This window comes from Alkalihalobacterium sp. TH-98, from assembly GCF_057473385.1.
On record NZ_JBYCKM010000011.1, the window covers coordinates 1 to 56,645 of the forward strand.

Genomic DNA, 56,645 nt, shown 5'->3' on the forward strand with positions numbered 1-56,645 from the left:
ATAAAGGCCTCTCAGTCCGTTCCGACCGTGAAATGAAGGGATTTGTCACAAATAGCGTCCTCTCAGTCCGCTTAGCAATAGTGATACTGGAATGATAAGGGTGCGCGGCGTGGATCAGCGCCGCTGTCACCTCTAGAAATAGTAAATGCAGAATTCCGCACTCATTAAGAATAAAACTAAACTGGTTAGAGCTTTTCTGCAACGGAAGCAGGGAAGCTTTTGTTTTAATATAGAGCAGTAAATTTAATATCAAAGGTAACTATTTTTTGTAGCCTATGGTAAGATACAAAAAATACCATTTGGGAGGAAGAGTATGTTTTTACATAGAGTTGATGATCTCATTTCTTTAAAAATATTAGAATTGAGGGATGCCGAGAGAATTTTTGAATTAACAGATAGATCAAGAGACTATTTACGAGAGTGGCTTCCTTGGTTGGATATGACAAAAAGCGTTCAGGATACTGAAGGATTTATTCGAATGTCTTTGAAGGGGTTTGCTGAAGGGAAAAGCTTGAATACAACTATTTTATTCAATGGCGAAATTGTGGGTATAGCAGGTTTTAATACAATAAATCAGTCTAATAAAACGGCTCAAATTGGTTATTGGATTGGTCAAGAATACCAAGGAAGCGGAATTATTACTAAAGTATCAAAGACGTTGACCGATTATGCTTTTAATCAATTAGGAATAAATAAAGTTGAAATTAGAGTTGCCGTTGAAAATAAGAAAAGCAGGGCCGTTCCAGAGAGGATAGGCTTTAAAAACGAAGGCTGCATCAGACAATCCGAATGGTTATATGACCATTATGTAGATCATATTGTGTACGGTATGTTGGCTGAAGAGTGGAATGAAAAGTTGAAGAACAAGGTTTGAATTTTAATAGTAAAGTGGCAAGGGGTTTCGGTTATTATAGGGGGAATATAGATGGAAATTGGAAAAGAATATTTGAAGGTTGTCATTGAAAGGTTTAAGAGTGTAAAACGTCTTGGAGATAAAACAATAAATCAATTGTCTGAAGAGGAAATACATTGGAGTTATAATTCTGAGTCAAATAGCATTGCAATCATCGTAAAACACATGAGCGGCAATATGATTTCAAGATGGACAGACTTTTTACATTCAGATGGAGAAAAGGAATTTAGAAACCGAGATGAAGAATTCATAGATAATATACACTCCATTTCAGAATTACATGAGGTTTGGGAACAAGGTTGGAACGTCTTAATGGAGACACTTACTAGTTTAAATGAACTTGATTTATTAAAAAAAATAGATATTCGTGGAGAAAGTCATTTAGTTATAGAGGCAATTGAAAGACAGATGGCACATTACGCCTATCATGTCGGTCAAATAGTTTATATCGGTAAACAATTAAGGAATACGAACTGGGAAAGTCTGAGTATTCCAAAAGGGAAATCTCAAGAATATTTAAAGGAAATGTTTGAGAAAAAACAAGAGAGATAGGCACCGTTTTGAAGTTTACAAAGAGATTACATCAACTGAAATTAAGATCTTGTAAAAATAAGAATAAAAGAAAATAGATTGGGGGGAGTTTGGTGGAACATCTATCACTTAAAGAACAAATTCTAGATCTGGAAAAACAATTAATGAATTATGATTATAACGAACTATATGAGCATCTAGCAGATGACTTTATTGAATACGGAAGTTTCAGGAAACATCTTTGATAAAAATGCACAGCTTGATGCAGCTAGAGAAGATCCAACTGTAACAAATTCTATAACATATACAGTAACTGATTTTAGTATAAAAATATTAGCCTCAGATGTTGTTTTAGCAACGTATCGCTCATTAAGACACAATGACAATAAATTGGTATTACGAAGTTCGATTTGGAAGAATACGCAGGGAACATGGCAAATGATATTTCACCAAGGAACACCTACTAAATAATGAGCTTTGTTGTAGTTGAAATTATGAATAAGTCTACTAGATTTATGACAATGGTGAAGCATTAAATTACATAGCAGGTTGAAGAAGCTCTTGCGACCGAAATGGAGAGATTGAAGAAGAGTGGAATAGGGTTGCTGGATTGAATAATTAAAGACGACTTTTCCCTTGCAGGATTGCTTATTTGCTAATCTAATTGCAATTAAGCGTTGTTGATGATCAATACGCATATTTTATTTACCGCGAGCCTAATTATGTGTTTTGGGACTCGCCTTTTTCAGTTAGATTGACTGCTTTTATCATAGCCTCATACAGTTTTTATTTCGTGGAAACAGCAAGGACTAAGAGTTCCCGTGTGAGGAAGAAGTTCGGTTGAAGATGGGAGTTGGTAAGGTGTTTTGTACGCCTGAAAGAAGGAATGGAATTGAAACAAAGCGCATTCCTCGTTTCATTTGAAACCTTTTGTCCATTTATTACGTAGTTGTATATGAATCTATAAAAATAGAAAGGGGTCGGGAAAGTGGAAGCGATGATTTCAGTGAACAAGATCGGAAAATATTTTAAGGACAAGAAAGTTCTTCACGAAATTTCGTTTGACGTACATAAGGGAGAGATTATGGCGATCCTTGGGCCAAATGGTGCAGGGAAATCAACGACGATTCGAAATATTATGGGGATTATGTATCCGGATGAGGGAGATATTTCATTTCGCCAGCATCAGGGTGTTCCACGGAATAAAATTGGTTATTTACCTGAAGAACGAGGATTATATAAAAATGTAAAGGTCATGGATATCCTTTTATATTTGGCCGATCTAAAAGATTACCCGCTAAAAAAAGCCAAGCAGCGCGCATTAGAATACTTGAAAAAATTTGATCTTGAAGGAAAAGAGGATGTGTTAGTAGAAGAGCTTTCAAAAGGGATGGGGCAAAAGGTACAATTTATTGCTTCAATCCTTCATGAGCCTGAACTCTTAATTTTAGATGAGCCATTCTCAGGATTGGACCCGGTAAGTCAGGAGTTATTTAAAGACGAAATTCGTCAATTAGCCAAACAAGGAACGGCGATCTTATTATCATCCCATCAAATGAATTTAGTAGAAGAAATGGCCGATCGGTTGTTTATGATTTATAAAGGGCAAAAAGTCATCTATGGCACGATGGATGAGGTGAAAATGGAGTATGCTAACTTCAAATGTACGATTAGAGGTCATAATGAGCGTTCGGTGTTAGAAGGGCTACCAGATGTGGAACGGATTAAGCAAAGTGATAATACGTCGATTCTCTATTTATCTAAAAATGTTCATCCAGCAACGTGGCTAAAAAACTTACCAGATGACGTGTCTATTCAAGAATTAATCTTTGATCGAATTACACTTCATGAAATCTTTATTGATGTGGCCAATGGGAAAAATTTAATGATGGAGGCAGGTGAGATGGATGCATAACACGTGGAAGGTTGCTAGATGGGAGATCAAAAGAAACATGAAAAATAAAACCTATTTAATTGGGTTATTATCTACTCCGATTATTTTTATTGCCTTTATGTTTTTAGGGAGCTTATTTGGTAGTTCAAGTACATACGATGAAAGAATGACTCATGTTTTGGTCAATGATCAAGTGGGAATTTTCACTGAACTAGAAGCAGTAGCAAGTGAGAGTGAATTAAATTGGGACATGGCTCAAACGGACGTGAAAGAAGCAGAGGTGTTAGAGGAATTAACGAATAGAGAAGACACGGCCTTTATATTTATTAATGAACAAGGAATTAATGAAGGTGTGGTCTCTGTTTATACGAGTGAAGAAATCGATGTATTCTTTCATAATCAGCTTCAAGTTTTAGCCGCGCCAATTCAAGCTAAACAATTGGAAACGCTAGATTTGTCTGTAGAAGAGTTAGCCCCTTTTTTACGTGGTGTCACATTTATGGATGAAACGATTGCGGAAGAAGAATTCGGAGCAACGGAAGGCGAAGAACTAGGAGCCGCTGATAGTGGGAATTTCATTGAACGGCTCGTGCCTGGAGCATTTGCTGGATTTATCATGATTTCCATCGTATTTACAGGTATGGCGATTTTCCAAAGTGCCTCTCAGGAGAAGAAGGATAAACTGGCTGAGATTATTTTATCCTCTTTAACACCTTCTGAATTAATGCAAGGAAAAATTGTAGGCTATTTCGTCTTAGGTGTCATTCAGTCCATCGTTTCAATTATTGTTATCCTACCATTCTTAATTGGAAGATTTGATTTACCAATACTAGAATATTTATTCGTACCGGAATTAGTGGTGTTACTTACGGTTGCGGTACTTGGCTTCTTGTTGTTTGCTGCCATTTTTGTAGGAATTGGCGCGACGATGGAAGACATTGGGACAGCAGGCAATTTCCAAGGGATGGTTATGATGTTGCCATTTTCACCGGCGATCTTTATTGGTCCTATTCTAAACGACCCGAGTGGCTTATTTGCTCAAATTGGTAGCTACATCCCTTTTACTAGCCCTGGGGTACTCATTCTGCGCTTGACTTTATTAGAAGAGTGGCCATGGATAGAAGTAATCATCGCCATTGTAATTTTAATTTTGAGTGTTTGGTTCTTTATGAAGCTAGCAGGAAAAATCTTCAAAGTCGGTATTTTACTGTACGGCAAAAATGCAACGCCAGGCGAAATTATTAAATGGTTGCGTGTATAGTATTAAATCATGGCTTCAAAGCGCTGAGGAAAAGGAACTGTCAAAAGCAGTTCTCCTTTTCTTTTATGCAATAGGGGTCAGGTGCGTTATTTTTTCGAGTACCGTTTGTTATTAAGGTTATAGTTGTTCTTTAGGAGGTGTTTGAATGAAAATCCTTGAAAAGGTTATAACAGCGATACTTTCTGGAATAGTATTTTCATTAGGTTTAGCGTTCTTGAACAGTTCGATGGAGTATTTTATAGTCTACTTGATGTTTTCTGGATCTATTTTTTTAACTGTTGGTATTCTTTTTTCAATACTAGCCGATGTTATCTTAAAAAACACTAAAGCAAACAAGTATCTACTTTCCCTTGTCATATATGGGATTGGAGGGGTTATTGTTAATATTCTCTTTTATATAGAACTCTATAATGAAGGGTTTGTAGTTGAAACTCTTAGTATGATGTTACTTGGTATAATAGCCTCTTTATTATTTTTACATATATTGCTAGTTACAAAGAAGATTTTAAAGCATCTAGTTGGTTAAAAGCAAAATCCTTTTTTCAGTAAGGCTGCGATCGTCCAAGATGATCATCGTTTCTTTTTGTTGAAGTTATTGGGAGCAGAATACTGGAACAGTAGCAGTAATGCTTTTCTTGAAATATTGAAGTAAAGTAGTTGTAGAAAAGGAGGGGGTTATTTGAGGAAAATTCTACCTTTCTTGTTATTAGTTACTTTGTTAATGATGGGATGGAGTGACGGTACAGATATTGAAAATACAAATAATAATGGAAATAAAGAGGAAATTTCGAATACAAATAATTCCTTATTCGGTATATCCGATGATAAAGTCCTCAGTGGAGAGGTTATCAAAAAAAGCAGGAAAGAAATTACTCTAGAAATAACCAGCGATTCCATTATTTCTGCTGGTACAATCATGGTTATCGTTGAAGATAAAAGTATGTTGGCTGACATAACAAAAGGACAGAAAGTGAACGTGTGGTATGACTATATTAGAGAGTCCAACCCTCCACAAACTAGAGGATTAAAAATTGAAAGGAATAATTCGTAACTCTTTTATTCAACAAAGTTCCATAGCTTTATAAAAGGCAATCGCTGTTCTACTAACGAAGCAGGTCCTTTAATAGCTTAAATGGTTCGTGATGAAAAAAGAAGGGGGATTGGCTTGTTTACTAAAAAGAATGTTGTAATCATAATTTTAACCATTTTCTTCTTGGGAATGGTCTCGATTCCTTTTGCATTTATTTATGTCCTTAATAATGGGAATCCTTATCACAAGTACCTTGTAAATAAATATATTCCTTCACATTTAGAAGAAATGGGTTATAGTGACGAGGATATATTGAAACAATCGTATATGGAAACAAAACATACTATTAATAATAGTGTGTATCATGGTCATTACAAAGTGATTTTCAAAGATGAACCTCAATTGGAATACCTGTATGGGGTGACAAAAAGAGGGAAAAATGTTGTACAATTTTATGAAAAAGAAACATTGATTACGAGTAATACATATGCAGAAATGACGACAGAAAAAACCAATCACAGTGAAAAAAGTTGTATAGGCTATTTAGATAACAGATAAAACTATGATATTCAAGTAACGGGCAGATTAGTTGAGGAGCTGTTGCAAATGGCAGTTCCTATTGTTATAGCAAGAGGATAAATACTAAAGTTGGTGATTATGTCTATGTCAGAATGGCTGCAAGGCGGTCCTTTTCTTGAAGTAAGTTTTTTAATGGAGATAAGAGAAGATAAGAAGAAACTCATTAATTCAGTATTGAACAATCTATCATTTCTCCCAGAAAAGATCGAAATAGTGGATGAGAATATAGTTGAAAAGCTAGATGAATTTCTTAAAGGGGAACCGTATGATGAGGCTGACCCCGAAACACCAATTATGCACTCATTAAAAACACATTTGTACGTTCATCTAACTAGAAGACGAAAAGCAACCTTGCAAATAGAAAAAGTTTCTTCTAATAGTCTATTGGTGAATTTTTGGTTCTATGGCTCAACCTCTGATGCTAAGGAATGGGGACAAATTGGTATTAACGAAGAGGAATATGTAGATTTTACAAACCTGCTTATCCATTTATTTTCGGTTTATCGTTTTAAAGTTGGCGGGATTGGGGTTGAGGTAAATGTCCTTGATTTATTTAATTGCACTGAAACGTATCCAAACGAGTGTTACCGATTTGAAAACATGTTACCTAACCATGTCCTACAAAATAGTTCCCATTTCATACAACTGATCTGGAATGAAAATTACAAAAAACTAAGCAATATCCGATTTAATTATAGGAGACTTAATGACGAAGGCGTTCTGATTTATTTAAGCAGTTTTACAGATTAGTATGTTAAGCTAAGCCAGGCGAGCAGTCACCAAGACTTATGCCTTAACTAATGAGATGAATAATAAGCTGTACTTGTCCTTGTTGTGTATATAAGACATTAAATGAGGAGCCAACAGGATCTTTTTAGCATTCTCGTCTATCTTTCTCACAAATTCAATATAATCCTCAGGGCACGATATGCTAATAAAGTTTTATTTGTGCAGTATGAAACGTAACGCCGAGCCCATCCTATAGATAGGAGGGACTTGATGATGAAAAACATAGATTTTCGTTTTATACAAACAAATGGTATTTCCTTACATATAGCTGTTGCAGGTCCAGTGGAAGGTCCTCTCGTTATTCTGCTACACGGTTTTCCTGAGTTTTGGTATGGATGGAAGAAGCAAATCAGTACATTGGCAGAAGCGGGCTATCGTGTCATTGTTCCTGATCAGCGGGGCTATAATTTAAGCGAGAAGCCGACGAACGTGGAGGAGTATACGATCGATAAACTAAGGGATGATGTGATGGGCTTGATCGAGTTTTTTGGCAGTGAAAAGGCTACGATCATCGGCCATGACTGGGGAGCCTTAGTGGCATGGCATTTAGCATCAACACGGGCGTCCTACGTGGAAAAGGTCATCCCAATCAATGTACCTCATCCGGCTGTATTTATGAGGAATGTGGTGAAGCACCCGACCCAGATGTTTCGGAGTTCTTACATTTTATTTTTTCAAACACCGAAGATTCCGGAAAAGCTTCTATCGGCTAACCACTATAAGGCTATGAAAAATATGATGCGTATCTCCTCTAATACCGGGGCTTTCACACACGAGGATCTTCAGCAATACGAAGCTGCGTGGTCCAAACGAAATGCCTTGACGAGTATGCTCAATTGGTACCGAGCAATGAGAGCGGGCACTATGGGACAAATATCGAATGAAGCAGTGACAGTACCTGTTCGAATGATTTGGGGAAGAAAAGATCACTTCTTATCATTAATGCTTGCAAAAGAAAGTATGAAACTGTGCAGAGACGGTAAATTGACAATGGTTCAAGAAGCGACGCACTGGATTCACCATGAACAGCCAGACGTACTAAACAAGCTAATATTGAATGCAATAAATGAGGCCTAACAAAGCATGGGGAACTGTCTCCATGCTTCATTTTTATTATAGATTTATAAATGTGGATATTTTAGGTATTTGAATATAAAAGTAATCTCTTTTCAAAGCTCTTCCAATATAATTGAGGTAAAGATCGAGATAAAAAGGGGGAGATAAATATGAAAAAAAAGATTAAGTTTCTGTTGTTTTCACTAATGGTTATGCTTTTATTAAGTGGGTGTAGTTCAAATGCTACAGATACGAATGAAGATATTTTTCAATATAAAAATTCGTTTGTCGGTGATAACAATGCAGTTGGAAACATTGCTAATCAGTTACCTGCAGCAGGGTATTTAAACGGTTTTGAACTGAAAACTGGCGAAGAACCGTATGGAATAATTCTGAATTATGATGGCTTAGATTCAGACCAAGAGTACCGAGAAACTGTTATACACAATGCAACTTTTTTATTTACGTTAGTACAAAATGTCGATTGGATCACATTTAATTCGGATATAGACGAATATACAATTACGAAAGAACAACTGGAAGAGTGGTATGGTAAAGAATTAAGTGAAATCCAAAACGAAGATGAACTAAGAGAACTGATAGAAGAAAACTTAGAAGACACAAATAAAATGAATCACTTATTCTAGAACGGAGAGCGTTAATTCAGTAGAATTAACGCTTTTCTGTTGGAATTTTAGTAATTGAACCTTTAAGTCATAAAGGGCAAACTGTTTTTGAGGTTTTTGCAACCTGGGAGCAAGGGAATGCCAGTTATTCTTTTTTATTAGATATTGAATAGGTGGTATCTGATGAAAAAGAACAAGTGATGAGAGCGTTGGTCATTTAAAGTGTATAATTTAAAGTCGTTCGGTTATCCTTCTGATAGAGTAACGATAAGGCGGTAAAAAAATGACTATACTTGAGATGGTTATCCGAACGACAGTTGGTTTCATTATTCTTTATATTCTTTGTCGTCTTCTTAATAAAAAGCTCATTGCGCAAATGACTTTTTTTGATTTTGTTGCTGGCATTACGATCGGTTCCGTCGTCGCGAGCTCCATGTTAATGAAAGATGTTCCCGTTTTAATTGGGATGGTTGGTTTAATCTTATTCTGCTTTTATACCTTTTTAAGCAGTGTAGGGGCCATTAAATCTTTTCTTGGCAGGAAAGTGTTAGAGGATGAGCCGACGTACTTAATCAAAAATGGGGAGATTTATGAAGAGGGACTAAAAAAAGTGAGACTTACGGTGGACGCGCTGCTAACGGGTTTGCGAAAGCAAGGCTTTTTTTACATTGATCAAGTGGAGACGGCCTATCTAGAAACAGATGGAACGATTACGGCTTTGGCCAAACCTCCTTATTTAAATGCGATGCAAAAAGACGTACTAAATATACAAGTAAGTCGTGGAGTTTCACAAGCTTTTATAATTGATGGGAATGTGTTATCCAGTAGTTTAAAGCTGCTAGGAAAGGACATGACGTGGGTTCGCCAGGTTTTACAAACTTATAATGTAGCCAATGTAGAAGACGTTTTCTTTGCACAAATAGACGAACTGGGGAATGTATACATTGATGTGAGGGATGATCTGCCTAATAAAGATCAAAAATAAAGGTCGAATAGGACGGTAAAAAGGGAAAGTGAGCACTTTGTAGTACACATCTTAAAACAACTTCTCCATTGCTCAAAGTAGGATGGGCTTACCACATAGCCAGAAATTACAATAAAATTTTGTACCCAATCTTGAGCAAAAGCCTAAACAATCGGGCATTTGTTTACATACTCTAGGAGGGAAAGTTAATAAAAAAGGAGTTGTTAAAGAATGGGTGCAGTAGCTGGATATGGTGGTGGCTTTGCTTTATTGGTCGTATTATTTATCCTAATCATTATTATCGGGGCAAGTTGGGTTGGAGCCGGTAAAGGAGTAGGATATGGTGCAGCACCAGGAATGGGCTATGGAGTTGGCGGATTTTACTAATTAGTCAAAGGCTAGGCATTCAATAAAAAAGTAAGGGGAGAAAAGCACTCAAGGCAGAGTGCTTTTTTTCTCTTGTGTCTATAGTTATCCACTAGCCACGTTTATATAGGGATTGCTTAAAGTTAAACGAAAAGGAAAATTGTGTTAAAATGGATGGGACATAGGGGGCATATAAAATGAAAACTATGATGTTACTTCTACTTTGTAGTAGTTTCCTAATTTCAGCATGTAGCGGCCAGGAAAAAACAGCGGTGACTGAAGTTTTGGATCGAGACTTTGAAGCACTGCTCATTAGTAAAATTTATGAGGTTGAATCACCTTTTCAGGAAGGAGCAACAGCTGCAGTTGATGAAATAATTGAAGAGCCAAAACGAATAAATGCTGTTAAAAAGATCCTAAGTGACGTCCCGTTTGAACCCATTGCAAAAGAGCAAGTCGTTGAAGAAGAACTACATGTACGTTCTGAGTATACTGTCATTTTTATTGAAGACCTGTCGGCTTCCGCCGGTCCAGTCGATACGGGATTTTGGATTTCTGAAGAAGGGTTTATCGTAAATCCGACTCGGGAAGAAACGTATTATATTCATCGTGATGTTGGTCGGTTATTTGAAGAAATTTTAGAAGTGTTAGAAGTGGAATTGGTTGTTCCGTCTGAATAGGTTTAAATCATTACACATCTAGGTCTCGGCCCATGAAATTACATAACTATTAAAATTTTTAAAGGAGTGCTGTATATATGCTGAAAAATCAAACGGCGATTGTAACTGGTGGAACGAGAGGGATTGGAGCAGGCATCGTGAAGCTGCTTTTAACCGAAGGAGTTAGAACCATTGTATTGGCGAAAAACGAAGAGTCAATCACTAACCTCAAAGAAACAATGGGTGATCTAGGAGAATTAGAGGTTTATCAATGTGATATTACTTCAAGCGAACAAGTGGCAGCAGTCGTTGAAAAAGTTGATGAAAAGTATGGCCGAATTGATACGTTAGTGAATAATGCCGGTGTCGGGGTGTGGAAGCCATTTGAAGAAATGACGGAAGAAGATTGGGATAGCCAATTAGATACGAATTTAAAAGGGGCTTTTTTATGCAGCCAAGCGGTTTATAAAAAGATGATAGAGGGCGGAGGTGGACAGATTGTCAATATTGCATCTGATCTTGCCTACAATACGACCGAAAAGGCGTCCGCCTATTGCGCAAGTAAATGGGGGCTGCTCGGTTTGTCTCATACGATGAATAAAGAAGGAAAGAAACATGGTATCCGTGTAACAACGGTTTCGCCCGGTTTAGTTCAAACGGATTTTGGCGGGGTGCCTGCAGCGAAAAAGACATCCGGCTTAACCGTGGAAACGGTAGCCGAACAAGTCGTATCAGTCATTAAAACGGGGAAAGATGCGGGGCAAGTAGAGGTTATCATTAGGCCGTAAATGAGTGCTGTCATAGGGTGTAGCAGTGATTCTATGTAATGGGGTTAATCTCAATAAAAAGTTTGTTTATGCTGCTAATTCAGCATTAAACTACGAAAGGCGAGTGTGTAACTCGCCTTATGCCTTGTTATTTGAATCTGCGATGTCCATTAGTTTTACAGTTGTACGAATCGTAAATTTAGCGGCAGCTATTGTAATCAAAGAATGAATACCTGTCCACCCTTTACTATACTTAATCAGTTTCGTATTTCTTTCAAAAAATACTTCTAATATGGCTTGAGGCATAGCAAAGAGCCAAACTTTCCAAAAAGCCCTTATCCAATTATCTTTTAAAGTATTTCTACAATACCAAATAGTTATCGTTGAACATAAAAAATAATCATAAATGATGCTGCTTTTAAAAATGGATGGAAACAGCCTAACTGGATATTTTAAAATACCCTTTGAAGCTAAAGTTGGGGCTATAAATGTGTTGGCATAGGAATTAAGAAAAAAACACAATAACCACTTTCTATATTCTTTACCAATGATTGATATGGGAGTAATGACAAGAACAAGAGCAACTAAAATTTTTAAGATGTTTTTTTCAAGTGTATTGAACATACGACCATCCATTCTTTGAATTAATAATGTGAAGAACATTCTTCTGCTTTTTATTGTTTGCGCTTGCAAATGGATTTATGTATTTGGATTGTACATAAAAGTATTTGGTCTGATATCATTAAAAGCATTCAAAAATCTTAGGAACAAGTCGTTTTAAAAAACCTTTAGAAGCGCGGTGACTCCAATTGAGTGATCGCTTTTTAAATTTTATAATTAAGTATAATATTCCATCTCCATCACACAATAGTTAGACCAATAACTATGGTATAGAAACAATAATGACTGAAGCAGGTGATCGAGATGGATACAAGCTGGTTTTCAATTATACCGTTTTTAGTCGTCATTCCGGTAGCAATCTACACCAAACAAGTACTACCAGCCTTATTCTTAGGTTTATTAGTTGGATCCTATCTAATGGAACCTACGATTATCGGCGGTATTCAAACATTATTCGTTTACGTGGTACAAGCACTCATTGATCCCAATAATATTAAAATTATTGTGTTTCTTTATGCGTTCTCCGGCTTAGTTGGAATGATTAAGATGACAGGTGGAATTCGAGGTTTTGTAGAAAAAGCTGCTGAAAGAATCCAAACGCGGAAACAAGCGTTACTTTTAACGTATGTGTCTACGATTGGTACGTTTGCAGCGCCGACTTTTCGCTTTGTCACGATTGCGCCGATCATGAGGGCGTTACTGAAAAAAATAAAAATGACAACAGCAGAGCTTGGGTTTGTCATTGAGACGACGGCAACTCCAGTTATCGTCTTAATTCCTGTCGCTACAGCGTTTGTCGGTTATATGGTGTCCATTATCCAGATTGCAACTGAAAATCAAGGAGTGAATGTTGATCCTTACTCGTTATTCATTCAAAGTATTCCGTTTAATTTCTTTTCCATTGTCACGATACTCTTAGGGATTTACTTGAGCTTTTTTCACCATTCAAAAAAGAAATCAGACGCACCAACACAAATTGATGAAAAAGCAGCAGATGACAATAATGATGATTGGCATGATTGTCACCCGGCGGTGGCCAATGAGTTACCGATCAAACCGATGAATTTACTGATACCTTTAGTACTAGTGATCAGTCTAACGTTATTTCTCACGTGGTGGGATGGCTCTCAAAAAGGCTATGACTTCTTTGAAGCTTTTATTAAAGCAGAAGTACTGGATGCGATGGTGATCGCGCTCCTTATTACTGTATTAGTGTCGATGGCCTTTTACTTACTGCAACGATTTAAGTTGGACCGGCTGATCGCTGGCTTTATGGAAGGCGGCAATGAATTAATGTCGGTCATTTTGTTATTATCCGTTGTCTGGGGGCTGTCTTCGATTACGGATGACTTAGGATTTTCAGCTTTTGTAACGGCTCATTCGGGGTGGATCCCGCAAATGTTTATTGCACCACTCATCTTTATTTTTGGAGCTGCCGTTTCGTATTTTATCGGTTCGGCTTGGGGGACATGGGGGATCTTAATGCCTCTAGGAATTTCACTTGCGATTGTAGGAGATGTTTCATTGCCTTTAGTCGTAGGTGCGGTGTTCGCTAGTGGTGCGTTCGGCGCATTTGCCTCACCACTAAGTGATGATACGAATACGATCGCCAAAATCTTGAACCTCTCCGTTATTGAATATGCCAAATACAAGTTGAAGCCGGCTTTGATTGCTGCGGCCATTACCGTTGTCCTTTATTCGGTCGTTACTTTTCTGTATTAGGCGCTTCTTTGCAGCCTGAAGCTTTTGTGGGACAGTCCTACCTAAGATTAATGTGGTGGGACTTTCTCGCAGGCTAAGGGATGTTCACCCTTCGGAGCTTTGGCACTGTTGAGTGTGATTGATTAGCGGATTTCCCTTTAGTCCACACCAAAGCGGGAGAATGGCTGACCGGATCTCCTAATATCTTCCTCTATCGCACACGAAAACGAGTGATTTATTGACGGTTTCTCCTAATATCTTCCTCTACTGCACACGAAAGCGAGTGATTCATTGACGGTTTCTCCTAATATCTTCCTCTGCTGCACACGAAAGCAAGTGATACGTTGACGAGTTCTCCTAATAATTTCCTCTACCGCACACGAAAGCGAGTGATACGTTGACGAGTTCTCCTAATAATTTCCTCTACCGCACACGAAAGCAAGTGATGCATTGACGAGTTCTCCTAGTATTTTCCTCTCTCGCACACTAAAGCAAGCCAATCGTTGACAGGTTCTCCTAAATCTTTCCTCCAATGCACACGAAAGCGAGGGAATGAATAATAGCTTCTCCTAATTTTATCTCCAGAGTACTTCAATCCGTCCGATTAATTTAGTATTAATCTTAATTTCCACTCCAGATGCACCCATCCATGTTGTTCAGTTGCATAAATTAAGATATCGTAAGTAGTGTATCTTTAACGAACTAATCTGCAATGGGAGGGATCTAGATGAGGTGCGGCGCAAAATGCTTTCTTGTTGAGATCGAGCTGAGGGGAGAAACACAAATAAAGTCAGTCATGGCGAGAACCCCGGTGGACGCAAGAAAAACCATTCGAAGTGAATACGGAAAAGAGACTGTGATCTTATCGGTGATCGAAGAGAAGAAGTAGGACAGGCTTAAAATTTTGTTGTAAGCGCTATAAAACATGCATGATCAGAAAGGTGTAACGAGAATACAAGGGAAAGTGAAGTTCTCAAAAAAATTGCGTCCAGGTTGTATTTTGTATAGCTAAAAATCATATTGGAACTTATAATTGACTATGATGAGAATGTAGAGAGTTCTCACTATAACTAGATTGTAAAAAATTTATAATTATCATATAATAGTAGATATTTGACTCAATAAAAAGTATGCAGCATGAGAATGGTTATGACGAGACAGAAAAGGTGTGTGACTAGGTCGCACTTTGCTGGTGTGACAGCCTTACACCTTTTCTACAAATTCTAGGGGAAAAGGTTGGTAAAAATGACGACAAATGGGGAAATCAAAACAGACGTTATTTTAATTGGCGCCGGTATTATGAGTGCGACTTTAGGTACACTATTAAAAGAGTTGGTACCGGAATGGGAAATTACAGTTTTAGAGAAATTGGATAAAGCTGGAGAGGAAAGCTCAAACGAATGGAATAACGCAGGTACGGGACATGCGGCACTGTGCGAGCTGAATTATACAGCTGAAAAGCCGGATGGAACTGTGGATATTAGTAAAGCGATTAATATCAACGAACAGTTTCAAGTTTCAATGCAATTTTGGTCTTATCTTGTAAAAAATAAATTGATTACTAATCCAGAAGACTTTATTATGCGGTTACCGCATATGAGTATGGTCCAAGGAGAAGATAATGTAAAGTTTTTAAAAAATCGTTTTCAAGCGCTTTCAAAAAACCCTTTATTTGATGGTATGGAATACTCCGAAGATCCAAAAAAACTAATGGAATGGATTCCGTTGATTATGCAAGGTCGTACATCGAATGAGCCTATTGCTGCAACTAAAATTGACTCAGGAACGGATGTTAATTTCGGTGCGTTAACACGCATGTTAATTAATCACTTAGAAAGCAAAAATGTTAATATCAACTACAAACACACGGTTGAGGATATTAAACGTAATAGTGAAGGCTTATGGGAAGTAAAAGTACATGACCATAGCATCGGTGAAATCTATCGCTACACTTCAAAATTCGTCTTTATCGGCGGAGGCGGTGGAAGCCTTCATTTACTACAAAAATCGGGTATACCAGAAGGAAGAAATATTGGTGGTTTCCCGGTAAGTGGAATTTTTATGGCTTGTAAAAATCCGGATGTTATTGAGCAGCATCATGCAAAAGTATACGGTAAAGCGAAAGTAGGAGCTCCACCAATGTCTGTTCCGCATCTGGATACAAGATATATCGATAATAAAAAAGCGTTACTATTTGGGCCGTTTGCTGGTTTCTCACCAAAGTTCTTAAAAACAGGTTCAATGTTCGATTTAGTAACGTCCGTAAAACCGAATAATGTCTTAACGATGTTAGCGGCAGGCGCAAAAGAAATGTCATTGACAAAGTATTTAATTCAACAAGTGATGCTGTCAAAAGAACAACGTATGGAAGAGTTACGTGAATTTATCCCGAACGCTAAAAGTGAGGATTGGGAATTAGTCGTAGCAGGCCAACGTGTTCAAGTCATTAAAGATACGGAAGCAGGCGGAATGGGTACGCTTCAATTTGGAACTGAAGTTATTACGGCTTCGGATGGCTCAATTGCTGCATTACTAGGAGCTTCACCAGGTGCGTCTACTGCTGTACACGTAATGCTTGAAGTTATGCAAAAATGCTTCCCAGAGCAAATCAACGAGTGGGAACCAAAAATTAAAGAGATGATCCCTTCTTATGGCGTCTCTCTCATGAATAATCCAAAGTTACTAAAAGAAATCCATAAATCAACGGCGGAAATTCTGGGTTTAGCCGAAAAAGAGCTAATCTTAAATTAAGATTACGCTCAAGGGATAAAAGTAATGTACTCATAGATTGAGAGTACATCATAAATACCGAATTTCAAATTAGAAACTGAACCTTTGATCTTCTTTAGATCGAAGGTTCTTTTTTTATCGTGCCTGAAGTTCTGCTAGGGTTTAAGCTTATTTTTTTCCTTCGATCTAAGTCGTTTACGAGCAGAATTTTGTTCGGAAGTAATGGGATAATGGTTTAACGCTTTTCCTAGACCGTATTGCGGCATATTTCCATAAATAGACTCGTATTCTCCACTTTTTAGCTGATACGTTTCATGATATATACCAACTGCCTCATTGTTCCCAATCTTTTTATTAAAATTCTCCCAAGCTTTCATATGCTTCTCACTACTAGCATAGGCAAGCAAATCTTCCACGGATCTCCAATATTGAATCATCGCAGTCGTCCTTAATCCGAAATAGCTTTCCATCGATAAAAAACCTAAAGTATCCTTATTGGTGTAGAGCTCTTTAATCATTCCTGGCATCGCGTTAAAAACGGGCACCCACTTATGCAAAGCCAATGGTTTGTTAATTCTCATTCCAATAATAAAAACGACGATATCTTCTGTATTTTCAGTTGTATAACGCCCAGTAAAAATAGGACTAGCCATTAGAGTCCCTCCTTAGTTACAAGTTTTTCAAGTGTCGCATTACACCACTCTAATGCGGCCTCAGTCACTCGCTTTCCATAATCTAACGTGATCAACCAATACTTTGCATCTTCTTCGTTATCATGGTGGTTCAAAATTGAATATTCGATTGTTACATATGTTTCGTAACGTTCTTCTAATTTTTGTTTGTAATTTTTGATCAGCAATCGCGACTGTTCTTCGGTTTGATACTGCCCAAAAAACAATTTCAACAATATTTCATTTCGCTCCATAGGAAGTTGTTCGATCGGTTGCTCCAACCAGTCTTTTAACGTCTCCATTCCTTTTGACGTGAGGTAATATTCTTGTCGATCTGGCTTTCCTTGATTAGAAACCGTTTGAACTTCGGCTAATCCTTCTTGAACAATGAGTTTCAAAGTTGGATAGATTTGTCCATAACTGATCTTCCAGAAATGGTTTAAGCTATTATCCATTAATTGTTTAATCGCGTAACCCGTATTACAACCGGTAGTTAAGATACCTAAAATCGCATATGTTGTATGATTAAAATTTTTCAATGTCATCACCTATCTAAAAGATATATATCATTTAGATATATAATAACGAATGTTGGAAATAATTACAAGAGGTGTTTTCTGAAAAAGGAAGATGAGGATTTAAAGTAGGAAAAAAAACTTTAGCTGAACCAAGTTTTGGTTATGGAGAACTTTTAATAAAATTTAGTCCAAAGAGATATATGGAAAAAAATAGTCCAACCATTGGGGAAGTGATGTTAAGATAAAGAAGAGTTTACTTCAAAAAAAGGGTATTCAATACCGGGTCAGGAGTGTTTCATTTGAAAAATTTTATATTATTGTTAGTTTGTTTTTCTTTGCTTGCAGGCTGTTCCAATTTAGAGAAAGCTAAGGAAATTAGGGTTCTTGGTCAAATGAAGCCTGATCATGAAAGCCACCATCATTTATATGCGTTTTGGAGTGTTATTCCTGATGAAAATTGGGAAGAGACCGAAACGGACGAAGAGCTTAGAAGACAGTTTGAACTCTACTTTTCCTTTGATGTTCCAGTGGGAAAACTACGTGTAATTTCATATCTGTTTGCTGATTCTGGTCACTTTAAAGATTATGTTGAAGTATTAGATATAGAGGAATTCCCAACTTTTATTATATTGGATCATGAAGGAATAGTATTAAGGACCACTAATGTAAATGAACTTTTAGATTTTATTCATGCTTTACCGGATACGGAGTACGATGAGTAATTGGGAGTTGGTACTGCGATTATTTTTACGAGAGGTGATTTGTGATGTCGGAATTGAAAATACAACCTTATAAAATGGTTTTTGGCTGGGAAAATGACAACGGAATTGGCGAGAAGCTAATCCAACAAATTTTAATAGGGGAAAAAACAGCTACTTGCGCCCCAAAAGAAGAGTATTCAGAAGATGAGTTAGAGGAAATGTTCGAGCCAGTTGGTAAAGTATTCACTGTGTTTGATAAAGAAGGGAATGCTAGATGTAATGTTAAATTAAAGGAAGTATTTGAAACAACATTTGGAAATCCAGATCTACGACTAGTACGAGGAGAAGGAAACGGGGAGGACATTAAAACGTTTCAAGAGGAACATAAAGCTGCTTGGCAAAATATTGGGATCGAATTAAAAGAGGAGACCGTATTAGTTGTTGAGTTGTTTGAGTTGGCAGACGGGGTATTATAACGTAAAAGGCAGGTCAGTTCTTCGATTTTGAGAGGGGCTCTTTTACTTATCAGAACGGATAGAAATTAGTTCAAAATAAACCAGAAAAGGGAATTTTCATCCAATACATGATTACATATGTTACGATTGATAGAAGAAAGAAGGATTATAATTTCATCCAGACGGGTTCAGGGGGAGAGGTATGCTAAAAATATTGAGACTGTTTTTGTCTATCGTAGTGGTCGTATTAGCAGGTTTTATGTTACTAACTCAAAACTTTGCGTTTATGTCTTATCTAATGCTGCTATTAGGTGCTTCTGTATTACTGACGGGAGTCTTAGAACTTAAAAAAGATAAATATGCCTTTATGGGTTATTTGAATATTTTTGCTGCATTGTTTGCTTTTTATGTTTCAATTCAAGGCTTTTTATTAGGTTAAAGGTGCGGCTCCTCTTTTGGCTAAGTGATGTTTAGTTACTAATAAAACGAAGATTTAAATTGGTCAGTATAAGCGCAGAAGATCTGCGCTTTTTTTGCGTGCACTATTAATCATGAGTCAGTCGATTTATATTCACACCTCCTCTCATTATAAAAATTGAGGATAATTATTCTTTTCCAATCCAATTAATTTTTTACAAAAAGGAGATAATAGATGAAGTATGTGAACGCCGGACAACTGCGGACAAATACAGCGACGCACGGAATGTTTATTTCAAAGAAAATTTCTCCATCAAGTTACGTTAATAACGACCGCAAATGATATATGAAGTGTTTATTAATACTTTTAACCTTCAAAAGAGGTGTTAACATGAAGAAGCCAAAAACCGATAAGCTATTAAAAGGATTGCTTAGTTCTAGTGTGGCGTTTGTAGGATTGACGGCTTGTTCGCCTGGACTGCCGGATGAATTGTTTACCACACCAGCTGAGCCTGATCCTCGTGCTCAACCGGATCCTAACCTGTTGCCATCGCCCGAGGAGGCGGATTGTGATACGTGGACGTGGGACGAAGAAGCTGAAGGCTACCAATGTGTGGAAGAGGGCAATGTGCGCTATGGCCATTATTACTATGGAGGGATGTGGTTCCCGACTATGGCAGCCTTCTTAGCTGGGAGAGCATCAGCAGGAGGAGGCACACGGACGAGACAGCCTGCCGTAACACCACCGCGTACGGATGGCAATGTGAATCAACCTACTCAACCAAGAAATCCAGAGGCAACTAATCCTCGTTCAGGTATGGGTGGAGGAGGTCGCTTCGGCGGCTAAGAGGCAAAACTTTTACACAAATATCTTGTACGTTGAAACTATGTTACAGAAACTGAAAAAAGATGCTCGCGTTTGAAGTGTATTAATAAAAAATGCAAGTGGATTCGGAAACTGTTTCAGTGCACAAATTACGGATTAATCTATTATATTTCTTACCTTTCGGGGTGAAAGGAGAACGACATGGATTTGAGCTATTATCTTCAAACATTGGACCACTTTTTGATTTATTTAGCAGTATCGCTCGTTTTATTTATCATGGGAACGTATATTTTTAAGTGGATCACACCCTATTCGGAGCGCGATCAAATTCGAAGCGGTAACTCGGCGGTGGCCTTAAAACTCTTAGGCAAAATGGCAGGCCTCGTCGTCGTGCTGCAATCTGCCGTCCTCCACGCGATCAACCTAGTTGATTTAGTGATTTGGGCTTTTATTGCTATTATTGTTCAAATTGTTTTACATATCGTCATCGAATATGTGTTTACTCGAAATACAAACTTGGCAAAAGAAGTGGAAAATGGCAATGTCGCTGTAGGTCTGTTTCTTGGCGGTGTATCGGTGTTAGTCGGAATAATTGTTGCTGCTAATATTAGCTTTTAAGAAGCCCGATATCTGAATGTACCTTACCGATCTTTATTCGCCCGAAAAATTTGAGTTTTAGTGTGCAGTTGAGGTAAATATTAGGAGAACCCGTAAATGATTGGCTTGCTTTGGTGAGCGATAGAGGAAAAAATTAGGAGAACCCGTAAATGAATCACTCGCTTTCATGTGCGGTAGAGGAAAATCCTAGGAGAAACCGTCAATGAATCACTCGCTTTCATGTGCGGTAGAGGAAAATCCTAGGAGAAACCGTTGACGAATCACTCGCTTTCGTGTGCGGTAGAGGGAAATTCTAGGAGAAACCGTTAACGAATCACTCGCTTTTATGTGCGGTAGAGGAAAATCCTAGGAGAAACCGTTAACGAATCACTCGCTTTCGTGTGCGGTAGAGGAAAATCCTAGGAGAACTCGTTAACGAATCACTCGCTTTCGTGTGCGGTAGAGGAAAATCCTAGGAGAAACCGTTAACGAATCACTCGCTTTCGTGTGCGGTAGAGGAAAATCCTAAGAGAAACCGTTAACGAATCACTCGCTTTCGTGTGAGGTAGAGGTAAAAACTAGGAGAAACCGTCAATGAATCACTCGCTTTCGTGTGCGGTAGAGGAAAATCCTAGGAGAAACCGTTGACGAATCACTCGCTTTCGTGTGCGATAGAGGAAAAAATTAGGAGAACCCGTCAATGAATCACTCGCTTTCATGTGCGGTAGAGGAAAATCCTAGGAGAACTCGTTAACGAATCACTCGCTTTCGTGTGCGGTAGAGGAAAATTCTAGGAGAAACCGTTAACGAATCACTCGCTTTCGTGTGCGGTAGAGGGAAATATTAGGAGGAACCGTCAATGAATCACTCGCTTTGGTGTGCGGTAGAGGAAAAAACTAGGAGAATTGGCACACCAATCACTCACTTTGGCGTCCGATAGAGGTAAAAATCAGGAGAAATCGCTAATAGGATGCGTATATTTAATGTTATTAAATGGTGTAACCCGCTACTTAACATTGGATTTGCATCTTTCATAATAGTAGTGGTCACTCACTTTTTTTAATCAATTTAATTTAAGCAAACACGTATCTGCACTTGATAGATGCGTTTTTTATTTACGTTTTACTTTTATGGCGTAAATAAAGTATGAATTGAGTATAAGCTTTTTATAAAAAATTGAAACGTAAATTAACCAGGTGCTTTAACACAGCCGTGTTTAGAATTAAAAATTCTATTGAAATAATAGGTAAAATATGACATTGTTAAGGTAGCTGCAGTGTGATGGTTGCAACGGTCAGCAGGTCGACTTAGAGCATCGCTTTCATTGTATAAGGAACGATGCAAAAACAGGAGAGGAAAGAATAAGATGTTCTTATATTTAATTTTTATTTTACTACTAATCAGTTTTGCCTGTTTTAAACAAGGGAGAAAAGAGCGAAAAGGATTAAGGCTTACGCTAAGTATAACGTTGGCTATCATGTTACCTTTCATCTTGGAAGGAACTGCACATAGTTTGGAAGAGGCCCAAGTGATTGAAGGAACACCGCTTATTTTACTATTCTTTGCATTACCTATTATCTTTTTTACCTCATTTCAGCTTCTTTTTTATGAAATTGGAAACATGTCCAAAGGAGAAAGACCATGACCATCAGCTATTATAGAGACGTAATTAGTTATAGACGTTGCTAATTAACTAGCAATACAGTTCCAGCAACTGGATATAGGTATAAGAAACTCTAGGAAGGGGGAAGGCATGGAGATTTTTGCTACTTTACTTGTTTTTGTGCTTTGTATAGCGATGAACTTTATATTTATTAGAATATTTTTGTCAGGTTCTTTTGGATCGAATGGAATGCTTAAGTTTCTATTTCTCTTTTTCATTGCAGGTTTTCTAGGTGGGACTATTCTTTACCTGTATTCTAGTTTCGGAATTGACACGGAAACATTCGGCAAGGTAGGAATAGCAGCTACTGCCGTTTTTCTGTTTTGGGTAGAAAGAAAGAGGGCAATTAATGAAACTATTGATCACGACAAGCCGCTTGATCGATTATCTAGAACTTTACTGTATAGTGCTTCAGGGTTAGTGATCCTACCATTCGTTATAAATTTTATAGTAAAATAAATTAGGATTATAGTTAGTTTAATAACCACTGTGTATTTAAATGTGAATGGGGGGGCCTATGAAATATTTCATTCTACTATTAATTATGAGCATATCAGTAGCTTGTTCAAACGCAACGACTGAAAAGGAAACGACTGTTTCGGTTGACGATGGCGATGTAGTTGCAATTGTTAAGGGAGAAGAGATTACGCTATTAGATATTCGTTCGTTATACAATGTGCCTGACGAAAAGATCGCGATGATGGTCGAGAATTTTGTAAAAGAAGAAATTATGGTGTTAGAAGCAAAAAAAATGGGAATTGATGTTTCCAATGAAATGGAAGGCTTTGAATTAGCTTTTCCCTTTGGAGACACTGGAAATGAAGACTTTTTTGAAATTCAAGCAAAGTATCTTAGTATTACAAGCAGAGAATATTATGATGTTTATTTTAAAGAACGCCTCGAACGTAATGCCTATGTGAATAACTTAGTCAACGAAGTCTTAGATCTATCTCAATATGGAGCGGATGATACAGCGCTGCTCGATGAAAAAATCAACGAGTATATTGACGGTCTTCTGAATGAGTATAAAGAGGAGATTGAGATTTTACTTTAATGTAGATGCAATGCATTGTACTTAGGCCTTAGAGAGCGATTTTCTAGGGCTTTTCCTATGTAATAAGAGCCAACGATTATAGAAACGAAAGAGAGGTTAATAGGAAAAATGAGCAGAGTCAACCAACGGAATGTTAAAGTATGGTATCGTAAAACATGAATTTCAGAGAAACTTGAGGTGGATATCATGCTTTTTATTGTTATGGTTATTATATTTTTCTGCGGATGGGAATTTTCCAAATTAAGAAAACAAAATGAGAAAATCATAGAACAAAATTATTTAATCTTGAATCTCTTAGGTGAAATTAAAAATCAAAACAAGCAGTGATAAAGTGGAATCGCTATAAAAGTATAGTAGTGATGGAATAGTTGCATCGGCAACTCGTATTTAATCGTGTTTTTAACAGGCGTAAAAACAAACATAAGATTGGGGAAGTAACGTAATGGAATTATTGACGGGCATAGCCATTATAATTATACTCTTCATTTCATCGAGTATGATAGAAAAGAGGCTAAAGAATATTGAGAGTCAAAACAATGAAGTCATAGAACTATTGAAAGAAATTCGCGATAAAAAGTAATAATTGGTTTATTTAAAGAAGGTGGTGCTTATTCAGGGCATCGTCTTCTTTTTTCTAGGGGAGGTTTTTATGTTGAGTTTTCCTCTCATTAAATTGGAAATTTATGTTACTATTTAGTTATTGAATTTTTTTGAGATACTGGGGAGGGGGAGGACAATATGTTTCCTAAACACTTAATTCAATACATCACAATTGGTGGTGTCATTGGTTTCTTTTTCGGGGGAGTCTGGAATGGTATTAGTGCCATGGTGTTAATTTGGATTGCTGTCAGATTTGAATATTTCATTCTTACGTATGAGAAAAAGAATTTTAAATCATAAAAAAATGAGTCTATTACTCTTCAACAAGTGAATGCGCTCATCCAAGGAGAATTTTTTAGATGTAGCAATAGAGCTGAGGTGGGGTTACATAACGTTAGAGAGGAGAAATTAAGTGAGTAAAAATTTAAAGAAACTATGGATTACCCTATCCGTTATTTGCTTTTTGATTGGAGTTGCCGTCTGGATGCCAAACATTCTTTTAGAAAAAGCTTATAGCTACTACCTTTTGACGTTTGTGATCAATCCAGTAGGTATTTTATTTGGGTATAAAGGTAGAAGTAAGGGAGCAATGATTAGCAATCTTGTGATGACGAACAGTTTCTTTATTCTGATGTTCGTCGGGTATTTAATGAACGCTATCATGGGAGGACAGCCATAAAAATTTCGTGTTATAAGCGTACAATCCCATATGATCCTATTTAGAAACTACTGAGAACGAAGTAAAATGAAACTTCTCCGGCATTTTTTCGTAAGTCATAATATACTTTATTGTTGAAGTGAGAGCTGTAGTAATAATGATATTTACAAGATCAAACTTCATTCATTACGGAGGTGCGAATATTGATTTGGCTCATTGTTATAGGTATTGGGTTATTAAGCATTATTTATGTCGCTCTGGAGGTTGCAACATACGAAGATCAAGGTAAAGGTGGCAGATATCATTTAAAAAAGTTAAAGAGCGCTCTGTTATGTACCTTTGGGTTTGTTGCAGTAGCTGGTCTTATCTTCTATGTGTTTTTTAATTAATTGTACATGATATGGAAGTGAACAGACAAACACTTCAACAACTAAGTTTATTGTCTGTTGAAGAGCGGGGCAAGAGTGATTGTGTATACAATCTACCAAAATAATTAAAGGAGGTTTCGTTTTGAGGCAATTCACGGTTATATTATTCTTAGTGTTATTCCTCTCTGGATGTAATTCTACCCAGTCCCTGCCTGAAGAATTAGAAGAACTACGCCCAAGCACACCGGGTCAATACTATATTATTGGTTTTCAAAAAAATGATTGGGAATTAGAAGAGCTGCAAAAAGAAGTTGAGCGTTTTATTGAAGATGAGACAGTAGTTGGGGTATCCATGTTTTATAAAGTGACAGAAGATCATAATGTCGTTTTGGAAAAATACAACTTTAATTTAAGTAGCGGGTTTGTTGTATTGGAATATGAAGGAACACCTTATTATGTATCTAGTTATTCAGGCTTTGAAAGTACAAGAGAAAAAGAGACGCAGTAAATCAGTGTTTTACAATGAACTTGAATGGGGAGGGCTGCTCATGACCTATGATGATCAAAAGAAAACAATTACTACTCGGAGGTTGCTGCTAAGATTGTTTCAAACATCTGATGCTGAAGCGGTTGCTAAGCTTTGTAATAATTATAATATCTATAAAAATACATTGTACTTGCCGTATCCATACACAAAACAGGATGCATTAACATGGATGGAACATCATCTTGAGAATTTTAATGCAAATAAATCCTATGAATTTGCGGTTACAGATAAGGAAACAGGAGAATTATATGGAGCTATAGCGCTATCTCACAATCGAGCGTTTCATCATGGTGAAATCGCCTACTGGATTGGTGAGGAATATTGGGGACATGGATATGCGACTGAAGCCGCTCAAGCTATATTACAATTTGCATTCATTGAAAAGCAATACCATAAAGTATTTGCTCGTTACTTTCAGTCTAATCCAGCTTCAGGAAGAGTGCTGCAGAAGTTAGGCATGAAACAAGAAGGAATATTTAAAGAACACGTGATAAAAGAAAACCGCTACGAAGATCTAGTGTATTATGGGATTATTCATTCGTAGGTAGGTAATGGCTGACTCGAAAGGACACGTAAAGTGCTGGTTCGAGTTGGTTTTTTAAATAGGGGACTGTCTTATCCAATGGGTACCGATAACTGAATAAAGGTTATCGCATTACTATTGTAGAACAGTATAGCTAAAAACAAAGCCCCAAATGACAACTAAAAATATAGGGGGCATGCGAAGATGGACAATTGTATCTTTTGTAAAATAATCTCTAAAACTGAAGATGCCTATATAATTTATGAAAATGATTATATTTGTTGTTTTTTAGACAAATACCCTATTAATAAGGGACATATCCTTGTTGTTCCTAAGAAACATTACCAAGAGTTTAGCGAGGTTGATAAGGATAGTTTGGCAGAAGTAATCCTTGCATCCCAACAAGTTGCAAGTGCTCTCGAAAAGTTACTCAACACAGATGGAATTACTATTATGCAAAACAATGGAATATTTAAGGATGTTGAACATTATCATATGCATATTATTCCTCGTTATAAAAATGATGGATTTTCTTGGGTAGAGCCAGAGATTGAAGTTTCCCAAGAAGATTTTATGTCTTTAAGTGCTGATTTAGGTAACGTTTTAAATACAGGGTATTAAGAACAATGGTGAGAGCATCTTGAGGGAAGGAGACCTAATGATGAGATGTATTATAAATTCGTTCTTCCTATTATAGTTGCAACTGTATTATTTGGTTGTCAGTCAGACACGATCGGACCTGGGGCTGTACAACCTCCGTTTGATGCTGTTTCATCAGATTTTGAGTTTAGACAATTTCAACTACCTCATGATTGGGATATCGTCATTCTCGCAGAACAATTTCCGGTAGAGTCCATTGTTTCTGGGTCGATTAAACTGCCGATCAACCGAATGAAATCAGGATGGTTTTTGGAGAGAAAAGTAATACGAATGAGTACAATTTAACTGAAATAAACGAAGAAGAAGAAGAAGAAGAGAGAGAAGCTAATTTTAGGACTCTTTATCGCTATTCAGAAGATCATAGATACGGTGAGATAGCAATCATGAAAATTCAAGAGCCGGTTGAAGACGAAGAAAATGCATTAGCACAAACCGTTTTCCAATCATTCGCTGAAATGCCTTATATCGAAGTACACGGAAAAAAAGTGTATTACTATATTTGGGATGGAAGAGATAACCCCATGTTCTATCTATGGTTCTCCGATGATAAAAAATACCGATATAGCTTTGGCCTTATAGACAATGAAAGACTTACGATAGACGATGCAATGCCTATTTTAGAAAAACTTACAATTGAACAGTAAAAAATGTTGAGAAAGACCGCTCAATGCATTAGCAAAAAGCGGTCTTATTTGTGGAGGGTTTGTTTGTCCTACTAAAACTTAACGGTGACCGCCAAGTTGTTGTTCAGCCATCTGAACTAGACGTTTCGTAATTTCGCCACCTACAGAACCATTGGCTCTTGAAGTCGTATCCGGGCCAAGTTGTACCCCGAATTCAGAAGCGATTTCATACTTCATTTGATCCAGTGCTTGTTGCACTCCTGGTACTACTAGTTGATTAGAAGATCGATTGTTTGCCATTGTAAATCATCTCCTTTCTAAGTTGTAAGTATATATTTTTCAACTTGTCCTTTATTTATTCGAAGTTGAAACAGGTAATTTTATCCATTGTATTGAGCGCACCTAGTGTGAAACCGAGAGAAACATTTTGTGTAAAAGATATATTGAAAAATCATTGACTGAATCGTATGAAAATTGTATTATAAGTAAAACTTTTCCAAAAAATTAAAACGCAATGATTAGGAGTAGTAAGGAACGATTATTGTCCAGAGAGCTGCCGGTTGCTGAAAGGCAGTCAATAATTTCCCCAACTCGCCTAGGAGTGGTTAGACTGAAGAGGTAGGTCTAAACGGTTGACTGCCGTAATCCAGTTTTGAGAGGGTTTGTGCTGAAACGAGGCAAACCAAGAAGAGTGGTACCGCGTACGGATTAATCCTGTCGTCTCTTTATGAGATGATGGGATTTTTTAGTTCTGAAAAAGAAATGGGGGGATTTCTGTGAGTGAAAGTTGTTTCATTTGTAACAAGCATAAAGGTAAGTTACAAACAGCTGGAAGTGTCATTTACGAAGATGATTATGTATATGTCGGGCACATTGATAATAATGGAAAGCCCAATTATTTAGGTCATCTTATGATTGATTTAAAAAGGCATGTCCCGACTTTAGCCGAGATGAACGCTGAAGAAGCAAAAGTTTTTGGCGTTATGATGGCTAGACTAAGCCAAGCATTAAAAGCAACCGAGCAAGCAGAGCATGTCTATGCTTTAGTGTCTGGTAATGCAGTCCCACATCTTCATATGCACTTAGTCGCTCGCTATCCGAATACCCCTGAACAATATTGGGGCCCGTTTGCGGTGCATGATGCGCCTAATGCGAGGTTAGGGAGTAATCATGAAGTTACTGAAGTTTGCGATAGAATTAAATGTTTTTTAGGGAGCAACGAGTATGAGTAATAACACATTTTTTAGCTGGGTTGGCAGCCAAGAAACTTTTGTAGATGAAATCAACATTTGTCACTTTGAACACGTTGTTTTGGGGCGTTTTGGTGGGAATTCAAGTGCTGGTCAATATAAAAATGAAGACGGGTGCCTCGTTTGGGTGGATAAAAGTCGAGATCTGGAATTCGTCGTACTTTTAGATGCCCACGATACAGTCCAAAGCGCTGAATTGGTCTTAAATACGATCCGATCTCTTAAAGATGAACTGTTAACAAGCTTTACCTTACCAATAAAAGAGACATTTAAAAGTGTATCCAACATACTCCTAGAGACTTTTGAGAGTACTGGATTTAAAAAAGCTTGCCAAAAAATCCAAGGCGAAACGGCTTTTCTATGTGTCGTTAGAAAAGAGAAGTATATTTGGTGGCTCTCTGTTGGCGATTGTGCTTTCCATTTGCACCACCCAGAATTAGTTATTTTAGGAGAATACCAACAAAATCAGCGAAGTTTTTATGAATGGATTGGCAAAACGAATACATTTGACTTAGAAGTTCCGTGCTACAGTATAGGAACAAAAGAACTGCGTCAAGGTAAAAATCATCTATTGTTAACAACCGATGGTCTAATTGAATGCCCAAATGGAAATTATAGCGATCCGAGAGAAATCTTTCGTCGCTTTGAAAGTTTAACAAATGAGCGGGGAGTGATAAATCTGTTAACGGACATAAAAGAAAAAAACGTCCGAGACAGCACAACGATTTTATCCTGGTTTGTTGATAGTAAAGAGGGTGGGTCCCTGCCAAGCGGATGATTTTCGAGCAGACTGAAAGAGCCCTTCCAATCTTTAACGTAAAATTAATTTGCTTTTCCAGTTTTTTTCTGTTATTCTAAGTAAGAATTATTTTTGTTCGGTTGGTAAACAAAGAGTTAGTTTTAAACTTTTCGCCTTTGATATCTATTTGAGCAATGATAGTAATAAATCGTGGAATGATCCACACAGGAGGAAACAAACATGCAACAAGGTACAGTAAAATGGTTTAACGCAGAAAAAGGATTCGGATTTATCGAAATCGAAGGTGGAGAAGACGTATTCGTACATTTCTCAGCTATCCAAGGCGAAGGATTTAAATCATTAGACGAAGGCCAAAAAGTTACTTTTGACACAGAGCAAGGTCAACGCGGTCTTCAAGCTACTAACGTAAAAAAATCTTACTAATAATAAGTATTGAAAGGACTCTTTTGTGGAGTCCTTTTTTATTTGCCCAATAGACAGTGCAAGTACAATAAGGATGACTGCGTTGTATAAATTCCATCGACTACAAGTACTAGGGACCAAAACCTTGAATGATGTGCGGTCGAGGGAGAAATTAGGAGAAAGTGTGAACGAAACGGGGCGAATCGTGAGCGGTAGAGGGAAAATTTAGGAGAAAGCGTGAACGAAAAGCCGGGAATGGTGAGCGGTAGAGGGAGAAATTAGGAGAAAACGTGAACGAAACGGCGCGAATCGTGAGCGGTAGAGGGAAAATTTAGGAGAAAGCGTGAACGAAACGGCGCGAATCGTGAGCGGTAGAGGGAAAAATTAGGAGAAAGCGTGAACGAAGCGGCGCGAATCGTGAGCGGTAGAGGGAGAATTTAGGAGAAAGCGTGAACGAAACGGCGCGAATCGTGAGCAGTAGAGGGGAAATTTAGGAGAAAGCGTGAACGAAACGGCGCGAATCGTGAGCAGTAGAGGGAAAATTTAGGAGAAAGCGTGAACGAAAAGTCGGGAATGGTGAGAGGTAAAGGGAAAATTTAGGAGGAAGTGTGAACGAAACGGCGCGAATCGTGAGCGGTAGAGGGAGAAATTAGGAGAAATGAGTAAGCAAAATCCCTGATTAGTGCACGCTAGAGGAAAATTGTGTACCCAAAACTCCTGAACTCTTGTAAGAAAGCCCCAGTTATAACTAATTAACTTAAATTAAAATTATCCATTTACAAAGCTTCTTATATTATAAGGTAATTTTTCTTCCTTCTTTAGCCGATAAACGGACAGCATCTAAAACCAATTGAACGTCATGGCCGTTTTCAAACGTCGGAACTTGCGGATGGACATGGTTGTCACGAATCGTTTGAGAAACCACATTTAACATCGGATAGAATGCTTGGTAATAAGATGAAGCTCTCGGCGAAAGGTTCGTAGGTTCTTCGAGTTTAGAAGGAAGTTCGACTTGTACTAATGCTTCGTTCCCGATCCCAACTTCAACACATGCATCATTTGTCATGAAGAGTGTTCCGTTGGCTCCAAATACTTCTAACCGCCACTGGTTGGGTTTATGTCGGGTAGCTGACGTTAATTCTACAGAAAAGGTTGTCCCAGTATTCAGTGTACCAGTGGTTTGAAACGCGTCTTCTGCCGTTCGCACTTCAGTTTCACCATCAATTGTAATGGATGGTACATGTATAGGCAGCTGTCCATAGATGTCCGTGACATTGCCGCCCGTCCACCATAGAAGTGAGTCAAACATATGTGAACCAATAGCCCCTAGCATTCCACCGCCAAATTGTTGTTGACCGAGCCACCCTCGTTTATTTGTGGTTAGGGATTGGTAGCCAGTGAAGGTACACTTATAGTTGATATGTAAAACATCCCCGAGTTGGCCGTTTTCTAGAATTTCCTTCACTTTTTGTCTTGCCGGTAAGAAGCGCCATTCAAAGTTTGTGAAAGCAAATACCTTTGTTTTATTTTTTAGTTCTAACATTTCCTTCGATTCTTTTGCGTCGAATGCCAACGGTTTTTCACATAAAATATGTAGGTTCCGTTTTATCCCTTCCATGGCCATTTCGTAGTGTAAGTAAGGGGCAGATGCAATTGAAAGAAGGTCTAGCGACTCATTATCAAGCATCTCTTTCCAATGATCATAGGCTGCTTCGACACCTGTTTCTTGTTTGACCTGTTCTAAATTTCCCCGGTGGACACTCGAAATCGCAACCACCTCAAAGTCAGGGTGGTGTTGCATAATCGGTGCATGAACATTTGCTCCAAAACCTGTACCTATAATTCCAACTCGAATTTTATGATGACCTTTCATTTTATCCTCCTCTTGTTTTAAGACAAATCACCTGTAGTAGTGGCATTTTATTTTAATATAGCTCTAGAATATCATAAGTTTTTCAGAAATAATAAAGGTTACTCTTCTTTAAACATCAAGGAGTGGATTTCACACTGCAGAAAGTGTTGTAAATAAAAAAACCTCCCTTTTAAGGAACGTTTATCTTTAACGGCTTGGATAGGAGGGTGTTGGTATGAGGCAGGCATTGTATTACAACCGAATCACTATTTGATTATGAAGCCTGTTCTATCTACACTCAACATCATTTACTTTGACATAATGCCAACTTATTAGTCGAGCTCTTGAAGTATGCAAACTTTGCACGCTCCCTCTTTCCTCGATGTAATCTCCATTTACAAGCACGATAAAGTCTTTGAAATGAGGATAAAACAAAATAACGTGGATGATACCATCGCTGAAATAAAGATGGTGAAGTAGCAAGAACCAATTCCTTTCATAAGATCCTTCTTACTTTGAACTTGATCACCAAACCAACTCGTCCTAAATGCGTTTCTTACGTTTTCGGTCTTTCGATAGTCACTAAGAAAATCCTCCCATATGATTTTTATAAACACGAAGGGAACAATCGTAATGACAAGTGTACTGAAGATTAATACAAAAAAGAAATAGTAATAACGAATGAAAACGGCCAGTCCAAAAAATAAAAAGACAGCGAGAAATAATAGAACAATCCCTTTTTTATCAGGTGAACATTCCATACTTTTTCCTTTCTTTTTGTGGTTAAAAATCTTTAGGCTCCCATAATAACGATAAACAAAATTAGCGCCATTACAACCTCCACGCAACCAATTTTGAGGATACCACTGGCAACTAATGATTTACAACAAATCAAAGTCCTTATTTTTACATAATATGTGAGTTTTTAATTCAAGTGGAATGTTTTTAATAAAGGGTCTTTTTCTAATGGAATTGGGAATTGAAAATAGAATATATAGTGTGAAGAATATCCTCATTATTCATCTTCACATATTTAATATCCTTCCATGAGTAAAAAAAATGCCCTTGCAAAAACTACATATTGAAACTGCTTTGACTTTAAAATAGGGGGTTTTTTACATGCCAAAAGTAGAAGTATCTTGTGCGATCTCCAACTGTACGTACTACGGGGAAGGGAATATCTGTACAGCAGAGAAAATCATGGTTGAACTCGATAATCATGCTAATTACAACACAGAAATGGCAGAAGACCTAACAGAAAAAAATCATCAAGATCAGGCGTCTCATTCAGCGGAAACCTGTTGTAAAACATTTAAACCGATAAAGAAATAAACGAAAAAACGTGCCATCTTTTAACAGGTGGTGCGTTTTCATTTTCTATTTGGCAAATAAATTCTATTAGATATGAAGTTGACTACATAATAAAAGGAAAATATTTGATAAATCATCTAATAAATAAGAAAGAAAAAATTTTTTGAAAATAAAAACGCTTACATCTAAAAAGGTGGTTGAAGGTCGTTAAAGAGTCTGATAAAATGAAATCAAATTTAAAGGCTATGTGTAACTGGCGAAACGCGGATAACCGTGAGGGAGCACATAGTGTCGCAGCCGTTCGCCTGGGCAGAGGTAAGGGAATTTCACAACAAGTTCCTTTACCTCTTTCTGTTTATTAGGAGGGGATTTTCAAGAGTGAGTATTTCTTAATTTCAGATTTTTATGAAAAAAGAAGAAAAAACACTTGATTTCATCTACGTTAAAGATTAATATTTTCAAAAAACATAAAAAACAAAAGGGGAGAAATGAACCATGAGCACAACTTTATTAAAGGACAAACAAAAAACGATTAAGACGTTAAATAATATTGCGGAACGCGGTTTAAGAGTTTTTAATAAGGAAAACTTTACAATTGATAACGATAGCGAAAATCCGGATGCGATCGTTGTGCGTAGTTTTAATATGCATAACTTAGAACTAGGTGATAACTTAAAAGCAATCGCACGTGCTGGAGCTGGGGTCAACAATATTCCAGTCGACAAATGTACGGAAAGAGGAATTGCTGTTTTTAATACACCAGGGGCAAATGCGAATGCAGTAAAAGAAATGGTACTTACTTCTCTAATGGCATCTTCACGTAACCTTTTTGCAGGTGTAGTATGGACGAAGTCACTTGAAGGTGAAGGCGATCAAATTCCGAAGCTTGTTGAAGCTGGTAAAAAGCAATTTGTTGGTAAAGAAATCAAAGGGAAAACGTTAGGCGTAATCGGTTTAGGTGCGATCGGTGCACTTGTAGCAAACGATGCGCTAGATCTAGATATGGACGTAATCGGTTTTGACCCATTCATCTCTGTTGACACAGCATGGAGCTTATCTCGTAATGTTCAACGTGCTATGACACTAGAGCAGTTGTACGCTGAAGCAGATTACATTACAGTTCACGTTCCATTAACAGATGATACACGAGGAATGTTTAACAAAGATACGTTTGCGACGATGAAACCAGGTGTTCATATTTTAAACTTCTCACGTGGAGAGCTTGTGAACGAAGCTGACATGGCAGAAGCGCTTGAAAGCGGAGTAGTAGGAAAGTACATTACAGACTTCCCGAATGAAAATGTGTTAAAAATGAAAAATACGGTTCCAATTCCGCATCTTGGTGCATCAACTCAAGAATCAGAAGAAAACTGTGCAGTTATGGCAGCTCGTCAAGTAAAAGAATTTTTAGAAACTGGAAACATCAAGAACTCTGTAAACTTACCGAATGCTTCACTTCCTTATACAGGGAAGAAACGTGTGGCAGCGTTCCACAAAAACGTACCAAACATGGTCGGTCAAATCACAACTGCCATTTCAAGCCACAACTTGAACATCGCAGACATGGTGAACCGAAGCCGTGGTGAATACGCGTATACAATGGTGGACATCGACAGTGAAGTAAACGGAAATACCATCCCTGCAATTGAAGAACAACTAAGACAGATTGAAGGAATGGTTACCATTCGCGTGATTTAATTTTTCTCTTGGTTTATGATTTCATTTCAGTAAACATAAGAAGGACCAATTCTAATTGTAGGATTGGTTCTTTGTTTTTGGACGTGATAGGGGGGAGAAGACAATGTAATGTAACGTTGGGAAAAGCGATCGAGTATTTCCCCTAATTCTTGGAGTGAACTTAATCCATTTTTTCTTTGTTTTAGAAGAAGGACTGCGTTATATGGGTCCAGTAGGTATAGGTCTTTGTTCAGGACTTTAATACGTATGTGTCCGTTGCACCTTCCGTTTAGGAATAAAACAACGAAAGAATAATGACTTAACAACAAACGAAAGGAGCACGTTGAATTCAGTGCTCCTTCTTACGAGTTTCCAAAGAAAGATTAAGAATTTACATCTGAATCAAGTTGTTTTTTTAGTTTCTCAATTTCAACTAGAGATAAGCCTGTTAGGTCGGAAATGTCGTGAGAAGGAAAGCCTTTGAGGATCATTTGTGTAGCAACCCGTTCTACCCCTTGGCCGATCCCTTGCTCAATTCCTTTTTTAATCCCTTGTGCTATACCTTTGTCAAAGCCTTTTTTCTCCCATGAAGTCATCAGTTCCATAATGTGCTTCACCTCATTATTTGGAATTTGAGTCAAAACCTTTTTTAGCTGTAGTTCTTCTTGTTTAGAAAGTTTGTGATACTTTTCAAAAATGCCATGGACTAATTTTTGTCGGGCCGGGTCTAATTCTAACGGGATAAGCATTCGTAAAAATTCAAACTTAATTTTCACCTTTTCTTGCGGTTCATAACCCATTTTTCCTAATAAAGCTAATGCTGCTGGATTCGGTTGGTTGATATAATCACGCCAGTTTTTCTGTTTCAGTTGCAGAGTTAGATATTGAAAGGATAATACATTTTTAAATGGAAAGGACATGATTAGAGAATTATGTTCTGTTTATTTTTATCATAACTAAAAATAGCAATGGGGACAATCGGACGCTTATATTTTTCATATAGCCTGGAGAAATAGAAGAACATACGTTGATGAAAGTCTTTATCATAAGAGGATTGATTTTCAATATGTACAATGATTATAGCATCTTCTCCCTTCAGTTTCGTTTCTACTAATAAGTCGACAATGCTTTTGCTACCTTCCAAAATATCTGTGAAAGTTGAAATTAATTCTTTAAACCAGCGATCATGATCGTTTCTTTCCTTTACCACTCGTACCACCTCATATAAGAACGTATGATCTTATTTTAATGCAGGAACACTTGTTTGTATATAGTGTACTGAGTGTAGGCTAGAATATTAATAAACTCTTTACAATTCACAAACTTTGTCAAGGTGAGTTGGAAAACCTTATTAATGGTATAAGCAGTAAGTGTTTTAGGAGATGGAAGTAAATAATCCAATGTGACAAGGTGACCAAACGGTTTACAATTTGTTTAAAATAGTAGAACTTTTATTTTACATTGTGTGAAATGTGAAGTGCGTTTATTTTTGCTATAATGAATCTAGAAATATGCAGTTATTACTGTGAAATCTTAGTCAGAGTATTCCTAATGAGCAGGTCATTTTTATTTTTTGTCTTTTTTTCTGAATATTTATAATAATCATTTTGTTCTAATGAAATCGATTTTGACAGGAGGAACATATGGGAAAATTGCAACCTGCAAAAAACTTACAAATTAATCATGATCGGTTGGAAAAAAGATTAAGGAACCTTGCGGAAATTGGACAGATTGAAGAAACAGGCGTAAGTCGCTTAGCGCTATCTAAAGAAGATAAAGAAGCAGTGTTACAAGTAGAGCAATGGATGAAGGAAGCGGGGTTATCGACGCGGATCGATTCGTTTGGAAATTTGATCGGACAATGGAAAGGAGAGGATGATACACAACCGATCCTATTAGTCGGTTCCCATATTGATAGTCAGCCGTATGGAGGGCAGTTTGACGGGACGATTGGTGTACTTGGGGCGATTGAAGCGGTCCAAACGATGAGAGAACAAGGTTTTCAACCGGAGAAAACGATTGAGGTCATTGCTTTTTCAGATGAAGAAGGGTGCCGTTTTGACAAAGGGTTATTTGGTTCACGAGGCATTCTCGGTCAATTGGAGGAAGGAGAATTAGATCGACAAGATGTAGAGGGGATTACTCGCCGCCAAGCCCTGCTTGATTTTGGCTGTAATTTAGATGAAATGGAACAGGATGTTTATCCAGGAGGACGAATTGGTTCGTTTTTAGAAATGCATATCGAACAAGGTCCAATCCTTGACCGCTTAAATCAGCCGGTAGGGCTCGTTACTGGTATTTCCGGTCCGCTTTGGTTAACGGTCGAGTTGAAAGGCTTTGCCGGGCATGCTGGGTCTGTTCCGATGTCGTACAGACAAGATGCATTAGTGGCAGCAGCAGAGATTATTACAAAGCTCCGTGAACTAGCGACCGAAGATCCTAACGCACCAACCGTGGCAACCGTCGGGAAAATCGAGTCGTTTCCTAATTCACGTAATATTATCCCAGAGCAGGTTCGTTTTACGATTGACCTTCGTGATATCCATATGGACCGTCGCAGAAGGATTGAAAAAAAGCTGTTTGAGGCGATCGATGAAATCTGCGAACGTCATCAAGTGACTAAAAATATTCGGGTCGATACCGAAAGTGATGCACGCTATTGTGCAACGGAAATAATGGATGACATCCGCGCAGCAGGTAAGGCATTATTTACCGAGCCTCTTCCAGAAATGATGAGTGGCCCATTCCATGACGCTTTAGCGATGTCCTCGATTTGTGATTATGGAATGATCTTCGTTCGCTGTAAAGATGGAATTAGTCATAACCCGAAAGAGAGTGCCCGCTACGATGACATTTCATTAGGCACAGAACTTCTCTATCGAACGATGCTGCTGAGGAGTGGGGCGAGGAAGGAGTAAGAAGAATTAACCGATTGGTCTCGGACGTTCGGTGGATCTTTTGCGAGGGATTTGGTGCGCGCAGGAATGGGTGAAAAAAAGTAATCTTTGCGGACTCACAGGCCCTTATTTCTGGCTAAAGCCACTCTATTTGACATTTACCGGACTCACAGGCCCTTATATTAAAGAATTTAGACTAATACTAGTTAAATATGACCAAATAAGGGCCTCAGAGTCCCCTTAGCATGTAATTTTGCTAGATTTATATGAAATAAGGGCCTCAGAGTCCTCTTAGCATGCAATTTTACTAGTCTATAGTGTAAAAAGCCGTCAGAGTCCTTCGTGGGAACTTAAACCAATTGAACTTTATGCTGAAGGAGTTTCGCTCGTATTGTCTCAAGCAAGGTTTAAAGTCTTCATGGACTGGTTACTATGCTCAGGGAAAGGCAATAAGAAGCGGCTCCAATTTAGTAAATCTGGAAGTAAGTTTGTAGAAGTGGCGTATGCTACGCATTATGTTAAAGAAACAAGGATAAATGAGTAAGTAGAAGAGGAATGTCAGCCATCTTAATTTGGGGACATTCCCTTTTTTTATTGGATTTGGGCTTATTGTTACTTTCTACTTGGTTTCTTGAATGGAAATCGGATCCATTGAAGACTAATAGAAGGCTTACTGCTAAGAAATATCAAAAATCTAAGGCCTTATATTTTGTATCTATAAGAAGGACAGACTCGTTTATTAAAACGTTAAGAAATTATAAATTGTAAGAAAAAAAGTAGATTCGACATAGCAAACAATTTAAAATTAAGTATAAGTGCAGGTAGTAACAAGTTTGTCGATGCAAAGTAATAATTTCACGGATGATTTCATGTGAAAGAAGGGATATTCATGAATAAAGACCAGCATTATTTAATGAATGGACGAGAGGAAACCGATCAAGACGAAGGTATAAACCAAAAAAAGTCCCATCCTTTAAAATTGAAATTGGAGCCGCAACTTGTAGATTACGATACAGCTCAATGTATGCTCCCAAAGAAATGGGAAATGCCAAGAAACGGGAAACTGCTTTATGATGACGGAGAGGTACAACAAGTATTGAAATTGCTCGTCTATCAATTAGGGGTCGAAAAGTCGCTAGATACCATTCCACGACACCTTATCGAACAATACTTGTCGAATTCACGTTCCCATTCAAAACCTGTTGAGAAGGTTGGGGAGGGGCCTGTAGAAGATGCTTCTGATTTGTTCAATGAAGTGTTAGCCGTTGCAGAAACGAAACTGTCAACACCAAGTTTTGAGACTTGGTTGGCTAATTTAACTGCATACAAAGAAAAAGATACAGATACATTGATCGTTTGTGCTAAGGACGACTTTCATCGGGAATGGGTAGAGGTTAGATACTGCAGTTTCATTAAGGAAATTGTAGAAGAATTGACTGGACGTAATTACTCTCTTAAGTTTGTGACAAGTTCGTAAACGGTGGGTGAAGTTAATTTTAATAATATCTATGTAAGGGGACGGCCTGTAGTTGTGGACCGTCCCCTTATTAGCTCTGCATTTGTCTTTAATTCGTTTGCTAGCTATGAAATACAAACTTGAACCAAACATCAATTTCAAGTAGTTTGTAACTACACTTACGAAAGTGCTAGATGCCGATCCGTTACACATATTTAGGAGTGGATCAGTTGTATATTGAATTACGTGTTCAATTCATCTTGTTCTAGTTGATCCTTTAACCTTTCAATTCCGATCTATAATCTCTTCTAACTATTTGTAAAATGAAGCCCATTTTGATTTTCACGTTTTGTCTAATGCGTTATATGGACGACTAGTTTAAAATAAGAGTTAAAATATTTTTAAAATTCGCATAACTATATTTAAATTCAACCAAAATGGTTGAAGGGCATTTTAAAATTCTTGTATTAAAAGAAGGTGTTCGATTAAGCAGAATAGTAATATATCATTATCGGAATTTTTCCACAAATTTGTCTACAAAAATGATTGTCATCCATATTTTTGTTTAATCCAGCTTTTCTACAATTTTAACAGTCAAAATTTTAGGTGAAGGAGTAGGGATATGAGTAAAATTGATCAAAATGATCCTCGATTTAAGATTGCAAACCGTGAAGCCCTTATTGGTGTTGGTCTCGTCATTTTTAATTTTATATGGTGGTTTGGTTTTGCATACGGTTTAGGTTCGTCCCCAGTTGAAGAATACACTTATGTATTTGGCATGCCAGCGTGGTTTTTTTATAGTTGTGTCGTTGGTTTTGTTGTAATGGCTATTATTGTCATCATCATGGTTAAAAAGTTTTTTGTAGAAGTCGACTTTGAGGATGAGCAGGAGGGGACGAAATGAATTGGCCTGTCATTATTCCATTACTCATCTTTTTAATTGCGATCTTTATTGTTGGTTTTTGGTCTTCTGGACATCTAAAGAAATCGAATGACTTTTTACAAGAGTACTTTTTAGGAAGTCGTGAACTTGGGGGCTTTATTCTTGCTATGACCATGATTGCTACGTACGGAAGTGCTAGTAGTTTTATCGGCGGCCCTGGTGTTGCTTATACTCAAGGGTTAGGATGGGTTCTTCTAGCAATGGCTCAAGTAGCAACAGGATATTTTGTATTAATGGTTCTCGGTAAAAAGTTTGCCATCTATGCCCGAAAATATAAAGCAATTACACTCATTGATTTTTTACGTAACCGTTATGACAACAGTAAATGGGTTGTTTTATTATCTGCTTTTAGTATCATTGTCTTCCTCTTTGCGGCAATGGCTGCGCAGTGGGTTGGCGGTGCTCGACTAATTTCCTCGTTAACCGGATTGAATTATACTTCCGCTTTATTCATTTTTGCTGTGGCGGTTCTCATATATGTAATTATCGGTGGCTTTAGAGCGGTAGCCGTTACCGATTTACTTCAAGGGGTCGTCATGTTTGTCGGTACGTTAGTAATCCTCGTCGGAACGATCATTGCTGGCGGCGGGATTTCAAATATTATGGCAGACCTTGTGGCTGAAAACCCTAATCTTGTCACACCATTTGGTCATGATGGTGGGTTATCACCCGCTTATGTTTCTTCCTTCTGGATTTTAGTTGGTGTTGGGGTGTTAGCTTTACCGCAAGTAGCTGTTCGTGCCATGTCCTATAAAAATTCAAAGGCAATGCATCGTGCATTAATAACTGGAACCATTGTTGTCGGTTTTATCATGTTAGGAATGCATTTAACAGGGGTATTTGCAAGAGCTGTCATGCCAGGAATTGAAGTTGGAGATACCGTTATGCCGATGATTGCTATGGAAGTATTACCTCCGTGGCTGGCAGGAATTGTACTAGCTGCACCAATGGCTGCCATTATGTCTACGGTAGACTCCTTGTTGTTACTCGTCAGTTCGGCCGTCGTAAAGGATGTGTACTTGAACTATGTCAAACCGAGTGCAACGATGAAACAGGTCAAGCGAGTCAGTTTTGGTGTGACTGCTGTTTTAGGAATTCTTGTTTTTACGATGGCGTTAAGTCCTCCTGATTTACTCATCTGGTTAAATTTATTTGCATTCGGTGGACTTCAAGCAACTTTCATTTGGCCAGTTGTTATGGGACTGTATTGGCAACGAGGGAATAAGAATGGTGCAATTGCATCGATGGTCGTTGGGATGAGTGCTTATATCGTTATTCATACGTACTTCCCGAATGTCTTTGGTTTGCATACGGTCGTCTTTCCTATCGTTCTATCTTTTATGGCTTTCATAGTGTTTAGTTTATTAACGAAAAAAGCATCCATCTCTAATGTAAGTGAGTTGCGTGCGTAATACAAAAGAGGAGGAATTTCATGCCGCAATCGTTAGAAAACATAGAGAAAAGAAGAGTAAGAGATCGCGAAGAGGTTATAGAGTTAACTCAGAAACTCGTTCAAATTCCAAGTGTGTATCGTCCAGGGGTTGAAGGCGGGAATGAGGAAAAAGTCGCCTTATTTGTTGCTGATTACTTAATGAAATTGGGTATTGAAGTACATGTGGAAGAAGTTGAACCTGGTCGACCAAATGTCATAGGGATTATTGATTCTGGGAAACCGGGTCCTACTCTTCTTTTTGAAGGACATACCGATGTTGTTACAGAAGGTGATATTGAGGCTTGGGATTATGATCCGTTCGGTGCAGTCATTGAAGATGGCCGTATGTACGGTAGAGGAACCAATGATACGAAAGGTAATTTAGCTTGTATGATCACAGCTGTTCATTCGCTTCTTAGAGACCAAGAGGAATGGACAGGTAAGATCATCCTATGCATCCCGTGTGATGAAGAGGGAATGATGATTGGCATAAAACATTTTATTAAGCAAGGTTGGGCAGAAGGTGTGGACGGGGCAATTATTTGCGAGCCCGAAGAAAACCAACTGTGTATTACTCAAAAGGGAGCTATGCGTGTGATCATTCGCGTCCAAGGAAAAATGGCTCATGGCGCGATGCCTTTAAGCGGAATTAATCCCAACACTCGAATGGCGAAAATTATTTGTGCACTCGATGAATACGAAAGTCGAGAAAAAACGCGATTGGGGCGTCACGAACTACTTGGCTGGCCAAGTATTACCCCAACGATCCTTCAAGCGCCTGTAAAAGGGGACGCCCAAATCAATGTGGTTCCGGATCAATGCATGACTACCTTAGACATTCGAACCATCCCGGGACAATTTCATGATGAAATCGCAAGAGAAATTCAGAGAATACTAGACAATCTGGCTAAAGAGGATCCCGACTTCAAAGCTGAGTTTGAAGTGATAGAAGATCGCCCTTGGACCGAAACAAGCAAAGAGGAGCCCGTAGTTCAAGCATTAGCTGCAGCGTACCAACAGGTTACTGGAAAAGAACCGTATTATAACGGGGTACCTGGCGCAACAGATGGAACGTTTCTTCATCTAGAAGGTATACCTATCGTTACCACTGGGGCTGGGGATCGCGAAGTGCCTCACCAAATCAACGAATATGTGGATATTGAAGAGTTAGCCGAAACGACCGAAATCTATCGAACGGCTGCGTTGATATTTCTGAATGGGAATCAATCATAGAGGTGACGAGTGAGGTAGCTTAGAAGGTTTATGGCCATTTTACTAGGTGTAAAGAGAATCAATTGGAATAGCAAAATATAAGAGAGGCTGACTCAAAAGGGCACATTCAGTGGCCGGTGGAGTCAGCCTTTGTATTTTATTACAAAATATCGTTCGTTGGCTTATTTAAAGGGAAACAAGAGAATTTAATGGAGAAACATTGCAACACCGCGATGTTACACTAAGAAAATATCTTTATTATCCTGAATAAACTTAATAGTAAAGAAATAAAGTACCAAACGAGTAGAGTGTTTGGTACTTCTTAAATATTCAATAGGAATTAGCTAATTCAGCAATATAAAAGATATGCAACACTTACCCCTCATAAAGCTTCATAAAAGTAGGTGCAACTTTACATGGCTGTACATCAATTTTTTGCCACACGTTTTGAACGACATACGGTTCCACCTTCAACCATTCATCTAGTGCCTCTCTTGTTGGATAGTCGACAACCATGACAGAACCAATCATTTTTCCTTCGTCATTCAGAAGTGCAGCCCCATATAAATGCTCGCCTGTTTTAAATCTTTCTTCTACCCCTTGTAAATGCTCATCCCTAGCACCTAATCTTCTCTCAAGGGCTTGTTCATCCGTACCATCATAAGCAGAAACTATAAATTGCATCGGTTATAACTCCTTTTATTAGTTTTGTATGTATTGTTCTTCTATTCTATTTTACAATAAAAAATTATTTTTGTACGAACAACGTTATAAGAAGAATAATGAGTAATTTTCTTGAAATTTCACAATAACTTTGACGAAAATTTACATGAAATGCCTTTTTATTACAGTCATAGAACGGTATAATGGGACTAGTTTTAATTGGGTATGTTTTCCTAGAAATAGAATAATACTCTTTTCATAGACATTTAATCATTTAAAAAACTATTGCAAGTTCGTGAGTTAAAAGAGTATGTGAACTAGCGGGACTGCAAACCGATCCTAAACTTGTAATTGTTGTTTTCTACTAAACTCGGAAGGTTGATTCGATTGGAAATTCTTATTGTAATAATTATCCTAGCTATCGTTTATGCACTATTTAAACCACAGATTAAAGGGTACCTAGGTGAAAAGGCTATTGCTACGTTTCTAACTCGGTTAGATCCAGAAAAGTATACGGTTATAAATGATGTCGTTTTAAATGTAGCCGGAAAAACATCACAGATCGATCACGTTATCGTTTCGAACTATGGTGTTTTTGTAATTGAAACGAAAAACTACAAAGGTTGGATTTTTGGCGATGAAAAAAGTCAGTACTGGACCCAAGTTATATATAAGAGAAAAGAAAAATTTTATAATCCATTACGTCAAAACTACGGTCATATAAAAGCACTTGAAAATGCACTCATTAACTTCGGTCAACTCACCTATATACCGATAGTCGTTTTCTCAGTAAATGCCACACTGAAGGTAAACGTTACGTCCGATGTCGTATACAGCGTAAATCTATTAAAAACGATTAATAAATATAAAGAAGAAACGCTTTCAAACAAACAAAAACAACAAATTGTGAACCAACTGAATGCAATAAATAATCACAAAGATAAAGCTTTAAAGAAACAACACGTCCAAAGCATTAAAGACAATCAAAAAACAGTTCAACAACAAGTGAAAAATAACATCTGTCCAAAATGCGGAAGTCCTTTAGTAGAAAGAAAAGGAAAAACAGGTTCCTTTAAAGGATGTAGCAGCTTTCCAAAGTGTAGATTTACAGAAAGTGCATAGTTTATGTTTTCGTATAGTGACACTAGTTATAAGGTCTGCCTCAATTTGTAAAAAAAGGGTAGGTCTTTCTTTGTTTCTTAAAAGATTTCAGTATAGTCGTTTCATAAAAACCTCTGGCGTAATCACTTCAGTCTTCCTAGAATAACTAACCCCATGCTATAATAAAAATTGATCTTTCGATAATCGAAACATTCTAGGGAAAAAGGCGCTTGTTTAGATTGAGTGCTGGAATACATAATCTAAGGAAAGATCTAAATCATGGCTGTATATAAAAAAGAAAACGCTTAATTGGTAGGGGGAGAGAAGAGATGAAAAAAATCAAATTATCTGTAATACCGGGGGATGGGGTCGGTAAGGAAATTATGCCACATGCTGTTCGAGTAATGGATACAGTAGCAGAAATTCATGGTGGATTATCGTTCGATAAGGTTACATATCCTTGGAGCTGTGAGTATTACTTAGAGCATGGAAAGATGATGCCTGAAGACGGTTTAGAGCAATTAAAAGATAGTGATGCAGTCTTTTTAGGCGCAGTGGGTAACCCTCAGCTTGTTCCAGACCACGTGACGCTGTGGGAGCTGTTAATAAAAATTAGAAGAGAGTTTGAACAGACTCTGAATATTAGACATGCAAAACAAATCGAAGGCATTCAATCGCCGATTACGAACCCAAATAACTTTGATATTATTGTTGTACGTGAAAATAGTGAAGGGGAGTATAGTGAAATCGGCGGAACGATGCATAAAGGACCAGATGAAATTGCAGTCCAGAATGCGGTCTTTACACGAAAAGCCTCCGAAACAGCAATGAGATATGCGTTTGAATTAGCCAAATCGAGAAAGAACCATGTCACGAGTGCAACGAAATCAAACGGGATCGTCTACTCGATGCCGTTCTGGGACAGAGTGTTTAACGATGTAGCTAAAGATTATCCCGAAATCGAGACGGCTTCTAATCACATTGATGCATTAGCGGCGTACTTTATTACTCGCCCGTCTAGCTTCGATGTGGTTGTTGCAAGCAATTTGTTTGGTGATATTTTAACGGATATTAGTGCAGCTATTATGGGCAGTATCGGAATTGCGCCTTCCGTGAATTTGAATGTAAATGGCAAATACCCATCGATGTTTGAACCAGTTCATGGATCAGCACCTGATATTTATGGAAAAGGCATTGCTAATCCGATCGGACAAATTTGGACAGGTAAAATGCTTCTCGACCACTTCGGAGAACACGAAATGGCGGATCTGTTAATGAAGTCGATTGAAGTCGTCATTGCAGAAGGTATTAAAACTCCGGATCTAGGAGGAAGTGCATCAACCGAAGAAGTAGCCGATGCGATTGTTGCTCAGTTAAGAAGATCTAATTAGAATATGCTTGAGAGTAATGCAATAAGGAGACCATCCCCAAGTAATCGAGGGGTGGCCTCCTGTTTTTATGGCTTATTTTTATAGAGTTCTTTGCATACGGATTTTTGCTGTACATGCTATTTTAAGTCATTTGAACGATTAATCCTATTTCTACTTTTCCTCTAATTTGAAGTTAAAATGGCAGACGCCTTCTTTTAAAACGTATTGATCATGATCGACTTCAAAGTTGGGGTTATAGCCTTTCGCAACAGCAGGATCAATCATCTCACAATATAAAATCCCATATTCATGCATATTGTCATCGGCCCATTGCTGACCAAACGGGCATTTCGTAAAGGTTTGTTCAATGGATTGTGGTTTGAAGATGTTTTCAAATTCAAACAGTTCACTTCGACCCATATCATAGTTTGATAGGTAGTTTTCAATTGTATTCGGTTTTCCGAGATGCGCCGCCCTATGTGCGATTCCTTTCCCGCGTGCCTCTCCAAACGTACGAACACCTTCTCTGATTACATCTTTACCTTCTTCACCATACACATCTACAACCGCTTTAGTAATTTGCGCAAATAACTTAGCCATCAGACTATAAATAGTTAGATCACCATACTTATGGACTCGATCAAACTCATGAGGAATGTAATCAGCTAACACATGCTCTTCGCCTTCGCGTGTCGCTTGTTCCCCAATATCGTATGCCTCTTGGTATCCGAAGCTTTCTAAGCCTTGTTGCAGCAGCTTTTCTCCTTCGGTATCGTAAGAAGAAGTAACGGATTTCTCTATATGAGTAAACAATTTTGCTGTAATTCGATACATCGATAACGGTGGTAATGGAGTCTTGTTTGTTTCCATTTCGCTTTTGCCTCCTAGCCTACTTATTTATTATTCTATTATATCTTCTTCATTTAAATCATTCAATTCATATAAAATTTGAAGGGATTGATTGGTTTTTTTAGAGGAAAATAGGTAATTTATTGGGGAATAATTAGGGGAATTGCATGTTTCCGTGGATACATGTTTTAATGAAAGAATGTAGTTATGAAAAAACAAATACTTGCACGGATTGAATAGCTAAAGCAGAGTATGAGCGTGGCATAATTGTTAAGCGGACTCTGAGGCCCTTATTTGATCAAATACGGAAGCTTTTTTCTGTTTAGGGGACTCAGAAGCCCTTATTTCGTAAAATCTAGCATGAAATCACATAGATTAGCTAAAATAAGAGCCTCTCAGTCCGCTAAAGTCTGAAAGATGTCCGATTACCGAAAATAAGGTCCTGTGAGTCCGCGTAGGGATCGGTCCGTTAAGCTCTTTGCACTTGGTCAGTTGAGCTCATTGAAATGATCAGTAGGAATTATTTAAAATGGCTAGTTGAGACGGTTAAAATTAGTTGGTTCATTCATAAAATAGGTAACAACAGGCACTAGAATTTGTGGTTTTCACATAGTGCTCGATATTTAGTGTGATACACATTAGTAATCTTTTATATACATGAGACATCATTTAGACAAAGTAATCTTTTATATAGGTGGGTGAAGAGAATTGGGTATTTTAATTACCATCATCATTATCATTTGTTTGGTTGGTTTTTATATGACGATGCAAGTTACGAAAGAAGATGGTTCGAATTACAATAGTGAAAAGTCTGCGAGAAATATGACGTATGTTTACATTTTAGCACCGGTGGTAGTTTTAGTTTTAATCGTCATCATTTCAGTAACAGGTGGTTTGTAGGGGACTAGCTTCTTTCTAAGCAAATGTTACCTATAGTTTTTTGATAATTTTCTGGCTTCTGTTTGCGTCATACATAAAGAGTAGACCTCTCTACTAAATCAATAATGGAGTGACTATAATGGTGGATTTACGTGATAAACCACATCTTGTCGGTGAAAAAGTGATAATGCGCCCTTTTAAAGAGGACGATTTTCCGCTGCTTCAAGAGTGTTTAAACGATAAGGAAGTCCTAAAACTGACAGGAAGTACACCGATTCTCGATTGGGAACCTGTCCTTCGCTGGTACCAAACAAGAAATGTGCAACCCGATCGACTAGATTTAGCAATTGTTGATCAGACACTGGACACTTTGGTAGGGGAAGCCGTTGTCAATGAATATGATGAACCAAACGAAAGCATGAATTTTCGGATCCTAATAGGGCCGAAGGGAAGAAATCGTGGATTCGGAACGGAAGCCACCCAACTTATGATCGATTTTCTGTTTCAAACGACAAATCTAAAGCAGCTCACCTTGAGTGTCTTTGCCTTTAACCCCAGAGCGCAAAGAGTATATGAAAAAGTTGGTTTTGAGGTGGATAGTGTAGATAAAAACGATCTAGAATATGAAGGACAATGGATTGATTCCATTAATATGAAACTGACCCGAGGTACTTGGTTGAAAAAACGGGCCTAACAAAAAGCAAGGATCGTTTAATGAAAAGTTGCAAGATCGCTCCATGCAGAGCGGTCTTTTTTAAGGGGTAACAGCGATATTTTACACGCAGATTTAAAATTTACCAATTGGGGCACTCATTGAGGGAAACCCTTTGAAACAATGTCCATGAGTATAAGGTAGCGATAAAGAAATTTTTAATACAGGATCCGATTGGATTATTTAAATACGAGACAGTGTGATATGCTCTAGTGAAATTTTAGGGTACTCAGAGGCTCTTATTTGCTAATAATGAGTGGCAAACGTTAGAAATTTTGCTAGATAAGGGCCTCTCAATGCCTTATCATTGTGAAATCATTGATATTTTAACAAATAGCGTCCTCTCAGTGCCTTATTATTGAAATTGATTGATCTTTTCAGGATAGTGTATCTCAAGTCCGCTTAGCGAAACTCCTCCCTAAACCCCTTGCTAAACCCTTCTAACCTCTGATCTCCTATTTAATTCAATTAGGATAATATAGTATGATATAAAAATGACACTTAAAAGAGAAACCTAGAAAAATAGATGGGTGTCATTCTTAGCATACATTTTATAGGGGATTGGGGTAAAAGATGAAAAGAACCGTTTTACTACTTCTAACTTTACTATTCTTAATGGGATGCAGCGAGATACCAGAAGCGGAGCCCGTAGAAAAAGGTACGGAAGAGGTCCAAGAACAAGTTCAAGAAGATGCACGAACTGAAGACGAGCAAGTGGAAGAAGACCAGAACGAAGAAACAATCGATCATTCCGAAGAACGTGAAACGACTACGGACACAGATGAAGAAAAACAAGGCTTCATTCCAGCTCATGTCGTTCGCGTTGTTGACGGTGATACAATTATTGTAAAGCTAAACAACGGACAGGAAGAACGGGTGAGGCTATTATTGGTGGATACGCCAGAGTCGGTTCATCCGAATAAACCCGTACAACCATTTGGTCCGGAATCAAGTCAGTTAGCGAAAGATATGATGCCGGTAGGAGAAAAAGTCTACCTCGAGATGGATGTCGGTGAACGAGATCGCTATGGCCGCTTGCTGGCCTATGTGTGGGTAGGGAACAAGATGTTCAATGAACTGCTCTTGGAAAAAGGGCTTGCCCGGGTTGCCTATGTGTTTGCACCGAATACAAGGCATGTTGACCGTTTTTATGAAATCCAGAAAAAAGCCCAGCAACAAGCCATTGGTATATGGAGTATTGAAAACTATGCAACCGACCGCGGCTTTGATGAAAGTGTAGTAGAAGAAAAGAAAGAAACCGCTGCAACACCAGCTCCAAAAGCGGGCTGTGACAATCCAACGATTAAAGGAAACCACAGTTCAAGCGGCGAATTCATCTATCACGTACCAGGCGGCCAATTTTATGACAGAACCAATCCAGAAGAGATGTTTTGTACAGAAGAAGAGGCCGTAGCAGCAGGGTATAGGAAGTCGAAGAGGTAAGTTTCTTATTAAATTGGAGAAAAAGTCATTAGATTACTTTAGTGATATTCGCTCTACGGGACTGTCTCCATAAGAAAAGTAGGGGACAGTCCTTTTTGTGTCATCGTAAATTGCTTCAACTCTCTTGCGTACCCAAAGCCTAATAATTTGGCTCCACTTAAAACAACATTACACTTCTACATTAAACACAATCCTATCAATTGTCCCTTTGTAGTATTCATAGTCACCGTCTGGCAAATGCCAAACGATTCTCACATCCTTAGGTATTTTTAGCTCATCTACAAGCTGATAGCTATCAACAATCGCTGAAAATTTCGTTTTTTCATATTGGCCTTTACCCATATCGTAATACCTGTCATCCGTTTCAAATCGAGAAAACAATCCTTCCTGATCAAAATGAAATAAGCCGGAAACCTTGAATTCTCCATCTTTGAGTTGTGCCTTAACTGTCCTCTCATCCATCTGTTCCCAAGAAACGTAAGGTCCAAATATGTAAGCAGGTATAAAAAGAAATTCGCAAAACACTGTAATTAAAGAGGATTGAGAGACCTCTCTGCCTTTTCCATTAATAATTGTAAAAAGATGAAAAAGTTTTCCTTTCATCTCTCCTTGTCCATTTCGATAAATATCCCTCCCAGACACTGGCATCGTTAAAAATTTCATATAAGCGATCCGAGCGAGAGGATCAATCGAATTAAACTGCTTAGTTTCAAGTGGCTGCCAGGGTTTGTCTGGGTTTAATTTGATAAAACTTTGTTTCCAGAAGACGTCCGCATTGTACATCATCGGCTGATTGATATATCCCGTCGTATATAAATACTTTTTGATCGGTTCAGGCAAATCCGCTATTTTTTCCTCAGTAAAATATTCTTTTTTATATGTAGATGATACTTTTGAAATCTCTTCCATTCTTTCCGTTTGGAATACCTTGAACATGAATAACTGCCCCTCTCCAAGTACAAAACCCTATTGCTACGGTTAACCCGGTTTCTAAAAAACACCTAAATTCCTTGCTTTCTATATTAACCATAATCGAAATGCTATGCTCCAAGTAAATATACGTGTGAAAAAATTGTGAATGTTACCCAAATATTGACGGGAAGGAAGTTGAATGAGTCCATTAATCTTGTGAAAATAGGGGATGAGCGTTTAACTGGGGCCAAAACTTCACTTCAAGCCTTTGAGTAGCAAAAAAGGCTACGTGGGAGAAGGTTGAACAAAGGCTTAGGGTGCAACGTCTGTAGCTACGTCTATGTGCCCCACATCGTGTGGGTCGCTGTAACCACCCGATTGGTTCGACTAATATGAAGAAAACTCCCACTGAAAAAATTTCACTTTATTTTAGGGGACTGAGAGGCCCTTATTTCACCTAAAAATGAGCACTTTTAGTCATTAGCGGACTCAGAAGCCCTTATTTCCTATTAATCAAGGAGATTTCCTAGATATTTTGCTAGATAAGGGCCTCTCAGTCCTCTGAGTCTGTTAAATCATTGATTTTTTCACAAATAAGGGCCTGTCAGTCCTCTAACCGTGTCACACTATAGATCCTGCCAAAAATAGATCCACTCAATCTGTAGAAGTCAAAAGGATCCTTGAAACGAGCAACCTTCTAAGCTATTCTAAGGAAAGCTTTGCTAAGAAAACCCTCCTATATAAAATGGTATTTATGTTAAAATAAGTATAAATCGCTATTAATCTATGGAGCACTCTCCTGTAATTGAATAAAAACGCAAGTCGAACAATAAAATAGCTTGTTTCGAGAATTAGAGTTTTACGAACTTGGCGGCAATAGGCAGTGCTATAGAAAAGGGGATCGTTATGTGGTTATTTATGATCATTATTATTATTGGGATCGGGACCGTGATTGGGTATTTACAAGAACAGACCAAACAAAATAAGAAAATAATTGAACTACTAGAAGAGTTAAATAGGAAAAATCAATAGCTTTTTACGGTATAACGAATGTTTACCGGCTGAAAAGATTAGTGAGTAAAGAGGATGGTAGGATAGTCGAAATGAAGCTAATAAGCCACTGATTACTACGAACAAAGATTTATTTGTATTTGTGGGGTTCTATTTCTTATTCTGAAGTAACTATCTCCTAGTAGTTACTTTTTTTAGTGATTCCGACGCTTTTCACTAGGGATTGTTTGAATGGTTCTCTTTTCAAGAAGGATTTGTTTGACTGGGACAGCCGTTTAAACTATTAATCTTCTAACTAGTATAGACGAAATTACAAATATTTGGTATTATGCTAGGAATTTATGTTTTATTTCGTGGTGAAAGGATGTCAGGTAGTGAATAAGTTACCGATTAGTATTGCCTTCTTAGGTGGTTTTCAATGGTTATTTTTTATGTTTGCTAATACAGTAGTGATACCAATTTCCATTGGAGTTGCATTTGACTTAGAGCAAATTGAAATTGTCTCTGCTATCCAACGTTCGTTTATTTTTACCGGTATTGCTTGTATTTTGCAAGGGTTGATCGGGCACCGGTATGCTTTAATGGAGGGACAATCTGGATTATGGTGGGGGGTGATTTTAAGTCTTGCTGCAACGGCTAGTACATTAAATGTCGAGTTGACGACAATCGGAGGGAGTATCGCTGTTGGAGCTATTATTTCAGGTCTGATCGTCTCGATTTTAGGGGCGTTAGGGCTTGGTGAGTTGTTGAAAAAATGGTTCACGCCAGTTGTAATGTTCGTTTTTTTATTATTGCTTGCCAATCAATTAATTTATATCTTTTTAAAAGGAATGCTAGGATTAAATGAGAGTGAGTATATTGATGTTCGTGTCGCTAGCTTTTCTTTTGTGATCGCAGCGATTACGATTTTTCTAAATGTTAAAGGGAAGGGTGCCATCAGTAATCTTTCTTTACTAATCGGAATGGCGATCGGTTGGATTGGCGCGGTTTTCCTCTTGCAGCATGAAACTGTCAGTTCTGTAAAAACAACACCTTTTCTTACGTGGTTTCCGTGGGGGCAACCGAGTTTTGAATGGGGGATTATCCTGACTGTTGTGATCACTGGTTTACTGAATACAACGAATACGATCGCGACTTTAAAAGGGGCGGAAGATATTTATGAGAGGGAGACTCAGCCGAGGCAGTATCGCGCGTCTCTCATGCTGTCTGGCGGCTATACGTCAGTTTCAGGGATGTTAGGACTTGTTCCTTATGCACCTTATGCCTCTTCACTCGGTTTTTTACAATCAACCGGAATTAAAGAGCGATTACCATTTTTCATCGGTTCAGTCCTATTTATCATCATTGGCGCTATTCCGGCATTAAGCGCGTTCTTTTCGACGATTCCTCATAGTGTAGGAAATACGATTTTGTTTGTCGCTTATTTGCAGTTGTTTCGGTCTGCACTGAGAAATATTGAAGGTTTGCAATTCACATCAAAAACGATTTATCGCATTGCCTTTCCGGCATTGTTAGGGATGTCCATTATGAACCTCCCAGCTGAGGCATTTACAGAAATACCAGTACTCGCTCAGCCACTTGTTTCAAATGGATTACTAATGGGGATCTTAGCTGCCTTATTTAGTGAATTCATCTATTATCTGTCCCAATCGAGAAAGAAAGCGGTGGAACAAAGACATGGTTTAGAGCAATAATTAAACACTTGGATATCTTTGATTTATCCCAGTTATCCGGCGCAAAAAAACCGACTTTAAGCCTTTGAGGAAGCAAAAAGGCTTAAAGTGGGATGCGAGTGAACACAGACGTAGCCATGTCTATGTGGCAACGTCTGTGTGACTCACATCGTGTGGGCCGCTGTAACCACCCAGTTGGTTTAACTAATTTTCAGTAGGGCAGATGAAGAAAACCCTCTTGAAAATGTTTCACTTTATTTTAGTGGACTCAGAGGCCCTTATTTCACCTAAAAACAAGCACTTTCAGTCATTAGGGGACTCAGAAGCCCTTATTTCCTATTAATTAAGGGTATTTCATAGATATTTTGCTAGATAAGGGCCTCTCAGTCCTCTAACCTTGACAAATCATTGATATTTTCACAGATAAGGGCCTCTCAGTCCTCCTAACCCTGTCAAACCATTGAATTTTTCACAAATAAGAACCTCTCTGTCAGGATAAGTCAAAACGATCGTTTGAAACCAGTAATGGTCAAAGCTAATCTATGGTAAGAGTTCGGAGCTGTCCTTCATGAATAATAGCTATTCGCAAAGGACAGTCCATTTTTAATGATTATTTGGATGCTTTAATTGAGATTTACTACCACGTCTAGAGTTGTATTCCTTACCTTTATTGTTGTCGCCAATCTCATGGCCAAATTCAGTGTCTAGTTTTCCGTGTCTTTCCGGAGCACTTTGGTTTTTGCTGCCGCCTTTATTATTACGTTTTGTCATATGTACACCTCCCATCGTTTACAGAGGTTATTATTCCAAGCTTTTTGGGTTTCATAAGTACTTCCTATAAAATGACTTTGTAAGGATGGGTTTTCAACAAGACGTTGTTCCTTTTTTAGTGACATTATGGGATTAAAGATATTGATGTGATACAGGGGATGTGCTTTTGCACTTCATATCGTATCTCTTTCACTTCACATCGTATCTCTTTTACTCGCCTTTTTCATCCCTTTCAATAAGTAGCCGCCCTTAAATTTACGTGGCTCATAAGATATAATAAAAGCATGCGGTTCAAATTGTTCGATCATATTCATTAGTTTTGCTTCTACGCTTCTTTTGGTTAAAATCTGTAGCTGATACCTGACACTGTCTTTTCCCATGCCTTCAAATACCGTCACGCCGAACCCATTCTCCCGGAGTGTTGACACGAGCTCCATATTTTTGTTCAGTAGGTTAACGGTTAGGGTGGTATAGCCTAAAGCCAATTTATTTTCAATATAGCCGCCTAAATAAATACCCGCTGCAAATCCTAAGGCATAAACAAGCATCTCTGCAACACTTTGCTCACCGCTGAGGACGATTGATAGCCCAAACACATAAATTAATGCTTCCATAAATCCAAAGATAGAAGCAAACACACTCATATTTTTAACAACAAAAATGATCCGTAGAGATAATATGGGGACTAATATAATTTGTAGTAAAAAAATCAACAGGATGCTAGACATATCACATTCCGCGCTTTCTATAAAAAAGTAAGCAAGTCTTCTTTTAGAATTGCCAAAATTTATTAAATTATGTGCATGATAACTGGTGATGTCACTGTTAAAACAGATAAAGTCGTAATACTACAACCACAAGGGTAACGGAGTTATTTGAGGAAGAAATGGGCTCATCAAGCGAAGTTCTGATCTAGTGTTTCCAGAATGAGGAAGAAATGGGTTCACAAAGAGTGGTTCTGATCCGATATTTCTAGAATAAGGAAGAAGCAGGTTCATAAAGAGCGGTTCTAATCCGATATTTCCAGAATGAGGAACAAACGGGCTCATAAAGTGCGGTTCTGATCCGATATTTCTAGAATAAGGAAGAAACGGGTTCGTAAAGCGCGGTTCTAATCCGATATTTCCAGAATGAGGAAGAAATGGGTTCATAAAGCGAAGTTCTGATCCATTATTTCCAAAATGAGGAAGAAATGGGTTCATAAAGCGCGGTTCTGATCCAATATTTCCAGAATGAGGAAGAAATGGGTGCATAAAGCGCAGTTCTGATCCAATATTAAGCTATACCCTCAAAAAGTATTTAAAACACGAATACCATAGTTATTCGTGTAATCATAGCGAGTTTAGTATAATTAAATTGAAAAAACTGACGAAATTCTGAGGGAACGAATATTTTTTAATTGTAAAAGGAGTTGCGCATTATGGTTGGAGTAGAACTTAATATGGTTGTGAAAGACAGCTTAAAAGCATTGGAGTTATACGAAAAAATATTTGAGATCGAGCGTGTGGAGGTTTCCAACTTTCCTCGTGGCGAAAATGAAGTAGTTTTTACCCTATATGGCTTTCGGATGCATATGTTAGATGAAAACCCGCAATTCCATTTGATTGCACCCAATCCTGACGACCCTAAAACGAGTTGGGTTAATGTGACTGTACCAGATATTGAGAAGACTTATACTAAGGCAATGGATTTAGGGTGTACAGAGGTGCAACCGGTGACAGAGATTGCTGATTACGGAGTTTCGAACGCCATTTTTATGGATCCCTTTGGTTATATATGGTTGCTGCATCAAGTGCATAAAGAGGTTAGTCATGAAGAGCGTATAAAGCTTTGGGAGGACAAAAGGGACAAGTAACAGTGGATCTATTACAAGCATAGAGTTTTATTAATATTAAGAAATGAGATCTTGGATGAATCATTTCATTTTTTTAGGAGAGAAGAATATGGACGTTTTTGCAGAGTATTTAGCAGGTATTGATAATCTTGATCACCGGGAACGAACAGAGGAAGTTTTGTCGTGGGTTGCAAATAAATTTCCAAATTTAGAACCACAAATCAAGTGGAATACGCCAATGTTTTCGGATCACGGCACATATATCATCGGGTTTTCCATAGCGAAGAAACATATGAGTATTTCACCCGAAGAAGCAGGCATTACGCACTTTGCTGATGACATTGCACAAGCTGGTTACAGTGCTACTGCAGGCTTGTTTCGAATTCCATGGAACAAACCGGTAAATTACGAATTACTTAAGAAAATGATTGAATTTAATATTCAAGATAAAGCAGAATATACAAGTTTTTGGCGAGAATAAAAAACATATTGTAAATGATTACAGTGGTTAAGGAAATATTTCTTTACTATTTCAAACAAATAGCATGTAACACAAAAAAAGGATAGTTAAAGCAGATAAAACGGCCTTCCTATCCTTCTTTTTAAATAGCTTAATAACCCTGAGTATAGTTATCACCTTATTATATATTTTAACAGCTCATATCGATTACAAGATGTAGATCCAGACCTTATCGCTGGCATGAACAAGGGAGTTCAAGGTTTAAAAATTAAAATTAATCAAATAGAAGGAAAAGCTAAGCTAAGTCAAAACCATTCCATACAGCGACAAGAGCTGGTGATCAACCAACTCGAACAAATATCAAATACAGATGAGCAACAAATTTCTAATTTAATGAAAGGAAATTT

66 protein-coding genes, 2 pseudogenes, 1 riboswitch and 1 other annotated feature (1 of these 70 running past the window's edge) are annotated in these 56,645 nt (G+C 37.9%); of the genes and pseudogenes, 55 read left to right on the top strand and 13 right to left on the bottom strand.

What is annotated here, in order from left to right:
- Positions 1-313: 313 nt before the first annotated feature.
- From AC2VNP_RS05325 to AC2VNP_RS05400, 16 genes and pseudogenes are all read left to right on the top strand, one after another.
- On the top strand, positions 314-874 hold the full coding sequence (locus tag AC2VNP_RS05325) for a GNAT family N-acetyltransferase (RefSeq protein WP_486916356.1): 561 nt from the start codon (positions 314-316) through the stop codon (positions 872-874).
- A gap of 51 nt (positions 875-925) precedes the next feature.
- On the top strand, positions 926-1,465 hold the full coding sequence (locus tag AC2VNP_RS05330; protein ID WP_486916357.1) for a DUF1572 family protein: 540 nt from the start codon (positions 926-928) through the stop codon (positions 1,463-1,465).
- 92 nt (positions 1,466-1,557) lie between these two features.
- Positions 1,558-1,689 (top strand): hypothetical protein, encoded by a 132-nt coding sequence (locus AC2VNP_RS05335; RefSeq protein ID WP_486916358.1) that lies wholly within the window; start codon positions 1,558-1,560, stop codon positions 1,687-1,689.
- Positions 1,658-1,915 (top strand): DUF4440 domain-containing protein, encoded by a 258-nt coding sequence (locus AC2VNP_RS05340; protein WP_486916359.1) that lies wholly within the window; start codon positions 1,658-1,660, stop codon positions 1,913-1,915. The genes AC2VNP_RS05335 and AC2VNP_RS05340 overlap by 32 nt, the downstream gene beginning before the upstream one ends.
- 517 nt (positions 1,916-2,432) lie before the next feature.
- Complete coding sequence (locus AC2VNP_RS05345; protein ID WP_486916360.1) at positions 2,433-3,359, top strand: ABC transporter ATP-binding protein; 927 nt, start codon at positions 2,433-2,435, stop codon at positions 3,357-3,359.
- 37 nt (positions 3,360-3,396) lie between these two features.
- Positions 3,397-4,599: an ABC transporter permease gene (locus AC2VNP_RS05350; protein WP_486916361.1), complete on the top strand. Its 1,203-nt coding sequence runs from the start codon at positions 3,397-3,399 to the stop codon at positions 4,597-4,599.
- A 145-nt stretch (positions 4,600-4,744) separates the two neighbouring features.
- Positions 4,745-5,125 (top strand): hypothetical protein, encoded by a 381-nt coding sequence (locus AC2VNP_RS05355; protein WP_486916362.1) that lies wholly within the window; start codon positions 4,745-4,747, stop codon positions 5,123-5,125.
- Positions 5,126-5,278: 153 nt separating this feature from the next.
- Complete coding sequence (locus AC2VNP_RS05360) at positions 5,279-5,650, top strand: DUF3221 domain-containing protein (RefSeq protein ID WP_486916363.1); 372 nt, start codon at positions 5,279-5,281, stop codon at positions 5,648-5,650.
- A 114-nt stretch (positions 5,651-5,764) separates the two neighbouring features.
- Entirely contained in the window at positions 5,765-6,187 is a 423-nt protein-coding gene (locus AC2VNP_RS05365; RefSeq protein WP_486916364.1) for a DUF3139 domain-containing protein, read from the top strand.
- Between the two features lie 105 nt (positions 6,188-6,292).
- On the top strand, positions 6,293-6,958 hold the full coding sequence (locus AC2VNP_RS05370; RefSeq protein WP_486916365.1) for a hypothetical protein: 666 nt from the start codon (positions 6,293-6,295) through the stop codon (positions 6,956-6,958).
- Between the two features lie 249 nt (positions 6,959-7,207).
- On the top strand, positions 7,208-8,074 hold the full coding sequence (locus tag AC2VNP_RS05375) for an alpha/beta fold hydrolase (RefSeq protein ID WP_486916366.1): 867 nt from the start codon (positions 7,208-7,210) through the stop codon (positions 8,072-8,074).
- Positions 8,075-8,223: 149 nt separating this feature from the next.
- Positions 8,224-8,700: a DUF4825 domain-containing protein gene (locus AC2VNP_RS05380; RefSeq protein ID WP_486916367.1), complete on the top strand. Its 477-nt coding sequence runs from the start codon at positions 8,224-8,226 to the stop codon at positions 8,698-8,700.
- A 262-nt stretch (positions 8,701-8,962) separates the two neighbouring features.
- Complete coding sequence (locus AC2VNP_RS05385; RefSeq protein WP_486916368.1) at positions 8,963-9,664, top strand: DUF421 domain-containing protein; 702 nt, start codon at positions 8,963-8,965, stop codon at positions 9,662-9,664.
- Positions 9,665-9,874: 210 nt separating this feature from the next.
- Positions 9,875-9,961, top strand: a pseudogene (locus AC2VNP_RS05390) (YjcZ family sporulation protein); the annotation flags it as partial.
- Between the two features lie 245 nt (positions 9,962-10,206).
- On the top strand, positions 10,207-10,689 hold the full coding sequence (locus AC2VNP_RS05395) for a hypothetical protein (RefSeq protein ID WP_486916369.1): 483 nt from the start codon (positions 10,207-10,209) through the stop codon (positions 10,687-10,689).
- Positions 10,690-10,766: 77 nt separating this feature from the next.
- Positions 10,767-11,456 carry an SDR family oxidoreductase gene (locus AC2VNP_RS05400; protein ID WP_486916370.1) on the top strand — a complete coding sequence of 230 codons (690 nt, stop codon included), beginning with the start codon at positions 10,767-10,769 and terminating at the stop codon, positions 11,454-11,456.
- A 117-nt stretch (positions 11,457-11,573) separates the two neighbouring features.
- On the opposite strand, the gene AC2VNP_RS05405 is transcribed toward AC2VNP_RS05400, so the two are convergent.
- A complete protein-coding gene (locus AC2VNP_RS05405) occupies positions 11,574-12,071 on the bottom strand; it encodes a CBO0543 family protein (RefSeq protein ID WP_486916371.1) in 498 nt (165 codons plus the stop codon).
- 288 nt (positions 12,072-12,359) lie between these two features.
- On the opposite strand from AC2VNP_RS05405, the gene AC2VNP_RS05410 reads away from it, so the two are divergent.
- The 3 genes from AC2VNP_RS05410 to AC2VNP_RS05420 all read left to right on the top strand — a co-directional run bounded on the left by AC2VNP_RS05410 (position 12,360) and on the right by AC2VNP_RS05420 (position 16,508).
- Complete coding sequence (locus AC2VNP_RS05410; protein ID WP_486916372.1) at positions 12,360-13,778, top strand: Na+/H+ antiporter NhaC family protein; 1,419 nt, start codon at positions 12,360-12,362, stop codon at positions 13,776-13,778.
- Positions 13,779-14,484: 706 nt separating this feature from the next.
- Positions 14,485-14,646 (top strand): hypothetical protein, encoded by a 162-nt coding sequence (locus AC2VNP_RS05415; RefSeq protein ID WP_486916373.1) that lies wholly within the window; start codon positions 14,485-14,487, stop codon positions 14,644-14,646.
- A 356-nt stretch (positions 14,647-15,002) separates the two neighbouring features.
- A complete protein-coding gene (locus AC2VNP_RS05420; protein WP_486916418.1) occupies positions 15,003-16,508 on the top strand; it encodes a malate:quinone oxidoreductase in 1,506 nt (501 codons plus the stop codon).
- 134 nt (positions 16,509-16,642) lie between these two features.
- On the opposite strand, the gene AC2VNP_RS05425 is transcribed toward AC2VNP_RS05420, so the two are convergent.
- Together AC2VNP_RS05425 and AC2VNP_RS05430 are read right to left on the bottom strand one after the other, a co-directional pair.
- Complete coding sequence (locus AC2VNP_RS05425) at positions 16,643-17,140, bottom strand: DUF4188 domain-containing protein (protein ID WP_486916374.1); 498 nt, start codon at positions 17,138-17,140, stop codon at positions 16,643-16,645.
- Entirely contained in the window at positions 17,140-17,697 is a 558-nt protein-coding gene (locus AC2VNP_RS05430; protein WP_486916375.1) for a PadR family transcriptional regulator, read from the bottom strand. Before AC2VNP_RS05430 ends, AC2VNP_RS05425 begins: the two co-directional genes overlap by 1 nt.
- Positions 17,698-17,975: 278 nt before the next feature.
- On the opposite strand from AC2VNP_RS05430, the gene AC2VNP_RS05435 reads away from it, so the two are divergent.
- The 16 genes from AC2VNP_RS05435 (at position 17,976) to AC2VNP_RS05510 (ending at position 27,389) form a co-directional block, all read left to right on the top strand.
- Positions 17,976-18,398 carry a hypothetical protein gene (locus tag AC2VNP_RS05435; RefSeq protein ID WP_486916376.1) on the top strand — a complete coding sequence of 141 codons (423 nt, stop codon included), beginning with the start codon at positions 17,976-17,978 and terminating at the stop codon, positions 18,396-18,398.
- A 53-nt stretch (positions 18,399-18,451) separates the two neighbouring features.
- A complete protein-coding gene (locus AC2VNP_RS05440; protein WP_486916419.1) occupies positions 18,452-18,853 on the top strand; it encodes an ASCH domain-containing protein in 402 nt (133 codons plus the stop codon).
- 181 nt (positions 18,854-19,034) lie between these two features.
- Positions 19,035-19,271, top strand: a complete 237-nt coding sequence (locus tag AC2VNP_RS05445) for a DUF3953 domain-containing protein (protein WP_486916377.1) — start codon at positions 19,035-19,037, stop codon at positions 19,269-19,271.
- 369 nt (positions 19,272-19,640) lie between these two features.
- Complete coding sequence (locus AC2VNP_RS05450) at positions 19,641-20,096, top strand: hypothetical protein (protein WP_486916378.1); 456 nt, start codon at positions 19,641-19,643, stop codon at positions 20,094-20,096.
- Between the two features lie 180 nt (positions 20,097-20,276).
- Positions 20,277-20,693 carry a DUF350 domain-containing protein gene (locus tag AC2VNP_RS05455; protein ID WP_486916379.1) on the top strand — a complete coding sequence of 139 codons (417 nt, stop codon included), beginning with the start codon at positions 20,277-20,279 and terminating at the stop codon, positions 20,691-20,693.
- Positions 20,694-22,038: 1,345 nt separating this feature from the next.
- Complete coding sequence (locus tag AC2VNP_RS05460; protein WP_486916380.1) at positions 22,039-22,317, top strand: hypothetical protein; 279 nt, start codon at positions 22,039-22,041, stop codon at positions 22,315-22,317.
- Positions 22,318-22,425: 108 nt separating this feature from the next.
- Positions 22,426-22,794, top strand: a complete 369-nt coding sequence (locus AC2VNP_RS05465; protein ID WP_486916381.1) for a hypothetical protein — start codon at positions 22,426-22,428, stop codon at positions 22,792-22,794.
- Positions 22,795-22,852: 58 nt separating this feature from the next.
- Positions 22,853-23,389, top strand: a complete 537-nt coding sequence (locus tag AC2VNP_RS05470; protein ID WP_486916382.1) for a hypothetical protein — start codon at positions 22,853-22,855, stop codon at positions 23,387-23,389.
- A gap of 738 nt (positions 23,390-24,127) precedes the next feature.
- Positions 24,128-24,289 (top strand): hypothetical protein, encoded by a 162-nt coding sequence (locus tag AC2VNP_RS05475; protein ID WP_486916383.1) that lies wholly within the window; start codon positions 24,128-24,130, stop codon positions 24,287-24,289.
- Positions 24,290-24,401: 112 nt separating this feature from the next.
- A complete protein-coding gene (locus AC2VNP_RS05480) occupies positions 24,402-24,668 on the top strand; it encodes a hypothetical protein (RefSeq protein WP_486916384.1) in 267 nt (88 codons plus the stop codon).
- A 182-nt stretch (positions 24,669-24,850) separates the two neighbouring features.
- The gene (locus AC2VNP_RS05485) at positions 24,851-25,036 is read left to right on the top strand and encodes a hypothetical protein (protein WP_486916385.1); all 186 of its coding nucleotides are present in this window, start codon (positions 24,851-24,853) and stop codon (positions 25,034-25,036) included.
- 121 nt (positions 25,037-25,157) lie between these two features.
- Complete coding sequence (locus AC2VNP_RS05490; RefSeq protein ID WP_486916386.1) at positions 25,158-25,523, top strand: hypothetical protein; 366 nt, start codon at positions 25,158-25,160, stop codon at positions 25,521-25,523.
- A gap of 40 nt (positions 25,524-25,563) precedes the next feature.
- Positions 25,564-26,106, top strand: a complete 543-nt coding sequence (locus AC2VNP_RS05495; protein ID WP_486916387.1) for a GNAT family N-acetyltransferase — start codon at positions 25,564-25,566, stop codon at positions 26,104-26,106.
- A 183-nt stretch (positions 26,107-26,289) separates the two neighbouring features.
- Entirely contained in the window at positions 26,290-26,706 is a 417-nt protein-coding gene (locus AC2VNP_RS05500; RefSeq protein WP_486916388.1) for an HIT family protein, read from the top strand.
- A 45-nt stretch (positions 26,707-26,751) separates the two neighbouring features.
- Positions 26,752-27,030 (top strand): hypothetical protein, encoded by a 279-nt coding sequence (locus AC2VNP_RS05505; protein WP_486916389.1) that lies wholly within the window; start codon positions 26,752-26,754, stop codon positions 27,028-27,030.
- Positions 26,988-27,389 carry a hypothetical protein gene (locus AC2VNP_RS05510; protein WP_486916390.1) on the top strand — a complete coding sequence of 134 codons (402 nt, stop codon included), beginning with the start codon at positions 26,988-26,990 and terminating at the stop codon, positions 27,387-27,389. Before AC2VNP_RS05505 ends, AC2VNP_RS05510 begins: the two co-directional genes overlap by 43 nt.
- Positions 27,390-27,467: 78 nt before the next feature.
- Here the strand turns inward: AC2VNP_RS05510 and AC2VNP_RS05515 are convergent, their stop codons facing one another.
- Positions 27,468-27,668, bottom strand: coding sequence for an alpha/beta-type small acid-soluble spore protein (locus AC2VNP_RS05515; RefSeq protein ID WP_486916391.1), 201 nt, complete (start codon positions 27,666-27,668; stop codon positions 27,468-27,470).
- A 205-nt stretch (positions 27,669-27,873) separates the two neighbouring features.
- Positions 27,874-28,096, top strand: a binding site (T-box leader).
- A gap of 48 nt (positions 28,097-28,144) precedes the next feature.
- Between AC2VNP_RS05515 and AC2VNP_RS05520 the strand changes: the two genes are divergently transcribed.
- The 3 genes from AC2VNP_RS05520 (at position 28,145) to AC2VNP_RS05530 (ending at position 29,801) form a co-directional block, all read left to right on the top strand.
- Complete coding sequence (locus AC2VNP_RS05520) at positions 28,145-28,600, top strand: HIT family protein (protein ID WP_486916392.1); 456 nt, start codon at positions 28,145-28,147, stop codon at positions 28,598-28,600.
- The gene (locus tag AC2VNP_RS05525) at positions 28,593-29,396 is read left to right on the top strand and encodes a PP2C family serine/threonine-protein phosphatase (protein WP_486916393.1); all 804 of its coding nucleotides are present in this window, start codon (positions 28,593-28,595) and stop codon (positions 29,394-29,396) included. The genes AC2VNP_RS05520 and AC2VNP_RS05525 overlap by 8 nt, the downstream gene beginning before the upstream one ends.
- A 201-nt stretch (positions 29,397-29,597) precedes the next feature.
- Entirely contained in the window at positions 29,598-29,801 is a 204-nt protein-coding gene (locus AC2VNP_RS05530; RefSeq protein ID WP_275120653.1) for a cold-shock protein, read from the top strand.
- A 772-nt stretch (positions 29,802-30,573) separates the two neighbouring features.
- Here the strand turns inward: AC2VNP_RS05530 and AC2VNP_RS05535 are convergent.
- Positions 30,574-31,653, bottom strand: coding sequence for a Gfo/Idh/MocA family protein (locus AC2VNP_RS05535; protein ID WP_486916394.1), 1,080 nt, complete (start codon positions 31,651-31,653; stop codon positions 30,574-30,576).
- A 1,098-nt stretch (positions 31,654-32,751) separates the two neighbouring features.
- On the opposite strand from AC2VNP_RS05535, the gene AC2VNP_RS05540 reads away from it, so the two are divergent.
- Positions 32,752-32,964, top strand: a complete 213-nt coding sequence (locus tag AC2VNP_RS05540; protein WP_486916395.1) for a DUF1540 domain-containing protein — start codon at positions 32,752-32,754, stop codon at positions 32,962-32,964.
- Between the two features lie 218 nt (positions 32,965-33,182).
- Positions 33,183-33,261: riboswitch (ZMP/ZTP riboswitch) on the top strand.
- Positions 33,262-33,438: 177 nt separating this feature from the next.
- Positions 33,439-34,641 carry a phosphoglycerate dehydrogenase gene (locus AC2VNP_RS05545; RefSeq protein ID WP_486916396.1) on the top strand — a complete coding sequence of 401 codons (1,203 nt, stop codon included), beginning with the start codon at positions 33,439-33,441 and terminating at the stop codon, positions 34,639-34,641.
- A 362-nt stretch (positions 34,642-35,003) separates the two neighbouring features.
- Here AC2VNP_RS05545 and AC2VNP_RS05550 read toward each other — a convergent pair whose 3' ends face one another.
- Entirely contained in the window at positions 35,004-35,540 is a 537-nt protein-coding gene (locus tag AC2VNP_RS05550; RefSeq protein WP_486916397.1) for an RpnC/YadD family protein, read from the bottom strand.
- 2 nt (positions 35,541-35,542) lie between these two features.
- Entirely contained in the window at positions 35,543-35,830 is a 288-nt protein-coding gene (locus AC2VNP_RS05555; protein ID WP_486916398.1) for a hypothetical protein, read from the bottom strand.
- Between the two features lie 433 nt (positions 35,831-36,263).
- Here AC2VNP_RS05555 and AC2VNP_RS05560 point away from each other — a divergent pair, with 433 nt between their 5' ends.
- The 5 genes from AC2VNP_RS05560 (at position 36,264) to AC2VNP_RS05580 (ending at position 42,581) form a co-directional block, all read left to right on the top strand.
- Complete coding sequence (locus AC2VNP_RS05560) at positions 36,264-37,538, top strand: M20 family metallo-hydrolase (RefSeq protein WP_486916399.1); 1,275 nt, start codon at positions 36,264-36,266, stop codon at positions 37,536-37,538.
- Between the two features lie 868 nt (positions 37,539-38,406).
- Positions 38,407-38,994: a DnaA N-terminal domain-containing protein gene (locus AC2VNP_RS05565; protein ID WP_486916400.1), complete on the top strand. Its 588-nt coding sequence runs from the start codon at positions 38,407-38,409 to the stop codon at positions 38,992-38,994.
- Positions 38,995-39,595: 601 nt separating this feature from the next.
- Positions 39,596-39,877: a YhdT family protein gene (locus tag AC2VNP_RS05570; protein WP_486916401.1), complete on the top strand. Its 282-nt coding sequence runs from the start codon at positions 39,596-39,598 to the stop codon at positions 39,875-39,877.
- Positions 39,874-41,328 (top strand): sodium/pantothenate symporter, encoded by a 1,455-nt coding sequence (gene panF / locus AC2VNP_RS05575; protein WP_486916402.1) that lies wholly within the window; start codon positions 39,874-39,876, stop codon positions 41,326-41,328. The genes AC2VNP_RS05570 and panF overlap by 4 nt, the downstream gene beginning before the upstream one ends.
- A 20-nt stretch (positions 41,329-41,348) precedes the next feature.
- Positions 41,349-42,581, top strand: a complete 1,233-nt coding sequence (locus tag AC2VNP_RS05580; protein WP_486916403.1) for a M20 family metallopeptidase — start codon at positions 41,349-41,351, stop codon at positions 42,579-42,581.
- Between the two features lie 354 nt (positions 42,582-42,935).
- On the opposite strand, the gene AC2VNP_RS05585 is transcribed toward AC2VNP_RS05580, so the two are convergent.
- Positions 42,936-43,244 (bottom strand): YciI family protein, encoded by a 309-nt coding sequence (locus AC2VNP_RS05585; RefSeq protein WP_486916404.1) that lies wholly within the window; start codon positions 43,242-43,244, stop codon positions 42,936-42,938.
- Positions 43,245-43,610: 366 nt separating this feature from the next.
- Between AC2VNP_RS05585 and AC2VNP_RS05590 the strand changes: the two genes are divergently transcribed.
- Together AC2VNP_RS05590 and AC2VNP_RS05595 are read left to right on the top strand one after the other, a co-directional pair.
- Positions 43,611-44,345, top strand: a complete 735-nt coding sequence (locus AC2VNP_RS05590; RefSeq protein ID WP_486916405.1) for an NERD domain-containing protein — start codon at positions 43,611-43,613, stop codon at positions 44,343-44,345.
- 308 nt (positions 44,346-44,653) lie between these two features.
- A complete protein-coding gene (locus AC2VNP_RS05595; RefSeq protein WP_486916406.1) occupies positions 44,654-45,715 on the top strand; it encodes a tartrate dehydrogenase in 1,062 nt (353 codons plus the stop codon).
- A gap of 150 nt (positions 45,716-45,865) precedes the next feature.
- Here AC2VNP_RS05595 and AC2VNP_RS05600 read toward each other — a convergent pair whose 3' ends face one another.
- Complete coding sequence (locus tag AC2VNP_RS05600; RefSeq protein WP_486916407.1) at positions 45,866-46,564, bottom strand: L-2-amino-thiazoline-4-carboxylic acid hydrolase; 699 nt, start codon at positions 46,562-46,564, stop codon at positions 45,866-45,868.
- Positions 46,565-47,251: 687 nt separating this feature from the next.
- On the opposite strand from AC2VNP_RS05600, the gene AC2VNP_RS05605 reads away from it, so the two are divergent.
- From AC2VNP_RS05605 to AC2VNP_RS05615, 3 genes are all read left to right on the top strand, one after another.
- Complete coding sequence (locus AC2VNP_RS05605; protein WP_486916408.1) at positions 47,252-47,443, top strand: hypothetical protein; 192 nt, start codon at positions 47,252-47,254, stop codon at positions 47,441-47,443.
- Positions 47,444-47,561: 118 nt separating this feature from the next.
- A complete protein-coding gene (locus AC2VNP_RS05610; protein WP_486916409.1) occupies positions 47,562-48,116 on the top strand; it encodes a GNAT family N-acetyltransferase in 555 nt (184 codons plus the stop codon).
- A 591-nt stretch (positions 48,117-48,707) separates the two neighbouring features.
- A complete protein-coding gene (locus tag AC2VNP_RS05615) occupies positions 48,708-49,577 on the top strand; it encodes a thermonuclease family protein (RefSeq protein WP_486916410.1) in 870 nt (289 codons plus the stop codon).
- 168 nt (positions 49,578-49,745) lie between these two features.
- On the opposite strand, the gene AC2VNP_RS05620 is transcribed toward AC2VNP_RS05615, so the two are convergent.
- The gene (locus AC2VNP_RS05620; protein WP_486916411.1) at positions 49,746-50,513 is read right to left on the bottom strand and encodes a DUF6544 family protein; all 768 of its coding nucleotides are present in this window, start codon (positions 50,511-50,513) and stop codon (positions 49,746-49,748) included.
- 882 nt (positions 50,514-51,395) lie between these two features.
- On the opposite strand from AC2VNP_RS05620, the gene AC2VNP_RS05625 reads away from it, so the two are divergent.
- Both AC2VNP_RS05625 and AC2VNP_RS05630 read left to right on the top strand, forming a co-directional pair.
- On the top strand, positions 51,396-51,521 hold the full coding sequence (locus tag AC2VNP_RS05625; RefSeq protein ID WP_486916412.1) for a hypothetical protein: 126 nt from the start codon (positions 51,396-51,398) through the stop codon (positions 51,519-51,521).
- A gap of 353 nt (positions 51,522-51,874) precedes the next feature.
- Positions 51,875-53,194 carry a uracil/xanthine transporter gene (locus AC2VNP_RS05630; protein ID WP_486916413.1) on the top strand — a complete coding sequence of 440 codons (1,320 nt, stop codon included), beginning with the start codon at positions 51,875-51,877 and terminating at the stop codon, positions 53,192-53,194.
- A gap of 582 nt (positions 53,195-53,776) precedes the next feature.
- On the opposite strand, the gene AC2VNP_RS05635 is transcribed toward AC2VNP_RS05630, so the two are convergent.
- The 3 genes from AC2VNP_RS05635 to AC2VNP_RS05645 all read right to left on the bottom strand — a co-directional run bounded on the left by AC2VNP_RS05635 (position 53,777) and on the right by AC2VNP_RS05645 (position 55,197).
- On the bottom strand, positions 53,777-53,944 hold the full coding sequence (locus tag AC2VNP_RS05635; RefSeq protein ID WP_418201703.1) for an imidazoleglycerol-phosphate dehydratase: 168 nt from the start codon (positions 53,942-53,944) through the stop codon (positions 53,777-53,779).
- A gap of 194 nt (positions 53,945-54,138) precedes the next feature.
- The gene (locus tag AC2VNP_RS05640; protein ID WP_486916414.1) at positions 54,139-54,672 is read right to left on the bottom strand and encodes a DUF2179 domain-containing protein; all 534 of its coding nucleotides are present in this window, start codon (positions 54,670-54,672) and stop codon (positions 54,139-54,141) included.
- Between the two features lie 120 nt (positions 54,673-54,792).
- A complete protein-coding gene (locus AC2VNP_RS05645; RefSeq protein ID WP_486916415.1) occupies positions 54,793-55,197 on the bottom strand; it encodes a hypothetical protein in 405 nt (134 codons plus the stop codon).
- A gap of 167 nt (positions 55,198-55,364) precedes the next feature.
- Between AC2VNP_RS05645 and AC2VNP_RS05650 the strand changes: the two genes are divergently transcribed.
- The 3 genes and pseudogenes from AC2VNP_RS05650 to AC2VNP_RS05660 all read left to right on the top strand — a co-directional run.
- Entirely contained in the window at positions 55,365-55,799 is a 435-nt protein-coding gene (locus AC2VNP_RS05650) for a VOC family protein (RefSeq protein ID WP_486916416.1), read from the top strand.
- A gap of 88 nt (positions 55,800-55,887) precedes the next feature.
- Positions 55,888-56,259: an iron chaperone gene (locus AC2VNP_RS05655; protein ID WP_486916417.1), complete on the top strand. Its 372-nt coding sequence runs from the start codon at positions 55,888-55,890 to the stop codon at positions 56,257-56,259.
- A 171-nt stretch (positions 56,260-56,430) separates the two neighbouring features.
- A pseudogene (locus AC2VNP_RS05660) lies at positions 56,431-56,645 on the top strand (FMN-binding negative transcriptional regulator) (its annotated part continues 10 nt past the right edge of the window); the annotation flags it as partial.

Bases quoted from the DNA above. Each gene is read 5' to 3' on its own strand.
- AC2VNP_RS05510 (WP_486916390.1), top strand. From the start codon at position 26,988: ATGGTTTTTGGAGAGAAAAGTAATACGAATGAGTACAATTTAACTGAA.
- AC2VNP_RS05425 (WP_486916374.1), bottom strand. From the start codon at position 17,140: ATGGCTAGTCCTATTTTTACTGGGCGTTATACAACTGAAAATACAGAA.
- AC2VNP_RS05655 (WP_486916417.1), top strand. From the start codon at position 55,888: ATGGACGTTTTTGCAGAGTATTTAGCAGGTATTGATAATCTTGATCAC.
- AC2VNP_RS05505 (WP_486916389.1), top strand. From the start codon at position 26,752: ATGTATTATAAATTCGTTCTTCCTATTATAGTTGCAACTGTATTATTT.
- AC2VNP_RS05595 (WP_486916406.1), top strand. From the start codon at position 44,654: ATGAAAAAAATCAAATTATCTGTAATACCGGGGGATGGGGTCGGTAAG.
- AC2VNP_RS05580 (WP_486916403.1), top strand. From the start codon at position 41,349: ATGCCGCAATCGTTAGAAAACATAGAGAAAAGAAGAGTAAGAGATCGC.
- AC2VNP_RS05355 (WP_486916362.1), top strand. From the start codon at position 4,745: ATGAAAATCCTTGAAAAGGTTATAACAGCGATACTTTCTGGAATAGTA.
- AC2VNP_RS05565 (WP_486916400.1), top strand. From the start codon at position 38,407: ATGAATAAAGACCAGCATTATTTAATGAATGGACGAGAGGAAACCGAT.
- AC2VNP_RS05645 (WP_486916415.1), bottom strand. From the start codon at position 55,197: ATGCACCCATTTCTTCCTCATTCTGGAAATATTGGATCAGAACCGCGC.
- AC2VNP_RS05475 (WP_486916383.1), top strand. From the start codon at position 24,128: ATGTTTCCTAAACACTTAATTCAATACATCACAATTGGTGGTGTCATT.
- AC2VNP_RS05600 (WP_486916407.1), bottom strand. From the start codon at position 46,564: ATGGAAACAAACAAGACTCCATTACCACCGTTATCGATGTATCGAATT.
- AC2VNP_RS05500 (WP_486916388.1), top strand. From the start codon at position 26,290: ATGGACAATTGTATCTTTTGTAAAATAATCTCTAAAACTGAAGATGCC.
- AC2VNP_RS05525 (WP_486916393.1), top strand. From the start codon at position 28,593: ATGAGTAATAACACATTTTTTAGCTGGGTTGGCAGCCAAGAAACTTTT.
- AC2VNP_RS05395 (WP_486916369.1), top strand. From the start codon at position 10,207: ATGAAAACTATGATGTTACTTCTACTTTGTAGTAGTTTCCTAATTTCA.
- AC2VNP_RS05325 (WP_486916356.1), top strand. From the start codon at position 314: ATGTTTTTACATAGAGTTGATGATCTCATTTCTTTAAAAATATTAGAA.
- AC2VNP_RS05540 (WP_486916395.1), top strand. From the start codon at position 32,752: ATGCCAAAAGTAGAAGTATCTTGTGCGATCTCCAACTGTACGTACTAC.
- AC2VNP_RS05460 (WP_486916380.1), top strand. From the start codon at position 22,039: ATGTTCTTATATTTAATTTTTATTTTACTACTAATCAGTTTTGCCTGT.
- AC2VNP_RS05620 (WP_486916411.1), bottom strand. From the start codon at position 50,513: ATGTTCAAGGTATTCCAAACGGAAAGAATGGAAGAGATTTCAAAAGTA.
- AC2VNP_RS05330 (WP_486916357.1), top strand. From the start codon at position 926: ATGGAAATTGGAAAAGAATATTTGAAGGTTGTCATTGAAAGGTTTAAG.
- AC2VNP_RS05410 (WP_486916372.1), top strand. From the start codon at position 12,360: ATGGATACAAGCTGGTTTTCAATTATACCGTTTTTAGTCGTCATTCCG.
- AC2VNP_RS05405 (WP_486916371.1), bottom strand. From the start codon at position 12,071: ATGGATGGTCGTATGTTCAATACACTTGAAAAAAACATCTTAAAAATT.
- AC2VNP_RS05400 (WP_486916370.1), top strand. From the start codon at position 10,767: ATGCTGAAAAATCAAACGGCGATTGTAACTGGTGGAACGAGAGGGATT.
- AC2VNP_RS05650 (WP_486916416.1), top strand. From the start codon at position 55,365: ATGGTTGGAGTAGAACTTAATATGGTTGTGAAAGACAGCTTAAAAGCA.
- AC2VNP_RS05635 (WP_418201703.1), bottom strand. From the start codon at position 53,944: ATGACAAAACGTAATAATAAAGGCGGCAGCAAAAACCAAAGTGCTCCG.
- AC2VNP_RS05375 (WP_486916366.1), top strand. From the start codon at position 7,208: ATGATGAAAAACATAGATTTTCGTTTTATACAAACAAATGGTATTTCC.
- AC2VNP_RS05545 (WP_486916396.1), top strand. From the start codon at position 33,439: ATGAGCACAACTTTATTAAAGGACAAACAAAAAACGATTAAGACGTTA.
- AC2VNP_RS05350 (WP_486916361.1), top strand. From the start codon at position 3,397: ATGAAAAATAAAACCTATTTAATTGGGTTATTATCTACTCCGATTATT.
- AC2VNP_RS05455 (WP_486916379.1), top strand. From the start codon at position 20,277: ATGGATTTGAGCTATTATCTTCAAACATTGGACCACTTTTTGATTTAT.
- AC2VNP_RS05420 (WP_486916418.1), top strand. From the start codon at position 15,003: ATGACGACAAATGGGGAAATCAAAACAGACGTTATTTTAATTGGCGCC.
- AC2VNP_RS05560 (WP_486916399.1), top strand. From the start codon at position 36,264: ATGGGAAAATTGCAACCTGCAAAAAACTTACAAATTAATCATGATCGG.
- AC2VNP_RS05585 (WP_486916404.1), bottom strand. From the start codon at position 43,244: ATGCAATTTATAGTTTCTGCTTATGATGGTACGGATGAACAAGCCCTT.
- AC2VNP_RS05625 (WP_486916412.1), top strand. From the start codon at position 51,396: ATGTGGTTATTTATGATCATTATTATTATTGGGATCGGGACCGTGATT.
- AC2VNP_RS05370 (WP_486916365.1), top strand. From the start codon at position 6,293: ATGTCAGAATGGCTGCAAGGCGGTCCTTTTCTTGAAGTAAGTTTTTTA.
- panF (WP_486916402.1), top strand. From the start codon at position 39,874: ATGAATTGGCCTGTCATTATTCCATTACTCATCTTTTTAATTGCGATC.
- AC2VNP_RS05465 (WP_486916381.1), top strand. From the start codon at position 22,426: ATGGAGATTTTTGCTACTTTACTTGTTTTTGTGCTTTGTATAGCGATG.
- AC2VNP_RS05495 (WP_486916387.1), top strand. From the start codon at position 25,564: ATGACCTATGATGATCAAAAGAAAACAATTACTACTCGGAGGTTGCTG.
- AC2VNP_RS05535 (WP_486916394.1), bottom strand. From the start codon at position 31,653: ATGAAAGGTCATCATAAAATTCGAGTTGGAATTATAGGTACAGGTTTT.
- AC2VNP_RS05445 (WP_486916377.1), top strand. From the start codon at position 19,035: ATGCTAAAAATATTGAGACTGTTTTTGTCTATCGTAGTGGTCGTATTA.
- AC2VNP_RS05450 (WP_486916378.1), top strand. From the start codon at position 19,641: ATGAAGAAGCCAAAAACCGATAAGCTATTAAAAGGATTGCTTAGTTCT.
- AC2VNP_RS05615 (WP_486916410.1), top strand. From the start codon at position 48,708: ATGAAAAGAACCGTTTTACTACTTCTAACTTTACTATTCTTAATGGGA.
- AC2VNP_RS05380 (WP_486916367.1), top strand. From the start codon at position 8,224: ATGAAAAAAAAGATTAAGTTTCTGTTGTTTTCACTAATGGTTATGCTT.
- AC2VNP_RS05550 (WP_486916397.1), bottom strand. From the start codon at position 35,540: ATGTCCTTTCCATTTAAAAATGTATTATCCTTTCAATATCTAACTCTG.
- AC2VNP_RS05640 (WP_486916414.1), bottom strand. From the start codon at position 54,672: ATGTCTAGCATCCTGTTGATTTTTTTACTACAAATTATATTAGTCCCC.
- AC2VNP_RS05385 (WP_486916368.1), top strand. From the start codon at position 8,963: ATGACTATACTTGAGATGGTTATCCGAACGACAGTTGGTTTCATTATT.
- AC2VNP_RS05610 (WP_486916409.1), top strand. From the start codon at position 47,562: ATGGTGGATTTACGTGATAAACCACATCTTGTCGGTGAAAAAGTGATA.
- AC2VNP_RS05415 (WP_486916373.1), top strand. From the start codon at position 14,485: ATGAGGTGCGGCGCAAAATGCTTTCTTGTTGAGATCGAGCTGAGGGGA.
- AC2VNP_RS05515 (WP_486916391.1), bottom strand. From the start codon at position 27,668: ATGGCAAACAATCGATCTTCTAATCAACTAGTAGTACCAGGAGTGCAA.
- AC2VNP_RS05530 (WP_275120653.1), top strand. From the start codon at position 29,598: ATGCAACAAGGTACAGTAAAATGGTTTAACGCAGAAAAAGGATTCGGA.
- AC2VNP_RS05470 (WP_486916382.1), top strand. From the start codon at position 22,853: ATGAAATATTTCATTCTACTATTAATTATGAGCATATCAGTAGCTTGT.
- AC2VNP_RS05570 (WP_486916401.1), top strand. From the start codon at position 39,596: ATGAGTAAAATTGATCAAAATGATCCTCGATTTAAGATTGCAAACCGT.